This window comes from uncultured Pseudokineococcus sp., from assembly GCF_947495735.1.
GTDB lineage: Bacteria > Actinomycetota > Actinomycetes > Actinomycetales > Quadrisphaeraceae > Pseudokineococcus.
The window spans coordinates 287,846-345,123 of the sequence record NZ_CANMAA010000004.1 but is presented as its reverse complement, the minus strand read 5'-3'; the positions used below and the strand labels follow the sequence as shown (position 1 = coordinate 345,123).

Annotated in this window: 49 protein-coding genes and 2 pseudogenes (2 of these 51 running past the window's edge); 27 read left to right on the top strand and 24 right to left on the bottom strand. The window is 77.4% G+C overall.

Features of this window, described 5'->3' with window-relative positions; translation table 11 throughout:
- Window positions 1-2,419 carry the 5' portion of a DNA topoisomerase (ATP-hydrolyzing) subunit A gene (locus Q0848_RS08855; RefSeq protein ID WP_299036735.1) on the bottom strand. 104 nt of this gene lie to the left of the window's left edge, so 2,419 of the gene's 2,523 nt are visible here — the first part of the coding sequence; it begins with the start codon at window positions 2,417-2,419; its stop codon lies off the left edge, out of view.
- Between the two features lie 30 nt (window positions 2,420-2,449).
- Window positions 2,450-3,088 (bottom strand): nitroreductase family protein, encoded by a 639-nt coding sequence (locus tag Q0848_RS08850; RefSeq protein WP_299036734.1) that lies wholly within the window; start codon window positions 3,086-3,088, stop codon window positions 2,450-2,452.
- 166 nt (window positions 3,089-3,254) lie between these two features.
- Between Q0848_RS08850 and Q0848_RS08845 the strand changes: the two genes are divergently transcribed.
- Window positions 3,255-5,942, top strand: a complete 2,688-nt coding sequence (locus Q0848_RS08845) for a GNAT family N-acetyltransferase (protein ID WP_299036733.1) — start codon at window positions 3,255-3,257, stop codon at window positions 5,940-5,942.
- 31 nt (window positions 5,943-5,973) lie between these two features.
- On the opposite strand, the gene Q0848_RS08840 is transcribed toward Q0848_RS08845, so the two are convergent.
- Window positions 5,974-6,990: an FkbM family methyltransferase gene (locus Q0848_RS08840; protein WP_299036732.1), complete on the bottom strand. Its 1,017-nt coding sequence runs from the start codon at window positions 6,988-6,990 to the stop codon at window positions 5,974-5,976.
- A 151-nt stretch (window positions 6,991-7,141) separates the two neighbouring features.
- Between Q0848_RS08840 and Q0848_RS08835 the strand changes: the two genes are divergently transcribed.
- From Q0848_RS08835 to Q0848_RS08825, 3 genes are all read left to right on the top strand, one after another.
- Complete coding sequence (locus Q0848_RS08835) at window positions 7,142-7,822, top strand: DUF5998 family protein (protein WP_299036731.1); 681 nt, start codon at window positions 7,142-7,144, stop codon at window positions 7,820-7,822.
- Window positions 7,819-8,970 carry an alkaline phosphatase family protein gene (locus Q0848_RS08830; RefSeq protein ID WP_299036730.1) on the top strand — a complete coding sequence of 384 codons (1,152 nt, stop codon included), beginning with the start codon at window positions 7,819-7,821 and terminating at the stop codon, window positions 8,968-8,970. Before Q0848_RS08835 ends, Q0848_RS08830 begins: the two co-directional genes overlap by 4 nt.
- Before the next feature lie 92 nt (window positions 8,971-9,062).
- A complete protein-coding gene (locus tag Q0848_RS08825) occupies window positions 9,063-9,716 on the top strand; it encodes a thymidine kinase (protein ID WP_299036729.1) in 654 nt (217 codons plus the stop codon).
- Window positions 9,717-9,824: 108 nt separating this feature from the next.
- On the opposite strand, the gene sepH is transcribed toward Q0848_RS08825, so the two are convergent.
- Complete coding sequence (gene sepH, locus Q0848_RS08820; protein ID WP_299036728.1) at window positions 9,825-11,438, bottom strand: septation protein SepH; 1,614 nt, start codon at window positions 11,436-11,438, stop codon at window positions 9,825-9,827.
- 160 nt (window positions 11,439-11,598) lie between these two features.
- Between sepH and Q0848_RS08815 the strand changes: the two genes are divergently transcribed.
- On the top strand, window positions 11,599-12,816 hold the full coding sequence (locus tag Q0848_RS08815) for a ferrochelatase (protein ID WP_299036727.1): 1,218 nt from the start codon (window positions 11,599-11,601) through the stop codon (window positions 12,814-12,816).
- The gene (locus Q0848_RS08810; RefSeq protein ID WP_299036726.1) at window positions 12,813-13,670 is read left to right on the top strand and encodes an inositol monophosphatase family protein; all 858 of its coding nucleotides are present in this window, start codon (window positions 12,813-12,815) and stop codon (window positions 13,668-13,670) included. Before Q0848_RS08815 ends, Q0848_RS08810 begins: the two co-directional genes overlap by 4 nt.
- Before the next feature lie 79 nt (window positions 13,671-13,749).
- On the opposite strand, the gene Q0848_RS08805 is transcribed toward Q0848_RS08810, so the two are convergent.
- Window positions 13,750-13,944 (bottom strand): hypothetical protein, encoded by a 195-nt coding sequence (locus tag Q0848_RS08805; RefSeq protein ID WP_299036724.1) that lies wholly within the window; start codon window positions 13,942-13,944, stop codon window positions 13,750-13,752.
- 532 nt (window positions 13,945-14,476) lie between these two features.
- Here Q0848_RS08805 and Q0848_RS08800 point away from each other — a divergent pair.
- Together Q0848_RS08800 and Q0848_RS08795 are read left to right on the top strand one after the other, a co-directional pair.
- Window positions 14,477-14,779 (top strand): DUF4193 domain-containing protein, encoded by a 303-nt coding sequence (locus Q0848_RS08800; RefSeq protein ID WP_299036723.1) that lies wholly within the window; start codon window positions 14,477-14,479, stop codon window positions 14,777-14,779.
- A 257-nt stretch (window positions 14,780-15,036) separates the two neighbouring features.
- On the top strand, window positions 15,037-15,867 hold the full coding sequence (locus Q0848_RS08795) for an oxidoreductase (RefSeq protein WP_299036722.1): 831 nt from the start codon (window positions 15,037-15,039) through the stop codon (window positions 15,865-15,867).
- Window positions 15,868-15,936: 69 nt separating this feature from the next.
- On the opposite strand, the gene Q0848_RS08790 is transcribed toward Q0848_RS08795, so the two are convergent.
- Window positions 15,937-16,497, bottom strand: a complete 561-nt coding sequence (locus tag Q0848_RS08790) for a DUF3093 domain-containing protein (protein ID WP_299036721.1) — start codon at window positions 16,495-16,497, stop codon at window positions 15,937-15,939.
- 71 nt (window positions 16,498-16,568) lie between these two features.
- Here Q0848_RS08790 and dut point away from each other — a divergent pair.
- The 4 genes and pseudogenes from dut to Q0848_RS08770 form a co-directional block, all read left to right on the top strand.
- A pseudogene (dut, locus tag Q0848_RS08785) lies at window positions 16,569-17,036 on the top strand (dUTP diphosphatase); the annotation flags it as partial.
- A 197-nt stretch (window positions 17,037-17,233) separates the two neighbouring features.
- A complete protein-coding gene (locus tag Q0848_RS08780) occupies window positions 17,234-18,184 on the top strand; it encodes a DUF3710 domain-containing protein (protein WP_299036719.1) in 951 nt (316 codons plus the stop codon).
- Between the two features lie 294 nt (window positions 18,185-18,478).
- Window positions 18,479-18,979, top strand: coding sequence for an OB-fold nucleic acid binding domain-containing protein (locus tag Q0848_RS08775; RefSeq protein ID WP_299036718.1), 501 nt, complete (start codon window positions 18,479-18,481; stop codon window positions 18,977-18,979).
- Window positions 18,976-19,833 carry a DUF3159 domain-containing protein gene (locus Q0848_RS08770; RefSeq protein WP_299036717.1) on the top strand — a complete coding sequence of 286 codons (858 nt, stop codon included), beginning with the start codon at window positions 18,976-18,978 and terminating at the stop codon, window positions 19,831-19,833. Before Q0848_RS08775 ends, Q0848_RS08770 begins: the two co-directional genes overlap by 4 nt.
- A 50-nt stretch (window positions 19,834-19,883) precedes the next feature.
- Here Q0848_RS08770 and Q0848_RS08765 read toward each other — a convergent pair whose 3' ends face one another.
- Window positions 19,884-20,588: a TrkA family potassium uptake protein gene (locus tag Q0848_RS08765; RefSeq protein WP_299036716.1), complete on the bottom strand. Its 705-nt coding sequence runs from the start codon at window positions 20,586-20,588 to the stop codon at window positions 19,884-19,886.
- Window positions 20,589-20,703: 115 nt separating this feature from the next.
- A complete protein-coding gene (locus tag Q0848_RS08760; protein WP_299036715.1) occupies window positions 20,704-21,366 on the bottom strand; it encodes a TrkA family potassium uptake protein in 663 nt (220 codons plus the stop codon).
- Window positions 21,367-21,486: 120 nt separating this feature from the next.
- Here Q0848_RS08760 and Q0848_RS08755 point away from each other — a divergent pair, with 120 nt between their 5' ends.
- Both Q0848_RS08755 and Q0848_RS08750 read left to right on the top strand, forming a co-directional pair.
- Entirely contained in the window at window positions 21,487-23,547 is a 2,061-nt protein-coding gene (locus tag Q0848_RS08755) for an APC family permease (RefSeq protein WP_299036714.1), read from the top strand.
- Window positions 23,548-23,681: 134 nt separating this feature from the next.
- Window positions 23,682-25,193: a TRAM domain-containing protein gene (locus tag Q0848_RS08750; RefSeq protein ID WP_366146506.1), complete on the top strand. Its 1,512-nt coding sequence runs from the start codon at window positions 23,682-23,684 to the stop codon at window positions 25,191-25,193.
- Between the two features lie 122 nt (window positions 25,194-25,315).
- Here the strand turns inward: Q0848_RS08750 and Q0848_RS08745 are convergent, their stop codons facing one another.
- Window positions 25,316-25,495, bottom strand: coding sequence for a hypothetical protein (locus Q0848_RS08745; protein ID WP_299036712.1), 180 nt, complete (start codon window positions 25,493-25,495; stop codon window positions 25,316-25,318).
- Between the two features lie 285 nt (window positions 25,496-25,780).
- Between Q0848_RS08745 and acnA the strand changes: the two genes are divergently transcribed.
- The gene (gene acnA, locus Q0848_RS08740) at window positions 25,781-28,600 is read left to right on the top strand and encodes an aconitate hydratase AcnA (RefSeq protein ID WP_299036711.1); all 2,820 of its coding nucleotides are present in this window, start codon (window positions 25,781-25,783) and stop codon (window positions 28,598-28,600) included.
- Window positions 28,593-28,943, top strand: coding sequence for a putative quinol monooxygenase (locus tag Q0848_RS08735; protein WP_299036710.1), 351 nt, complete (start codon window positions 28,593-28,595; stop codon window positions 28,941-28,943). The genes acnA and Q0848_RS08735 overlap by 8 nt, the downstream gene beginning before the upstream one ends.
- A 130-nt stretch (window positions 28,944-29,073) precedes the next feature.
- Here Q0848_RS08735 and Q0848_RS08730 read toward each other — a convergent pair whose 3' ends face one another.
- A complete protein-coding gene (locus Q0848_RS08730) occupies window positions 29,074-29,898 on the bottom strand; it encodes an alpha/beta hydrolase (protein WP_366146505.1) in 825 nt (274 codons plus the stop codon).
- A gap of 281 nt (window positions 29,899-30,179) precedes the next feature.
- Between Q0848_RS08730 and Q0848_RS08725 the strand changes: the two genes are divergently transcribed.
- From Q0848_RS08725 to Q0848_RS08715, 3 genes and pseudogenes are all read left to right on the top strand, one after another.
- Window positions 30,180-30,632 carry a hypothetical protein gene (locus Q0848_RS08725; protein ID WP_299036708.1) on the top strand — a complete coding sequence of 151 codons (453 nt, stop codon included), beginning with the start codon at window positions 30,180-30,182 and terminating at the stop codon, window positions 30,630-30,632.
- A gap of 270 nt (window positions 30,633-30,902) precedes the next feature.
- Window positions 30,903-32,822 (top strand): annotated as a pseudogene (gene dxs, locus Q0848_RS08720) (1-deoxy-D-xylulose-5-phosphate synthase); the annotation flags it as partial.
- Between the two features lie 177 nt (window positions 32,823-32,999).
- A complete protein-coding gene (locus Q0848_RS08715; protein ID WP_299036706.1) occupies window positions 33,000-33,575 on the top strand; it encodes a TM2 domain-containing protein in 576 nt (191 codons plus the stop codon).
- Between the two features lie 47 nt (window positions 33,576-33,622).
- Here the strand turns inward: Q0848_RS08715 and Q0848_RS08710 are convergent, their stop codons facing one another.
- From Q0848_RS08710 to Q0848_RS08700, 3 genes are all read right to left on the bottom strand, one after another.
- A complete protein-coding gene (locus Q0848_RS08710; protein ID WP_299036705.1) occupies window positions 33,623-35,095 on the bottom strand; it encodes an HRDC domain-containing protein in 1,473 nt (490 codons plus the stop codon).
- A 116-nt stretch (window positions 35,096-35,211) separates the two neighbouring features.
- A complete protein-coding gene (locus Q0848_RS19045) occupies window positions 35,212-35,913 on the bottom strand; it encodes a helix-turn-helix transcriptional regulator (RefSeq protein WP_366146473.1) in 702 nt (233 codons plus the stop codon).
- 341 nt (window positions 35,914-36,254) lie between these two features.
- Window positions 36,255-36,809: a DUF3000 domain-containing protein gene (locus tag Q0848_RS08700; protein WP_366146504.1), complete on the bottom strand. Its 555-nt coding sequence runs from the start codon at window positions 36,807-36,809 to the stop codon at window positions 36,255-36,257.
- 252 nt (window positions 36,810-37,061) lie between these two features.
- On the opposite strand from Q0848_RS08700, the gene hemE reads away from it, so the two are divergent.
- From hemE to hemQ, 3 genes are all read left to right on the top strand, one after another.
- A complete protein-coding gene (gene hemE / locus Q0848_RS08695) occupies window positions 37,062-38,102 on the top strand; it encodes a uroporphyrinogen decarboxylase (protein WP_366146503.1) in 1,041 nt (346 codons plus the stop codon).
- 17 nt (window positions 38,103-38,119) lie between these two features.
- The gene (gene hemG, locus Q0848_RS08690) at window positions 38,120-39,673 is read left to right on the top strand and encodes a protoporphyrinogen oxidase (RefSeq protein WP_299036702.1); all 1,554 of its coding nucleotides are present in this window, start codon (window positions 38,120-38,122) and stop codon (window positions 39,671-39,673) included.
- Window positions 39,674-39,923: 250 nt separating this feature from the next.
- The gene (hemQ, locus tag Q0848_RS08685) at window positions 39,924-40,574 is read left to right on the top strand and encodes a hydrogen peroxide-dependent heme synthase (protein WP_366146502.1); all 651 of its coding nucleotides are present in this window, start codon (window positions 39,924-39,926) and stop codon (window positions 40,572-40,574) included.
- Between the two features lie 79 nt (window positions 40,575-40,653).
- Here the strand turns inward: hemQ and Q0848_RS08680 are convergent, their stop codons facing one another.
- On the bottom strand, window positions 40,654-41,151 hold the full coding sequence (locus Q0848_RS08680; protein ID WP_299036700.1) for a GNAT family N-acetyltransferase: 498 nt from the start codon (window positions 41,149-41,151) through the stop codon (window positions 40,654-40,656).
- A complete protein-coding gene (gene msrB, locus Q0848_RS08675) occupies window positions 41,144-41,608 on the bottom strand; it encodes a peptide-methionine (R)-S-oxide reductase MsrB (protein ID WP_299036699.1) in 465 nt (154 codons plus the stop codon). Before msrB ends, Q0848_RS08680 begins: the two co-directional genes overlap by 8 nt.
- Before the next feature lie 84 nt (window positions 41,609-41,692).
- Here msrB and Q0848_RS08670 point away from each other — a divergent pair, with 84 nt between their 5' ends.
- Complete coding sequence (locus Q0848_RS08670) at window positions 41,693-41,968, top strand: hypothetical protein (protein WP_299036698.1); 276 nt, start codon at window positions 41,693-41,695, stop codon at window positions 41,966-41,968.
- Between the two features lie 164 nt (window positions 41,969-42,132).
- Here the strand turns inward: Q0848_RS08670 and Q0848_RS08665 are convergent, their stop codons facing one another.
- From Q0848_RS08665 to Q0848_RS08655, 3 genes are all read right to left on the bottom strand, one after another.
- Window positions 42,133-42,411, bottom strand: a complete 279-nt coding sequence (locus Q0848_RS08665) for a hypothetical protein (protein ID WP_299036697.1) — start codon at window positions 42,409-42,411, stop codon at window positions 42,133-42,135.
- Between the two features lie 148 nt (window positions 42,412-42,559).
- Complete coding sequence (locus Q0848_RS08660) at window positions 42,560-43,087, bottom strand: hypothetical protein (protein WP_299036696.1); 528 nt, start codon at window positions 43,085-43,087, stop codon at window positions 42,560-42,562.
- Between the two features lie 131 nt (window positions 43,088-43,218).
- Window positions 43,219-44,292: an ATP-dependent DNA ligase gene (locus tag Q0848_RS08655; protein ID WP_366146501.1), complete on the bottom strand. Its 1,074-nt coding sequence runs from the start codon at window positions 44,290-44,292 to the stop codon at window positions 43,219-43,221.
- 362 nt (window positions 44,293-44,654) lie between these two features.
- On the opposite strand from Q0848_RS08655, the gene Q0848_RS08650 reads away from it, so the two are divergent.
- Window positions 44,655-45,002, top strand: coding sequence for a hypothetical protein (locus tag Q0848_RS08650; RefSeq protein ID WP_299036694.1), 348 nt, complete (start codon window positions 44,655-44,657; stop codon window positions 45,000-45,002).
- Window positions 44,999-46,420: an alpha/beta hydrolase gene (locus tag Q0848_RS08645; RefSeq protein ID WP_299036693.1), complete on the top strand. Its 1,422-nt coding sequence runs from the start codon at window positions 44,999-45,001 to the stop codon at window positions 46,418-46,420. Before Q0848_RS08650 ends, Q0848_RS08645 begins: the two co-directional genes overlap by 4 nt.
- 180 nt (window positions 46,421-46,600) lie before the next feature.
- Here Q0848_RS08645 and Q0848_RS08640 read toward each other — a convergent pair whose 3' ends face one another.
- From Q0848_RS08640 to Q0848_RS08625, 4 genes are all read right to left on the bottom strand, one after another.
- Window positions 46,601-48,007, bottom strand: a complete 1,407-nt coding sequence (locus tag Q0848_RS08640; RefSeq protein ID WP_299036692.1) for an HNH endonuclease signature motif containing protein — start codon at window positions 48,005-48,007, stop codon at window positions 46,601-46,603.
- Between the two features lie 168 nt (window positions 48,008-48,175).
- On the bottom strand, window positions 48,176-49,075 hold the full coding sequence (locus Q0848_RS08635) for a dihydrofolate reductase family protein (protein WP_299036691.1): 900 nt from the start codon (window positions 49,073-49,075) through the stop codon (window positions 48,176-48,178).
- Between the two features lie 14 nt (window positions 49,076-49,089).
- Complete coding sequence (locus Q0848_RS08630; protein ID WP_299036690.1) at window positions 49,090-49,575, bottom strand: SufE family protein; 486 nt, start codon at window positions 49,573-49,575, stop codon at window positions 49,090-49,092.
- Window positions 49,572-50,480 carry a sulfurtransferase gene (locus Q0848_RS08625; RefSeq protein WP_299036689.1) on the bottom strand — a complete coding sequence of 303 codons (909 nt, stop codon included), beginning with the start codon at window positions 50,478-50,480 and terminating at the stop codon, window positions 49,572-49,574. Before Q0848_RS08625 ends, Q0848_RS08630 begins: the two co-directional genes overlap by 4 nt.
- 289 nt (window positions 50,481-50,769) lie before the next feature.
- On the opposite strand from Q0848_RS08625, the gene zapE reads away from it, so the two are divergent.
- Both zapE and Q0848_RS08615 read left to right on the top strand, forming a co-directional pair.
- The gene (gene zapE / locus Q0848_RS08620) at window positions 50,770-51,840 is read left to right on the top strand and encodes a cell division protein ZapE (protein WP_366146500.1); all 1,071 of its coding nucleotides are present in this window, start codon (window positions 50,770-50,772) and stop codon (window positions 51,838-51,840) included.
- 94 nt (window positions 51,841-51,934) lie between these two features.
- Window positions 51,935-53,359, top strand: a complete 1,425-nt coding sequence (locus Q0848_RS08615; protein WP_299036687.1) for a hypothetical protein — start codon at window positions 51,935-51,937, stop codon at window positions 53,357-53,359.
- A gap of 72 nt (window positions 53,360-53,431) precedes the next feature.
- On the opposite strand, the gene treZ is transcribed toward Q0848_RS08615, so the two are convergent.
- Together treZ and treY are read right to left on the bottom strand one after the other, a co-directional pair.
- The gene (gene treZ, locus Q0848_RS08610) at window positions 53,432-55,231 is read right to left on the bottom strand and encodes a malto-oligosyltrehalose trehalohydrolase (RefSeq protein WP_299036686.1); all 1,800 of its coding nucleotides are present in this window, start codon (window positions 55,229-55,231) and stop codon (window positions 53,432-53,434) included.
- Window positions 55,232-55,301: 70 nt separating this feature from the next.
- Window positions 55,302-57,278, bottom strand: the 3' portion of a protein-coding gene (gene treY, locus Q0848_RS08605) for a malto-oligosyltrehalose synthase (RefSeq protein WP_366146499.1). Its footprint extends 456 nt past the window's final position; only the last 1,977 of its 2,433 coding nucleotides appear in the window; its start codon lies off the right edge, out of view; the stop codon is at window positions 55,302-55,304.

The following is a 57,278-nucleotide window of genomic DNA, read 5'->3' as shown; positions in this document are numbered from 1 at the left end:
ACGCCCCGGCCACCACCGGACCGGCGCCGACGAAGGCGAGCACGAGGGCGTCCTCCCCGCGCAGGAAGCGGTGGCAGCGCACGCCCCCGGTGCCGCGGCCCTTGGCGGGGTACTCGGTGAAGGGCGCCACCTTGGCGGTGCCGTTCTCGGTGCCCGGCAGGGCGTTCGACGACCCGGCGACCGTGACGACCCGGGCGTCCGCCTCGTCCCCTGCGGCTACGGCCCCCAGGGCGACGACGCGGGCGCCGGCGGCCAGCCGCACGCCGGCCATCCCGCCGGCGGCCCGGCCCTGGGGGCGCACGGCCGTGACGGGGAAGCGCAGCAGCTGGGCGTCGCTGGTCACCAGGACGAGGTCGCGGTCGTCGTCGGGCAGGTCGAGGGCGCCGACCACCTCGTCCCCGTCCCGGAGCCCGACGACGGGGAACTCCTCCCGCGCGGGCGCCTCGCCGGGCGCGACCCGCTTCACCACCCCGCCCGCCGTCGCGAGCGCCAGCCCGCCGCCGCCCTCGGGGACGTCGAGGCGCGCGAGCCCGACGACGCGCTCGCCGCGCTCGAGGCCCGTGGTGAAGTCCACGAGCGGGGCCCCGCCGGCCAGCGAGGGCGCCCCGTGCACCGGCGGCAGGGCCGGCACGTCGACGACCGGCAGCCGCAGGACGCGCCCGCGGCTCGTGACGGCGCCCACCTCGCCGCGCGCGCTCGTCCGCACCGCGCTGACCACCACGTCGTGCGCCGCGCGGTCGGCACCGGGGAGCCCGGCCGGCACGGGAGGCGGGGCGGGGGCGTCGCCGTCGGCGGCGCTGGAGGTCCGCGCGAGCAGGCCCGTGGCCGACAGCAGCAGCCAGCAGGTGAAGTCGGGCACCTCCAGCGGGGCCGCGGGGCCTCGTGCGCGCGCGCCGCGCGCCGCGGTGGCGGTCGCGCCGGAGGCCTCCAGCAGCACCGTGCGCCGCGGCGTCCCGTGCTCGCGGGCGACCTCCGCCAGCTCGTCGGAGACGACGCCGCGCAGGCGCTGCTCGTCCCCGAGGATCGCCTCGAGCTCGGCGATGGTCGCGCGCAGCTCGTCGCGCCGGCTCTCGAGCTCGAGCGTGGAGAAGCGGGTCAGGCGCCGCAGCTGCAGCTCGAGGATGTGCTCGGCCTGGGCCTGGCTCAGCTCGAAGACGGTCATGAGCCGCTCGCGGGCCGCGGCCGCGTCGTCGCTGGAGCGGATGACGGCGATGACCTCGTCGATGTCCGCGACGGCGACGAGCAGGCCCTCGACGAGGTGCAGGCGCTCGGAGGCCCGCCGCAGGCGGTACCGGCTGCGGCGGCGCACGACGTCCAGCCGGTGCTCGACGTAGACGGACAGCAGCTCGCGCAGCCCGAGCGTGCGCGGCTGGCCCTCGACGAGGCAGACGTTGTTCACGCCGAAGGAGTCCTCCATCGGCGTGAGGCGGTACAGCTGCTCCAGCACGGCGTCCGGGTCGAAGCCCGACTTCACCTCGACCACCAGGCGCAGGCCGCTCTCGCGGTCGGTGAGGTCCTGGACGTCCGAGACGCCCTGCAGGCGTCGGGACTTCACCGCGTCGGCGATCTTCTCGACGACGCGCTCGGGGCCGACGCCGTAGGGCAGCTCGGTGACGACGATGCCCTTGCGGCGCGGGGTGATCTGCTCCACGCGCGTGGTGGCCCGGGTGCGGAAGGTCCCGCGGCCGGAGGCGTAGGCCTCGCGGACCCCGTCGAGGCCGATGATCCGCCCCCCGGAGGGCAGGTCGGGGCCCGGCACGAAGCGCAGGAGGTCCTCGAGCGTCGCGTCCGGGCGCTCGATGAGGTGGCGCGCGGCGGCGACGACCTCGACGAGGTTGTGCGGCGGCATGTTGGTGGCCATGCCGACGGCGATGCCGCTGGCGCCGTTGACGAGCAGGTTCGGCAGCGCCGAGGGCAGCACGCCGGGCTGCTGCAGCGAGCCGTCGTAGTTGGGGACGAGGTCGACGACGTCCTCGTCGAGGTCGGCCACCATCAGCGAGGCGGACGCCGCCATGCGGGCCTCGGTGTAGCGGGCGGCCGCGGGGCCGTCGTCGAGCGAGCCGAAGTTGCCGTGGCCGTCGACCAGGGGCAGCCGCAGGCTGAACGGCTGCGCCATCCGCACCATGGCGTCGTAGATGGCCGTGTCCCCGTGGGGGTGCAGCTTGCCCATGACCTCGCCGACGACGCGGCTGCACTTGACGTGCGCGCGCTCCGGGCGCAGGCCCATGTCCGCCATCGCGTAGAGGATCCGGCGCTGCACGGGCTTGAGGCCGTCGCGCGCGTCGGGCAGCGCCCGGGCGTAGATGACGGAGTAGGCGTACTCGAGGAAGGAGCCCTCCATCTCGGCCGCGACGTCGATGTCGACGACGCGGCCCTCGCCCGGGGGCGGGCCGGCGGGGGCGGAGGTGCGGCGTGCCATGGGCCCATCCTCGCGGACGCTCCGCCCCGGTCAGCGCAGCGGCGTCCCGAAGCGGCCGTCGTGGGCGACGTCGTCCAGCGGGCGCCGGCGGGAGGCGCGCGGGCCCCCGGGCGGCGGGCCGTCCGGGTGCGGCGCCGGGGTCCCGAGGGCGACGGCCATGACGGGGACCCGGTCCGGCGGCACGCCGAAGGCCTCCCGCACGGCGGCCACCCGCGCGGTCGGGACCGCGAAGGGGCAGGCGCCGAGGCCGGCGTGCTCGGCGCCCAGCAGCAGCAGGGCCACGGCCATGCCGGTGTCGACGTGCCAGTAGGGCACGGGCCACCGCGCCGCCGGGTCCGCCGGCGCGTGGTCCCCGGAGGCCTTGTCCGCCAGCGCGTACCGCTCGCGGTAGGCCTCCTCGCGGCTCCAGGCGAGGACGAGCGCGGGGGCCGTGCGCAGGCCCCGCAGCCAGCGGTCGGGCGGGCGCACGGGGTCGGTCGTCGCGGCCCAGTAGCGCGCGACGTCCCCGGGGCCGGCGAGCACGAGGAAGTCCCAGCCCTGCGACGCGCCGGCGCTCGGGGCGCGCGTCGCCAGGTCCACCAGCTCGCGCAGGAGCCCGCGCGGCACAGGGGCGCCGGCGTCGAAGGACCGGCAGGCGCGCCGCGCGCGGACGACGTCGGGCAGCTCCACGGACCTGGTGGCCTCTCGTCGTCGGCGCGCCGGGGGGACGGCGGGGGAAGGCTACGGAGGCCGGGGGAGGGCGGGGCCGTCGGGGGCGGCGCGTCGGGGGGCGGCGCGTCGGGGGGCGGGGCGCGGGTCCCGGTCGCCGTCAGCCGCCGCCGCTACTCTCCGAGGCGTGGAGGAGGCACCCGGCTACCCGCGCCACTGGGAGGCGGACGTGCTGCTGCGCGACGGCGGCACGGCGCACCTGCGACCCATCACGCCCGAGGACGCCGAGGCGCTCCAGCGCTTCCACGTCGCCCAGTCGGCCGAGTCGGTCTACCTGCGCTTCTTCTCCGCGATGCCGCGGCTGTCCGAGCGCGACCTGCGCCGGTTCACCCGCGTCGACCACCTCGACCGGGTGGCCCTCGTGGCCACCATCGGCGACGACATCGTCGGGATCGGGCGCTACGACCGCCTGGACGAGGGCTCCGGCGGGCGCAGCACCGCGGAGGTCGCCTTCAACATCTCCGACGCCCACCAGGGCCGGGGCCTGGGCTCGGTGCTCCTGGAGCACCTGGCCGCGGCGGCGCGCGAGCGGGGCATCCACCGGTTCGTGGCCGAGGTGCTGCCGCAGAACCGCAAGATGACCGGCGTCTTCCAGGACGCCGGCTACGAGGTCACGCACGCCTACGACGACGGCGTCGTCAGCCTGGGCTTCGACATCGACCCGACCGAGCGGTCCCTGGCCGTGACGGCCGCCCGCGAGCACCGCGCCGAGGCCAGCAGCCTCGAGGCCCTGCTGACGCCCCGCTCGGTGGCGGTGGTCGGCGCGAGCCGCCGGCCGGGGTCGGTCGGCGGGGTCCTGCTGCGCGACCTGCTGCGCGGCGGCTACACCGGGCGCCTGCACGCCGTGCACCCCGAGGCGCTCGCCGTCGAGGGCGTCACCGCCTTCGAGAGCCTGCGCGACCTGCCCGAGCCGGTGGACCTCGTGGTCGTCGCCGTGCCGGCGGAGTCGGTCCTGCAGGTGGTCCGCGACGCCGCCCTGGTGAGCGCGCGCGGCGTGGTCGTCGTCTCCAGCGGCTTCGCCGAGACGGGGCCGCAGGGCCTGGAGCGCCAGCGGGCCCTGGTGCGGCTGGCGCGGGCCAACGGGATGCGCGTGGTGGGCCCCAACTCCTTCGGGCTGCTGAGCACCGACCCGCAGCTGCGCCTGAACGCCTCCCTGGCCCCGGACCTGCCCCCCGAGGGCGGCCTCGGCCTGTTCAGCCAGTCGGGCGCGCTGGGGGTGGCGGTGCTCTCCTCGGCGTCCCGCCGCGGCCTGGGCGTCTCCAGCTTCGTCTCGGCGGGCAACCGCGCGGACGTCTCCGGCAACGACCTCATGCAGTTCTGGGAGGAGGACCCGCGCACGCGCGTCGTCGGCCTCTACCTGGAGAGCGTCGGCAACCCGCGCAAGTTCTCACGCATCGCCCGGCGGCTCTCGCGCGCCAAGCCGGTCGTCGTCGTCAAGTCGGGCACGACCGGGGGGGCGCCGCCCGGGCACGCCGTGCGCGCCTCGCGGGCGCCGGGCGAGGCCCTGGACGCCATGCTCAAGCAGGCGGGCGTCATCCGGGTCGAGACGATCCACCAGCTCTTCGACACCGCCCAGCTGCTCGTCGCGCAGCCGCTGCCGGCGGGGGAGCGGGTGGCCGTCGTCGGCAACTCCGCCGCCCTGGGTGCGCTGGCGTCCGGGGCGCTGCTCAGCTGGGGGCTGCAGGTCCCCGAGCCGCCGCTGTCCGTCCACCCCGAGGCCGACGCCGCCGAGTGCGCCCGGGCGGTCGAGGAGGTCTTCGCGCGCGAGGACGTCGACGCCGTCGTGGCCTGCTTCGCGCCCCCGCTCGGGGTCGTCGACGCCGACGTCGCCCGCGCCCTGGCCCGCACCGCGGCCGCCTCCGAGCGCACCACCGTGGCCTGCTTCCTCGGCATGCACGGCGTCGACGAGTCCCTGTCCGCCCCGGGGCCGGACGGGCGGCCGCGCGTCGTGCCGGCCTACCCGAGCCCGGAGGACGCGGTGCGGGCCCTGGTGTCCGCCGTCCGCTACGCGCAGTGGCGCCAGCGCGACCCCGGACCCCGGGTCGCCCCCGAGGGCGTCGACGTCGACGCGGCGCGCGCCGTCGTCGACGCGGCCCTGGCGGGCCTGCCCCCCGACGAGGACGGCCGGGTCGCGCTCGAGCTCGGCCCTGCCGCCGCCGGCCGGCTGCTGGCCTGCTACGGCATCCACCTGGAGCCCTCGCACGTCGTGGGCGGCGTCGAGGACGCGCTGGCGGCCGCGGAGGAGATCGGCTACCCGCTGGCCCTGCGCTTCGCCGACCGCGCCCTGCGCCGCCGGCGCGACCTCGGGGGCATGCGCACCGACATCGGCTCGCCGGAGGAGCTGCGCGGGGACTGGCGGGCCCTGACCTCCCAGCCCGGGGTCGCCGGGGCGCCCGTGCTGGTGCAGCGCATGGCGCCGCCCGGGGCGGCTGTGACGGTCAGCACCATGGAGGACGAGCTCTTCGGCCCCCTGGTCTCCTTCGGGCTGGCGGGGGACGCCACCGAGCTCCTCGGCGACCTCGCCCACCGCATCCCGCCCCTGACGACGGGGGACGTCGCCGACCTCGTGCGGGGGGTGCGCGCCGCGCCGCGCCTCTTCGGCTACCGCGGCAGCCCTCGCCTCGACGTCGCCGCCCTCGAGGACCTGATCGCCCGTGCCAGCGTGCTCGCCGACGACCTCCCCGAGGTGGCGGAGATGTCGCTGAGCCCGGTCGTGGTCTCCCAGCAGGGCCTGACGGTGCTGCTCGCGCGCGTGCGCCTCGAGCGGGTCTCGCGCCGGCGCGCCGACACGGGCTCCCGGCGCGTCCTGCGCTGAGCCGGCCGGCGAGGGGGCCGACGCCCCCGGGTCAGGCCCCCGCAGCGCCCCGCGGCCGCACGGGGAGGCCCAGGTCCGCCAGCTCCTGCGGCGTGCGGGTCGTGAGCAGCCAGTCGCGGTGCACGGGGTCGGCGTGCGGGCGCTCGTGCTCGACGAGGGCGTCGTCGGTCACGAGCAGCGCCCGGTAGCCCAGGCCCTCCAGCGCGCGCTCGACGGCGCCCGCGTCGGCGGCCGGCAGCAGCTCGCACAGGACGTCCGGGCGGGAGTGCTCGAGCAGGCGGCGCCCGGAGGCGAGGACCTCCCCCTCGGCGCCCTCGACGTCGATCTTGACGACGGTGGCGCCGGTGCCCCCGGGCGTGCGGTCGAGGAGGGCGTCCAGGGAGGTGGTGGGCACGAGCACGCCGTCCTCCACCTCGCCGGCCGAGGACAGGAAGTCGGGCAGCGCGGACCCGCCGCGGCCCGAGGGCACCCGCAGCACCCCGCCGTCGCGCCCGACCCCGGCGAGGTGGACCTCGACGTGCGGCAGCAGGTCGTTGGCGAGGAGGTTGTCGACCAGCGCGACCGCGTTGGCGGGCACCAGCTCGAAGGCGTGCACGCGGGCGGCCGGCTCCGCCAGCGCCGAGACGAGCGAGAAGACCCCGGTGTAGGCGCCCACGTCGAGCACGGTCCGGGCCCCGGGCACGAGCCGCGCGAAGACCTCGAGGGCGAGCTGGTCGGCGCCGCCGGGCCGGCGCCCGCCGCCCCAGTAGAGCTCCTTGGCGACGACGCACCGGGCGGGGGAGAGCATCGTGAACTCGTGGCCGGCCACCCGGCCGGTCACCCGGCGGACGGTCATCGGGGCGGGGAGCCGGCTCGCCGCGGCGGTCCCGCGGCGCGCCCGCACGACGGCGTGCAGCATCGGGGAGGCGACCGGGACGGAGGCCGCGCGCTTGACGTGGCGCTTGGCCCCGTACCAGGACCTGCGCCGGTCCCGCCGCCGCGCCGCGCGCTCGTCCGCCGGCTGCTGCCCCGGCGCCGCGGCCGGCTCCTGGGCGCTCTCGTGCTCCACGCCGACGACGCTAGCCGCCGGCCCCCCCGCCCGGGAGATCCGCGCAGGACGGACCGTGGCGGCCCGGGGGCGGGCGGGCGCGCGGCCTCCGGGAGGTGGCGGGTGCGGCGAAGGACGAGCCCTGTCGGCGCCAGGTGGCACGATGCGGGCCGTGCCGACGTCACGCCATCCCCGCTCGTCCGGACCCGCTGGCCGCTCCGGCCCCTCCGGGGGCAGGGGCGCGCGCGAGACCCCCGGCGACTCGCTGGCGCCCGAGCTCCGGCGCGCCGTCGAGCACGCGGGCTACTACCCGGCCCTGGTCTCCGACGTCGTCGCCGTCGCGCTGGGCGGGGAGGAGGCGCGGGCGCACCTGGTCCACCAGGAGACGACCTTCGACGGCGAGGAGGTGCGCCGCCACGTCACCGTCGTCGTGCTGACGCCCACCCGCCTCGTCGTCGCGCACGCGGACGACGGCACCGACCTCGTCGAGGGGGGCACCGGCGGGCCGCGCTCGCACGCCGCGGCGGCGTCCACGGAGGCGGTGCCGCTCTCGCAGGTGCGCTCGGTGGTGCTCTCGCACGTCGTCTCGCGCCCCGACCTCTACCGCGGCGGGGACCCGGCGGCGGAGCTGACCGTCACGATCGGCTGGGGCTCGGTGCAGCGGCTCGACCTGGAGCCGGCCTCCTGCGCCGACCCGCAGTGCGACGCCGACCACGGCTACAGCGGCTCCCTGTCCAGCGACGACGTCGTCCTGCGCGTCAGCGCGGCCGCCGACGGGGCGGACGCCGTGGCGCGCGCCCTGCGCTTCGCCGGGGCGCTCTCGGCGGCCACGGCGGGCCGCGCGTCGTCGTGACCCCTCCGGGAGGCGGCGGCGGCGCGGCGGCGCCTCCCGCGGGAGCCCTGGCCGACGTCCTGCCCGCCGCCGCGGCCGCGCTCGGCGCGCCGCAGCGGCCCGTGGGCATCGCGCTCCCGCCCGCCGCCCGCGTGTGCGTCCTGCTCGTCGACGGGCTCGGCGACCGCCTGCTCGCCGCCGCGGGGCGCACGGCCGGGTCCCTCGGCGAGCTGCGCGAGGGCGGGTTCGTGCTGCGCGCCGGGCACCCCTCGACGACGGCGACGTCCATGGGCTCCTTCGGCACCGGCCTGCTCCCCGGCGCGCACGGCCTCGTCGGCTACGAGGTGCTCGACCCCTCCCGCGGCGCGCTGCTCAACGAGCTCGCCTGGGACCCGGCCGTCGACCCCCGGCAGTGGCAGCCCGCGCCCACGGTCTTCGAGCACCTCGTCGCTGCGGGGGTGCCGTGCACCCACGTGGGTCCGCCGCACTTCGCCGGCTCCGGCCTCACCGAGGCGGCCCTGCGCGGGCCCCGGTACGTGGCCGCGCGGTCCCTCCAGGAGCGCGTGGACGCCGCCGCCTCGGCCGTCCGCGCCTCCCCGCGCGCGCTCGTCTACGTCTACTGGGGCGACCTGGACAAGACCGGGCACGAGCGCGGCTGGCAGACCGACGCCTGGGACACCGAGCTCGCCGACGTGGACCTGGCCGTGCGCCAGCTCGCGCGGCGCATGCCCGCCGACGCCCTCCTGCTCGTCACCGCCGACCACGGCATGGTCGACGTCCCGCCCGGGCCGGCGCGGCTGGACCTCGCCGAGGACGGCGACCTCGCCCTGGGCGTGCCGCTGTCGGGCGGGGAGCCCCGGGCGCCGATGCTCTACTGCGCGCCCGGCGAGGCCCCGGCCGTCCTGGCCCGCTGGCGCGCCCGGCTCGGCCCGGGCGCCCAGGTCCTCCTGCGCGAGGACGCCGTCGCGGCGGGCTGGTTCGGCCCCGTGGCGGACCGCGTCCTGCCCCGCATCGGCGACGTCGTCGTGTCCTGCGCGCCCGGGACCTCCGTGCACGACTCCCGCACCCAGCGCCCCCAGCTCAAGGGGCTCGTGGGCATGCACGGCGGCCGCACGGACGACGAGACGCACGTGCCGCTGCTCGTGGTCGCCGGGGCCCGCACCGGCTGACGCGCCGGCGCGGGCGCAGCCCCGGACGTCTCCGGCGGCAGAGGCCGAGGGGTGTCCGGAGGCGGACCCGCGCTCGGGCAGGATGGTCGCCCGTGGCCGAGCTCGTCTTCTTCTCCGGGACCATGGACTGCGGCAAGTCGACGCTGGCGCTGCAGATGGACCACAACCACGCCGCGCGGGGTCGCGGCGGGCTGGTCTTCACCCGCTTCGACCGGTCCGGCCAGGCGGTCGTGTCCAGCCGCCTCGGACTGCGGCGGACGGCCCTCGAGGTCGACGACGGCACCGACCTGTGGGCCGAGGTGGGGCTCCAGCGCACGCGCGGCGCCCGCGTGGACTACCTCGTCTGCGACGAGGCGCAGTTCTACTCCGCCGCCCAGGTCGAGCAGCTCGCGCGCGTCGTCGACGAGCTCGACGTCGACGTCTTCGCCTTCGGCATCACCACCGACTTCCGCACGCGCCTGTTCCCCGGCTCGCAGCGGCTGCTCGAGCTGGCCGACCGCGTGCAGGTGCTCCAGGTCGAGGCCCTGTGCTGGTGCGGGGCCCGGGCCACCCACAACGCCCGCACGCGGGACGGGGTGATGGTCGTCGAGGGTGAGCAGGTCGTCGTCGGGGACGTCGACGGCGGAGGCAGCGGCGAGCCGGAGATCGGCTACGAGGTGCTGTGCCGGCGCCACCACCGGCGCGGGCACACCGCCGCCGTCGCCTCCGTCGCGGCGATGTCCCCGGACGTCCTGCCCTTCGGCTGAGCCGCGCCCGACGCGCGACCTGCGCTCCCCGGCGGCGCCCCCCCGGGGAGCGGGCGGGCCGGGGAGCAGCGGACGGCCGGGGAGCAGCGGACGGCCGGGGAGCAGCGGTCAGTCGCGCTTCTGGCCGAAGACGATGTCGTCCCAGCTCGGCACGCTGGGCCGCGCCCCGCGGCGCGCCGGGCGCGGGGGAGCGGGTTCGCCGTCGTCCTGCGACGCGGACCCCTCGGCCGCGGCGGCGCCGTCCTCGTCCCGCGCGCGGTCCGCGCCGGTCGGTCGGGGGCTGGTCGGTCGGGGCGGCTCGGGCATCAGCTCCTCCTGGCCCGGGACGCCCTCCTCCTCGCTCGCCCTCGCGCTCTGGCCGCGGCGCCGGCGGCGGCGCGAGCGCGCCGAGGGCTCCCCCTCGGAGCCGTCGCGGTCCGCACCAGCCGTCTCCTCGTCGGGGGCCGCGTCGGCGTCCTCGGCCGGAGCCCCGCCGTCCGGTGCCGCGACGCCGTCCAGCGGCTCCAGGGCGAGGACGCCGTCGTCGAGCGCCTCCTCGGGACGCGACGCCGGCGGGTGCGCGGCGGGCGGCTCGCCGGCGGCGTCCCACGGGTCCTCGCCGAGCACCGACCCGTCCTCCGCGCCGGCCGCGCCACCGACCGCCGGGCCCGCCTCGCTCGTGAGGGCCTCGAGCTCGGCCCACGTCAGCGCCTCGAGCTCCTCGTCGTCGGGGTCGGCCAGCGGCTGGCGCCGCCCGCGACGGCCGCGCAGGTGCTCCAGCAGGTCCAGGGTGCGCCCGGCGCGCTCGCGGCGGTCGGCCTCCTCGCGCGCCGCCACGTCCTCGTCCCGCTCCGCCGGCTCCTGCTCGGGTGCCGCCCCGGGCTCCTCGCGGGCCCGGCGACGCGTCTCGCCGCGGGGCTCGTCCCGGTCCGCGCGCTCGCCGCGGCGGCGCGCCAGGTCGACGGGGGACCTGTCCTCGGCGTCGCGGCGCCGGCCGCCGCCGGCCGGCAGCGCGGTGCCGGCCTCGTCGACGTCGTAGACCTCCTCGCGGACGGCCGCCAGGCGCGGGACCGCCGGCCCAGGCGGCGGGACGGCCCCCTCGGCGACGTCCACGGAGGAGAGCCAGCGCGCCTCGTCGTCCAGCGCCTCGAGGTGGGCGCTGCGCAGGTCCAGGGACCACGTGGCGCGGCGCTCGCGCGCGCCGGCCCGGAAGACCGCCTGCACCAGCCACGCGCCGTCCTCGCGGCGCCAGGCGTCCCAGGCCGGCGGGCCCTCGGCGCCCCGGCTGCCGAGGCGCTCGGCCACGAGGTCCTCCAGCGCCGGGCTGCGTCCAGACCCGTCGCGCCAGCGCACGGGGAGCACGCGGGCCTGCGCCGCGACGTGCTCGCGCTCGGCGAGCACAGGACCCTCGTAGCGGCGCACCCGCTCCTCACCGGTGCCGGTGGCGGCGGCGATCTCCGCGGCGTCCTCGCCGGCGCGCAGCCGGGACTGGATCTCCCGGGGCGTCAGCGGCGCGGGCGGGCCCCCCGGAGCCGTCGGCGCCGGGCGGCCCCGGCGGGCGGCGAGCCGCAGGGCGTCGTCCGCGCGGAGGCGGAACCGGGTGCCGTCGGGGGTCGCGAGGACGAGGTGCTCCCCGTCGTCGTCCGCCCCGACGAGCGTCAGGTCCTGCATCGTCGTCCGCCCCTCCGCCCGCTCGGCGCGCCGGCGCTCGTCGCCGGTCGTCGCTGCGGCGCAGCCTGCCACCTCCGCGCCCGCGCGTGGGCGAGGCCCGGCGGCGGGTCCTGCGCACGGGCCGCGGCCGCGCAGCGCGCGCCCGCGCGAGGAGCAGGAGCACGCCGTCGCGCGCGGGCCACCGGGCGCCGACCGCGCGCGGACGAGGGCGGGCTGTTGGCACCATGGGCGCGTGCCCTCTCCCGAGACCCCCGCCGCCCCCGGTGCACCCGCTCCCGGCTCCTCCTCGCCCCTGGCGCCCTACGACGCCCTGCTCCTGCTCTCCTTCGGGGGACCGGAGGGGCACGAGGACGTCATGCCCTTCCTGCGCACCGTGACGGCCGGGCGGGGGATCCCCGACGAGCGCCTCGAGGCCGTCGCCGAGCACTACCACCACTTCGGCGGCAAGAGCCCCATCAACGACCAGAACCGGGCGCTGCTGGCCGCCCTGCGCGCCGACCTCGCCGCACGGGGCCTCGACGTCCCGGTCGCCTGGGGCAACCGGAACTGGGCCCCCTTCGTCACCGACGCCCTCCGCGAGCTGCACGAGGACGGCGCCCGCCGCGTGCTGGTCGTCGCGACGAGCGCCTACGCCTCCTACTCCGGCTGCCGCCAGTACCGCGAGGACGTCGCGGGCGCGCTGGTGCAGCTCGCCGAGGAGGGCCGCGACCTGCAGGTGGACAAGATCCGCCACTACTTCGACGCGCCGGGGTTCGTCGCGGCGAACGTCGACGCGGTGGCCGCGGCCTGGGAGCGCCTGCCCGAGGCCGCGCGCCCGGGCGCCGAGCTGGTCTTCGTCACGCACTCCATCCCCACCGCGATGGCCGACTCCGCCGGCCCCGAGGGCGGTGCCTACGTGCGCCAGCACGAGGACGTCGCGCAGGTCGTCGCCGACGCCGTGCGGCGTCGCGCGGGCGGGGCGGCGCTCCCGTCGGCGCTCGTCTACTGCTCGCGCAGCGGGCCGCCGAGCCAGCCCTGGACCGAGCCGGACGTCAACGACCACCTCGAGGAGCTCGCGGCCCGGGGCGTCCCCGGCGTCGTCGTGGCCCCCATCGGCTTCGTCAGCGACCACATGGAGGTCGTCTACGACCTCGACACCGAGGCGCGCGAGACGGCCGAGCGCCTGGGGCTGCCCATGGAGCGCGCGGGGACCGCGGGCACCGACCCGGCCTTCGTCGCCGCCCTGGTCGACCTCGTCGTGGAGCGCGCCGCCGTGGAGCGCGCCGCGGCGGGGGGGCAGGAGGCGCCCCCGCGCCCCTCGGCCGGGTCGGTCGGCCCCTCGCACGACGTCTGCCCCGTCGGGTGCTGCCCGAACCTGCGCCGCGAGAAGCCGGCCGCGTGCGGTCGGGACTGGCCGGGCGCCCGCGCCCTGGTCGAGTCCGGTGCCGCGACCCCGGGCAGCGGCGCGTGAGCGCCCCCGCAGCCGCCGAGCGCGCCGAGCTGGTCGCGCTCGCCGAGCGCGCCGCCCGCGCCGCCGGTGAGCTCGTGCACCGCGGCCGCCCGGAGCGGCTGGAGGTCCTGGCGACCAAGTCCAGCCCCACCGACGTCGTGACGGCGATGGACACCGCGAGCGAGGCGCTGCTCACCGAGCTCCTGCTCGGGGAGCGACCGCAGGACGGGCTGCTGGGGGAGGAGGGCGGCGCCGCGGGCGGGACGAGCGGCGTCACGTGGGTCGTCGACCCCATCGACGGCACGGTCAACTACCTCTACGGGCTGCCCAGCTACGCGGTCAGCGTGGCCGCGGTCGTCGGCGGGGGAGCGCCCGGCGACCGCCCGGACCCCACGACGTGGACCGTCGTCGCCGGCTGCGTGCACGAGCCGGTCAGCGGGCGCACGTGGACGGCGTCCCTCGGCGGGGGCGCCCGCCTGGACGGTGAGCCCCTGCGCGGGCCGGCGGAGGTGCCCCTCGGCGAGGCCCTCGTGGGCACCGGGTTCGGCTACACGCCGCAGCGCCGCGCCGCGCAGGCCCGGGTGCTCTCGGGCGTCCTGCCGCACGTGCGCGACATCCGGCGCGCCGGCGTCGCCTCGATCGACCTGTGCGCGGTGGGCACGGGGTGGCTGGACGCCTACTACGAGCGGGGGCTGCAGCCCTGGGACCACGCGGCGGGGGCGCTCGTCGCCGCGGAGGCCGGCGCCGTCGTGCGGGGGCTGGCTCCGCACGAGCAGGCGTCCGACCGGTTCTGCCTGGCCGCGGCGCCGGGGCTGGCCGCGACGCTCGGCGACCTCGTCGCGGGCCTGGACCCGCTGCGCGAGGACGCCGTCTAGCGCAGGCGCCTGCGAGGAGGCCGTTCGTGCCGACGGCGCCGCGTGGCGGCGCCGTCGGCACCCGCCGCGCGAGGACGGCTCAGCGCGTGGCGCGCTCGGCCTCGACCTCGGCGGCGGGGAGCGCCACGTCGTTCTCCTCGGCCAGGCGGGCGAGGGACTCGAGCTGGCCGGTGTGCACGCCGACGAGGTAGTCGTCCCCCTCGGCGCGCGCGTGGTCGAGCGCGCTCTGCGCCTCTCGCACGCGCTCGTTGACGTTGCTGGCGAACTCGCTCATCACACCTCCGCAGGGGCGGGCGCGGCGGTGCCGCGCGGGTCTGGGGACTGCGTCCCGCAGCGCGGCGGGGACCGGCTGCCCGTCGAGCGTAGACGGGAGCGGGCCCCTCGCGCGCCCCCCGTCCCCGGCCTCCCGGCCGACCTCGCGAGGGGTCGTCGGGCGTCCACCGGGCCGTCACCGCCGCGCCACCCGCCGGTCACCGAAGAGGTCCGCGAGCCCGGTCCGGGCACCGCCGACCCGAGGAGCCGGCCGTGGCGCCGGCGTCCTCCCGGCGAGACCGGTGGTGACCCGGCGTGTCCACCGGGCACGGGTGGTGCACAATGCGCCGTCGCGCGGGTGCGCAGCACGGGCATCAGGAGCGTCCCTCGGACGTTGGGGCCCACGGTGGGGCTCCCGCCGACCGCGGCGACCAGCGTGCGCCCGAGACCCTCGGCGCCGTGCTCGCCGCGGCGGGCGCGAGGGTGCCCGTGCGAGCACGAGCGCCAGCCCGACCAGCACCGACGACGAACCGACCTGGAGCGTGACGCACGACATGGCCACCGACTACGACGCACCGCGCAAGACCGACGACGAGCTCAACGAGGACTCCATCGAGGAGCTCAAGGCCCGCCGCGCCGACCAGAGCTCGGGCAAGGTCGACGAGGACGAGACCGAGGCCGCCGAGGGCTTCGAGCTCCCCGGCGCCGACCTGTCCAACGAGGAGCTGTCCGTCCGGGTGCTGCCCCGGCAGGCCGACGAGTTCACCTGCTCGTCCTGCTTCCTGGTCCACCACCGGAGCCAGCTCGCGGACGAGTCGACCGCGAGCCGGCTCGTGTGCACGGAGTGCGCTGCCTGACGGGCGCGCCCGCGCGCTCCGACCGGTCGGCCTGCACGGGGGCCGGCGCCCGTCCGACGGGCGCCGGCCCCCGTCGCCGTCCTGAGGGCTCCCGTCGCCGTCCTGCGGGCCCTGGTGGGTGTCCTGCGGCCGTCCTGCCGGTGGAAGGCCCGGTCGCGCCGCCGTCTCGCCCGGACCCGCCCCAGCCCGGTGCTCCTCCGCGCGGCCCCTCGACGCTCCGAGGTGACGGCGAGCGCTCCGCTCGCGAGACTCGGGCCATGACCACGTGGCTGATCACCGGATGCTCCACCGGCCTGGGCCGGTCCCTGGCCGAGGCGGTCCTGGCCCGCGGGGACTCCGCGGCCGTCACCGCCCGCGACGTCTCAGCGGTCGAGGACCTCGTCGCGGCCCACCCGGGCACGGCCCTGGCGCTGGCGCTGGACGTGACCGACGCGGCGCAGGTGGCCGAGGCGGTGCGAGCCGCCGAGGAGCGCTTCGGCGGCGTCGACGTCCTGGTGAACAACGCGGGCTACGGGTACCGCGGCGCGGTCGAGGAGGGCGACGACGCCGACGTGCGGCGCCTGTTCGACACGAACTTCTTCGGCGCCGTGGCGATGGTCAAGGCGGTGCTGCCGGGGATGCGCGCCCGCCGGTCCGGGGCGGTCGTCAACGTCTCCTCGATCGGCGCGCGGGTCTGCCCGCCCGGGTCCGGGTACTACGCGGCCGTCAAGGCGGCGCTGGAGGGGATGTCCGGCTCGTTGCGCCAGGAGCTGGCGCCGCTGGGCGTCGCGGTCATGGCCGTCGAGCCGGGGGGCTTCCGCACCGACTTCGCCGGCCGCTCCCTCACCGGGGCGTCGGCGCCCATCGCGGACTACGCCGAGACCGTCGGGCCCCGGCGCAAGGAGAACGACACCGTCCACGGCACCCAGCCCGGGGACCCGGCGAGGGCGGCGGAGGCGATGATCACGGCGATCACGTCGCCCGAGCCCCCGGCGCTGCTGCTGCTCGGGACGGACGCGCTCTCGGCGGCCGGCGCCGTGCTCGACGCCCAGCGGGCCGAGCTGGAGGCGTGGCGCGAGCTCAGCGCCAGCACCGACCTCCAGGACTGAGCACCTCGAGGACCGAGCGGAGCCGTCCCGGGCGCGCGCCGCGGCCCGGGACGGCCGCGAGGACGCCCCTCAGGCGGCCGTGGACGGCTGGAGCGCCCGGGCGAGGTCGGCCGGTCGGCGGGTCGAGACCAGCCAGTACGGCGTCGGGTCGCCCGGGTCGACCACCTCCACGCGCACGACGCCGTCCGCCCAGCCGCGCATGACGAGGTGCGCGCGGGCGTCGAGGACGGGCCCCCGCTGCTGGCGGGCGTCCTCGCCGTCGTAGCCGCTGGCGGCGCCGAGGTCGCTGCGGGGGATGCGGGCGCCGCCGGCGCGCAGCTCCGTCGTCGTGACGACGACCCGTGGTGAGTTGCGCACGAGCCCGACGACGACGACCGCGCCCACGACCAGGACGGCCGCCACGACCACGGTCGTGCCGAGCGGCGCCGCCGCGATCCCGGTGAGCGCGGCGAGGACGGGTGCGAACACCCAGGTGCCGGGGCCCGGCCACACGCGCTCGGCGTGCAGCACGTCGGCGTCCGGGCGGTCGGCGGCCCCGCGGCCGGGCCGCCCGGCGGGGGAGGGCCGTGCGGCGCCCGCGTCGGCGGACGCCTCGCGCGGCGTCCCTGCTGCGTCCTCCGGATCTGCCACGGGCAGAAGCCTCGCACGGGCCGGGCGGCCGGGTCGCGGGGCTAGGCTCGGCGCCCGTGGAGGTCCCCCCGGTGCCGGTCGGCGGCCCGTCCGCCGAGGCGGTCGAGGTCGTGCCCGTGGCCCTGCGCCGCCTCGACCCCGACCTCCCGCTGCCCGCCTACGCCCAGCCGGGCGACGCCGGGGCCGACCTCCTCGCGAGGCACGACGTGCAGCTGCCCCCCGGCGGCCGCGCCACCGTCGCCACGGGGGTCGCCGTCGCGCTCCCCGAGGGGTACGCCGCCTTCGTCCACCCGCGCTCCGGCCTCGCCGCGCGCCACGGCGTCACGACCCTGAACGGGCCGGGCACCGTGGACGCCGGCTACCGGGGCGAGGTGCTCGTGACGCTCGTCAACACCGACCGCGACGAGGCGTTCTCCGTCCGGCGGGGCGACCGCATCGCCCAGCTCGTCGTCCAGCGCGTGGCGCGCGCGACGTTCGCGGTGGTCGACGAGCTGCCGGGCTCCCCCCGCGGGGAGCGCGGCCACGGGTCCACCGGCGGCTGGACCGCCGCCGCACCGGGAGCGGGCGGGCCCGCGTCTGCCACCCTGGGCGCCCAGGTCGGAGGGACCGGCGGACCGCCGGGGGACCGCGTGAGCACCGCACCGGCCAGCACGACCACCGCACCGGCCGGCACCACCGCCGCCGGCCGGACCGAGACGACCGCCGGGGGCCCGCGCGCCGCCGGGGAGGAGCAGCCGTGAAGTGGCGCCGCAGCAAGGACCAGCCCGTCGAGGAGACCGCGCCCCTCGCGGAGGGGGCGGGTGCTGCTGAGGAGGAGGACGCGCAGGCGGTCGCCGACCGCGCCGCCCGCGTGGCGGCCGAGGCCGAGGCCGAGCGCGTCCGCACGGCGGCCCTGGCCCGCGAGGCCCGCCGCCGGAAGGAGGGCCCTCTCGACCTGACCGAGGTCTCCGAGGAGGACCTCGCCCGGCCGCGCGTGGACCTGGGGGCCCTGCGGCTGCCGGCGGTCCAGGGCATGGAGCTGCGCCTGGAGCTGGAGGAGAAGACCCAGCGCGTCATCGGCGCCGTCATCGTCCTGGGGCCGTCCACGCTGCAGCTGCAGGCCTTCGCCGCGCCGCGCACGGACGGCATCTGGGCGGAGATCCGCGGGGAGATCCGCGGACAGGTGAGCCGTCAGGGCGGGGCCAGCGAGGACGCCGAGGGCGCCTTCGGGCCCGAGGTCCTGGCGCGGGTGCCGGTGCGCACCGAGGACGGGCGCACGGGGCACCGCGCCGTCCGCTTCGCCGGGGTCGACGGCCCCCGCTGGTTCGTGCGCGCCGTCTTCGGGGGGCGCGCCGCCGTCGACCAGGAGGCCGCGGCCCCGCTCGAGGCGCTCCTGCGCGCCGTGGTCGTCGACCGCGGCGCCGAGGCCATGGCCCCGCGCGACATGCTGCCGCTGCGCCTGCCGCCGCAGGACCAGGCCCGGCCGACGGGTCCCCAGGGCGCTCCGGCCGGTGCGGCCGCGCCGGACGGCGACCCGCAGGACCCGCAGGACGCGGGGGAGCAGGGGCCCTCGAGCCAGGTCCCGGCCTCCCCGGCCCCCGGGGGCGAGCAGCAGGTCCCCGCCGACGCCGACGGCGGCGTGGCGGAGGACGGCCTCGGGCCGCTCGACCCGTTCCACCGCGGCCCGGAGACCACCGAGACCCGCTGAGCTGCTGACCCGCTGAGCTGCTGACCCGCTGAGCTGCCGATCGGCCGACCCCCCGGGTCCGCGCGGCACGCCTCGCCCGAGGACCCCCGAGCCCGCCCGGGGCCCGGGGGTCCTCGGGCGTTCCGGTCCGGTCGCGCGCCGGCGGGCCCGGACGCGCATCCGGGTGGTGGTGGAGGGGCGCGCGGCGGGGGCGGGAGGAGCGCCTACGCTGGCCGGGCGACCGCAGGCGGGTCGTGGCCCCGGCTCGTGCCGGTGGCCGTCTGGGCCGGCGATCTGGGCTGACGATCCGGGCTGATGACCCGGGTCGACGAGGAGGACGACGTCGTGGGACGCACGCGCGAACGGCTGGGGCTGTCCCCGGGCAGGGGCGCCGCTCCCGGCGAGCGCGAGGACGGCGCCCTCCCGGCGCCGCGAGGCGGTCTCGACGGGCTGCGCCAGGCGGTCACCCGCTTCAGCAGCCGCGAGGAGATGCACGCGGTGGCCGAGCAGGCCGAGTCGGCCCGCGAGGGCGGCCGGCCGTGCGCGCTCCTCGGGGACCGGCACCGCGTCCTCGTCGCCGGGACGCTGCGCAGCGTGACCCTGCGCCCCCGTGCCGGCACCCCGGCCCTGGAGGCCGAGGTCTTCGACGGCTCCGGCGCGCTGTCGGTCATCTGGCTCGGGCGCCGGGAGATCGCCGGCGTCGAGGCCGGCCGCCGCATCAAGGTCGAGGGGCTGGTCAGCGTGGTGGACCACCACGCCGTCATGTACAACCCGCGGTACGAGCTCCTGCCCACGGCCGCGCCGGCGCGCTCGTGACCCCCGCGACCCCGGACCGGGGCGCCCGCGAGCCGCGCGAGGACCGCGCCGCCGACGTCACGGCGGGCGCACCCGGGCCCGACCCGGTGACGGCGGCGCAGGGGCGCTCCGGCCTGGCGGCGGCCCTCGGTCCCGACTTCTCGGTCTCCGAGGCGCTCGGCGGGCCCCGCGGCGTGGCCGAGGTCGCGCTGCCGAGCGTCGTCTTCGTCGTCGTCGTCAGCCTCCTGCAGGACCTGCGCACCGCGATCTACGCCGCACTGGCCGCCTCGGCCCTCTTCGTCGTGCTCCGCCTGCTGGCGCGCAGCTCGCCCAGTCAGGCGCTGTCGGGCCTCCTCGGCGTGGCGGTGTGCGCCCTCGTCGCCTCGCGCACGGGGGAGGCGCGCGACTTCTTCGCCCTGGGGCTGCTCGTCAACGTCGTCTACGCCGGCGCCTACCTGGTCTCGACGCTGCGGACGCCGGCCTTCTCCGTGCCCCTGGGGCGCGGACGGCGCCTGCGCGTCCCGCGGGGGCCGTGGCCGGTCCTGGGGCTCGTGCTCGGCCTGCTGACCGACGAGCGCCTGGCCTGGAAGGACGACCCGCGCCGGCTGCGCGTGTACGTGCAGGTGACCTGGGTCTGGATCGCCGTCTTCGCGCTGCGGCTGCTCGTCCAGGGGCCGCTGTACCTGGCCGACCAGGTGGCGGCGCTCGGCACCGCGCGCGTCGTCATGGGCTTCCCGCTCTTCGGCCTGGCCGCCTACGTGACGTGGGTGCTCGTGCGCGGGGTCCCCCGCGCGGGGCACCACGGCGAGGACCGCGACGGCGACGGCGGACCCGCGCCGGGGGCCACCGCCGAGCCGCAGCGGCACGAGGGCTAGGCGCACCCCCGACGCCCCACCGCACCCGAGGAGCGGTGGGGGCGGGGCCGCTAGACGAGCTCGGCGCCGCCGGTGTGCCCGGCGGGGTCGCGCTGCCAGCGGCCGGGGGTGAGCATCTCGCGCAGCTCCTCCTCGTCCTCGTCGCCCGCGAGCAGCAGCAGCTCGTCGCGCGCCTCGAGCGCGTCGTCCTCGGTGGGCGCCAGGGGGCGCCCGCCCCGCACGAGGCCGACGAGCACGGTGTCCGGCGGCCAGGAGATGCCGCCGACGGCCGAGCCAGCCAGGGGCGAGGCGTCGGGGATCGTGTAGCCGAGCATCTTGGCGCCGCCGCGGAAGGAGAAGACCTCCACGACGTCGCCGACGGCCACCGCCTCCTCCACCAGCGCCGTCATCAGGCGCGGCGTGGACACCATGACGTCGACGCCCCAGGCCTCGTCGAACATCCACTCGTTCTTGGGGTTGTTCACGCGGGCCACGGTCCGGGGGACGCCGAACTCGGTCTTGGCGAGCAGGGACACCACGAGGTTGGCCTTGTCGTCGCCGGTGGCCGCGACCACGACGTCGGTGGCCTCGAGCCCGGCGCCCGACAGCGAGCCGATCTCGCAGGCGTCGGCGAGGAGCCAGCGCGCGCCGGGCACCGACGCCCGGCCGACGTTCTCGGGGTTGCGGTCCACGAGCAGGACGTCGTGGCCGCCGGCGAGCAGCTCGCGGGCGATGGACCGGCCGACGCTGCCCGCGCCGGCGATGAGCACGCGCACGGCGCCTCCTCGCGGGGTGGTGGGGATGGGGCGGGACGCCGGCGGCGCGCCGCCGGGGGAGGCGCTGGCCGGGTCGTGGCCGCTGCGGGTCCGGGCCCGCAGCGGGTCGCTGCGGCTACTCCGGGTCGGGACCGGCGTCGAGGACCTTCTCGACCTCGGTGACGGCGGCGTCGGGCACGAGCAGGTGGAGCACGTCGCCCTCCTGGTGGACGGTGTCCGGCTTCGGCAGGCGGGCGGAGCCGAGGCGCGTCACGAAGGCCACGCGGGTGGAGGTCGCCCGCTCGAGGTCGGTCAGCCGGGTGCCGACCCAGGACGGCGGCACGGAGACCTCGGCGAGGTGCACCGACCCGCTGGCGTCGGTGTAGTCCGGCACCACGCCGCGGGGGAGCAGGCGCCGGACCATCTGGTCGGCCGTCCACTTCACCGTCGCGACGGTCGGGATGCCCAGGCGCTCGTAGACCTCCGCGCGGGCGGAGTCGTAGATCCGCGCCGCCACGTTCTCGACGCCGAAGACCTCCCGGGCCACCCGGGCGGCCAGGATGTTGGAGTTGTCCCCGCTGCTGACGGCCGCGAAGGCGTAGGCGTCCTCGACGCCGGCCTCCAGCAGCACGTCGCGGTCGAAGCCGACGCCCTGCACCGTGCGGCCCTCGAAGCCCGTGCCGAGGCGGCGGAAGGACTGGGGGTCCTTGTCGACGACGGCCACGGAGTGGCCGTGGCGCTCGAGGGCGACCGCGAGGGTCGACCCGACGCGCCCGCAGCCCATGACGACGAAGTGCACGGCGCGACGCTACTCCTGCGGGAGCGGCCGTCCGCCCGGTCGGGTGCCCGGGCCCCCGACCGGGGGCCGGCGCTCCCCGGCGGACCGGAGCGGTGCCGCGCGGCTCCTACCATCGGCGCCGTGCAGAGCATCGCGGACGGCGCCAAGCGGCTCCTGCTGGGCCGCCCCTTCCGCAGCGACCGGCTCAGCTCCACGCTGCTGCCCAAGCGCGTCGCCCTGCCGGTGTTCGCCTCGGACGCCCTCTCCTCCGTCGCCTACGCGCCCGACGAGATCTTCCTCACCCTGGCCATCGCGGGCATCAGCTCGTACGTGCTGTCGCCGTGGATCGGCCTGGCCGTCGTCGTCGTGATGGCCGTCGTCGTCGCCTCCTACCGGCAGAACGTCCGCGCCTACCCCTCCGGCGGCGGGGACTACGAGGTGGCCACGACGAACCTCGGGAGGACGCCCGGCCTCGTCGTGGGCAGCGCGCTGCTCGTGGACTACGTCCTCACGGTCGCGGTGTCCATCTCCTCGGGCGCCCAGTACGCGGCGTCGGCGCTGCCGTTCCTCGCCGGGCACGAGACGAGCCTCGCGGTCGCCCTCGTGCTGCTGCTCATGGCCATCAACCTGCGCGGCGTGCGCGAGTCGGGCCGGGCCTTCGCGATCCCCACCTACGTCTTCATGGCCTCGGTCCTCGGCATGTGCGCCTGGGGCTTCCTGCGCGCCGCGACGGGCGACCTGCCCGCCGTGGAGAGCGCCGAGCTCGAGCTCATCGCCGAGCCCGGCTACGAGGAGGGCCTGACGGGGATCGTGGGCGGGTTCCTCGTCCTCCGCGCCTTCTCCTCCGGCTGCGCCGCGCTGACGGGCGTGGAGGCCATCAGCAACGGGGTGCCGGCGTTCCGCAAGCCCAAGAGCCGCAACGCCGCGACGACGCTCGCGCTGCTCGGCGCGCTGTCGATCGCCATGCTGATGGGCGTCATCGCCCTCGCGAACATGACCGGCCTGCGCTTCGCGGAGCTGCCGGCCACGCAGCTGCTGCGCGACGGCGTCCCGGTCGGGGACACCTACCAGCAGGACCCGGTGATCGGGCAGCTCGCGCGGGCCGTGTTCGACACGGCGCCGTTCGCCTTCTTCCTCGTGACGGCGGCCACCGGGCTCATCCTCGTGCTCGCGGCGAACACGGCCTTCAACGGCTTCCCGGTGCTCGGCTCCATCCTCGCCCGCGACGGCTGGCTGCCCCGCCAGCTGCACACGCGCGGGGACCGGCTGGCCTTCAGCAACGGCATCCTCCTGCTGGCGGGGGCGGCGATCGTCCTGGTCGTCGCCTTCGACGCGCAGGTGACCCGGCTGATCCAGCTGTACATCGTCGGGGTCTTCGTGTCGTTCACCCTGAGCCAGCTGGGCATGGTCAAGCACTGGAACCGCCACCTGCGCACGGAGGCGGACCCGGTGGCGCGCAGCCGGATGCTGCGCTCGCGCGCCATCAACGGCCTCGGGCTGGCCCTGACGGCGACGGTCCTGGTGATCGTCCTGGCGACGAAGTTTGTCCAGGGCGCCTGGATCGCCCTCCTGGCCATGGCCGTGCTCTTCGCGCTCATGCGGGGGATCCGGACGCACTACACGCGGGTGGCCGCCGAGCTGGAGGTCGCCGAGGGCGCCGCCGTCCCGCGCGTGCTGCCCAGCCGCGTCCACGCCATCGTCCTGGTCTCCAAGCTGCACCTGCCGACGCTGCGGGCGCTGGCGTACGCCCGCGCGTCCCGTCCGTCGGTCCTCGAGGCGGTCACGGTCGTCGTGGACCCCGCGGAGACGAAGGCGCTGCAGCGCAGCTGGGACAGCCGGGGCCTGCCCGTGCGGCTGAAGGCGCTCGAGTCCCCGTACCGCGAGATCACCCGACCCGTCGTCGACTACGTGCGGGCGCTCAAGCGCGAGAGCCCGCGCGACCTGGTGGTCGTCTACGTGCCGGAGTACGTGGTGGGGCACTGGTGGGAGCAGCTCCTGCACAACCAGAGCGCGCTGCGCCTGAAGTCGCGCCTGCACTTCATCCGGGGCGTCGTCGTGGCGAGCGTGCCGTGGCAGCTCGCCTCGAGCGAAGGGGCCGACGTCGACGACGCCGGGCTCGCCCCGGGCGACGTCCGCCGCGGTGCGGTGGGCCCGGCGCCCGCGGCCCCGCGGCCGTCCTCCCCGCCGCAGGCGCCCCGGTGAGCGGGCAGGGGACGGGCCCGGAGGTGGGCGCGGAGCCGAGCTCAGGGGTGGGTGCGGAGACGGGCGCGGAGCCGCACCGGGACGTCGACCCGCAGCAGCCCGCCGGGGGAGCCGGGCCGTCCTCGACGGCGCCCGTGCCGACCGGTCAGCCCGCACCGCCCTCCCAGGGGGACGTGCTGGAGCTCGAGGTCGGTCCCGTGGCCCACGGGGGGCACTGCGTGGCCCGGCACGAGGGCCGCGTCGTCTTCGTGCGGCACGCGCTGCCGGGCGAGCGGGTCCGGGCCCGGCTCACCGAGGCCGGCGCCGAGCAGGGCTTCTGGCGCGCCGACGCCGTGGAGGTGCTGAGCGCCTCGCCCGACCGCGTCGAGCCGGCCTGCCCGGTGGCGCGGCCCGGCGGGTGCGGCGGGTGCGACTGGCAGCACGCCGCGCCGGCGGCCCAGCGCCGGCTCAAGGCCGACGTGCTGCGCGAGCAGATGCAGCGGCTGGCGGGGCTGGACGTCGACGTCCCCGTCGAGGAGGTGCCGCTGCCGGAGGGCGCCGGCACCGACCCCGGCGACGCGGCGCGCGGCCTCGGCTGGAGGACGCGCGTGGCCTACGCGGCCGACGGCGCGGGGCGGCTGGGGTTCCGGGCCCACCGCGAGCACCGGGTCGTGCCGGTCGAGAGCTGCCCGATCGCCTCGCCCGGGGTCGTGGACCTCGGCCTGCCGCAGCAGCGGTGGCCGGGCTGGCGCACCGTCGAGGCCGTCGTCCCGGGCGGCGGCGAGGGGGGCGCCCTCGTCGTCGCCGTGCCGCGGCCCGCGCCCGGCGCCGGGGCTCCCGCCGCCGGGGGGCCCGGCGGCGGGGGTCCGGGGCGCGGCGGTCGACGCCCCGACCGCCGCAGGGCGAGCGGGCGTCGGCCGGCGTCCGCGCCCGTCGCCGAGCCGGACCTGCCGCCCCTGCCGGACGGCGTCTCGGTGGCCACCTCGCCCCCGCGCGGCCCGCGGCAGCCGCCCGGACCGCTGCACCGGGTCAGCGGGCGCTCCTGGGTCCGCGAGGAGGTGGCGGGCCGCGCCTTCCGCGTCACCGGGTCGGGCTTCTGGCAGGTGCACCCGGGCGCGGGGGCCGTCCTGACCGACGCCGTCCTGCGCGTCCTCGCGCCGCGGCCGGGGGAGACCTCGCTCGACCTCTTCAGCGGCGCCGGTCTGCTGACGGCGGCCCTGGCCGGAGCGGTGGGCCCGACGGGTCGGGTGACGGCGGTCGAGGGGGACGAGCGGGCGGTCGCCGACGCGCGGCGCAACCTCCACGACCTGGCGCAGGTGCGGCTGGTGCTCGGGCCGGTGCAGGAGGTGCTGGAGCGCGGGCTCGACGAGGAGGGGGCGCCGGGCGCGGACGGGGCTCCGCCGCCGATCGACCTGGTGGTGCTGGACCCGCCGCGGACGGGCGCGCGCGCCGGCGTGGTCCGGGCGGTCGTCGCCCGTCGGCCCCGCGCCGTGGCCTACGTCGCCTGCGACCCGGCGGCGCTCGCCCGCGACGTCGCGACGTTCTCGGAGGAGGGGTACGAGCTGAGGGGCCTGCGGGCCTTCGACCTGTTCCCCAACACCCACCACCTGGAGTGCGTGGCGCTGCTGGAGCCCCGCAGACCCCCCGCCGCTGACCCCCGCCGCTGACCCGCGCCGCCGATCTCGGCCAGGACCCCCGACGGACCGGCGACGCTGCGGGGCGCACCCGCGGTGGTGGTGCCGAGGTCCGCAGCGGCGGCGCGCCGCTGCGGACCTCGGGGCGGGAGGGCTCAGGAGGAGGAGGTCATCTCCGCGGGGTCGCCGTCGGGGTCGGAACCGGGGTCGGTGTCGTCCTCGGCGACCCCGTCGACGGCGGCCGTGACCTCCTGGCGCTCCGGCATCTCCTGCGGGTCGCCGTCGCTGTCGGCGTGGTCCTGCTCGTCGCCCGTCGTGCTGCTGTCGGTGCTCATGGCGCTCCTGCGGGTCGGGGCCCCCGCCGCGGTGCGCGGGGACCGGTCCTCGCGACGCTAGGCCTCCCGCGGACCGCCCGCCCGCCCGACCGCGCCGCGGCGCGCCCCGCCCGACGGCTCACCCCCCGCCCTCGTGACCGCGTCTCGCGACCGTGCGGCGGCGCGCCGCCCGTGACACCGGCGGGGCCCTCGGCCTAGTATCTTGACGTCAAGATACTTCGGGCCGCGGCAGGGCCGGGCTCGCGCGAGGATCAGCACGTTCAGTCAGCGTCGACGGGAGACGACATGAGCACGAGCAGCGACGAGGCGGGCCGCAGCGCCGGCCCCGACACCTTCGGGGCGCGGGGCGTCCTGGAGGTCGGGGGCGCCGAGCACGGCATCTACCGGCTGTCCGCCGTCGAGGGCGCCGAGCGCCTTCCCTACAGCCTGAAGGTCCTCCTGGAGAACCTGCTGCGCACCGAGGACGGCGCGAACGTCACCGCCGACCACGTGCGCGCGCTCGCCGGGTGGGACCCGTCGGCCGAGCCGGACACCGAGATCCAGTTCACGCCGGCCCGCGTGGTCATGCAGGACTTCACGGGCGTGCCCTGCATCGTCGACCTCGCCACGATGCGCGAGGCCGTCGCCGAGCTGGGCGGCGACCCGACCCGCATCAACCCGCTCGCGCCCGCCGAGCTGGTCATCGACCACTCGGTCGTCATCGACGTCGCGGGCCGCCCGGATGCCTTCGAGCGCAACGTCGAGATCGAGTACGAGCGCAACGGCGAGCGCTACCAGTTCCTGCGCTGGGGCCAGGGCGCCTTCGACGACTTCAAGGTCGTCCCGCCGGGCACCGGCATCGTCCACCAGGTCAACATCGAGCACCTCGCGCGCGTCGTCTTCGACCGCGACGGCGTCGCCTACCCGGACACGCTGGTGGGCACCGACTCCCACACGACGATGGTCAACGGCCTCGGCGTGCTCGGCTGGGGCGTCGGCGGCATCGAGGCCGAGGCCGCCATGCTCGGCCAGCCCGTCAGCATGCTCATCCCGCGCGTCGTGGGCTTCAAGCTCTCCGGGGAGATCCCCGCGGGCGTCACCGCGACCGACGTCGTCCTGACGATCACCGAGCAGCTGCGCCAGCACGGCGTCGTCGGCAAGTTCGTCGAGTTCTACGGCGAGGGCGTGGCCCAGGTGCCGCTGGCCAACCGCGCCACCATCGGCAACATGAGCCCGGAGTTCGGCTCCACCGCGGCGATCTTCCCGGTCGACGAGGAGACGCTGCGCTACCTGCGCCTCACCGGCCGCAGCGACGAGCAGGTCGCGCTCGTCGAGGCCTACACCCAGGAGCAGGGCCTCTGGCACGACCCGAGCCGCGAGGCCCAGTACTCGGAGTACCTCGAGCTCGACCTGTCCACGGTCGTCCCGAGCATCGCCGGGCCGAAGCGCCCCCAGGACCGCGTGGCCCTCTCCGAGGCCAAGGAGTCCTTCCGCGGCGCCCTCGAGAACTACGCGCAGCCGGAGAGCCCCCAGGACGAGGCGCTCGAGGAGAGCTTCCCCGCCAGCGACGCCCCGACGGCCAGCGGCTCGTCCGACGAGGGCCGGCCGGTGGACGCGCCGACGGCGGCGCGCCGCGCGTCGCGCCGCGTGCCCGTCACCCTGTCGGACGGCACGACGACCGAGCTCGACCACGGCCACGTGGCCATCGCCTCGATCACCTCGTGCACCAACACCTCGAACCCGACGGTCATGGTCGCGGCGGCCCTGGTCGCCAAGGCCGCCGTCGAGCGCGGGCTGACCGCCAAGCCGTGGGTCAAGACCTCCCTGGCGCCCGGCTCCAAGGTCGTCATGGACTACTACGCCCGCGCGGGCCTGACGCCGTACCTGGAGAAGCTGGGCTTCCACCTCGTCGGCTACGGCTGCACCACCTGCATCGGCAACTCCGGCCCCCTGGCGCCGGAGATCTCCCAGGTGATCAACGACGAGGACCTCGCCGTCGTCTCGGTGCTCTCCGGCAACCGGAACTTCGAGGGCCGGATCAACCCGGACATCAAGATGAACTACCTGGCCAGCCCGCCCCTGGTCATCGCCTACGCGCTCGCCGGGACGATGGACTGGGACCCGGAGACCGAGGCCCTCGGCACGGACGAGAGCGGCGCCGACGTCTTCCTGCGCGACCTGTGGCCGAGCGCCGCCGAGGTCGACGAGGTCGTCACCGGCTCCATCACGACGGACATGTTCACGAAGGACTACGCCGACGTCTTCGCCGGCGACGAGCGGTGGAAGTCCCTCCCGACGCCCGAGGGCGAGACGTTCGCGTGGGACGAGGGCTCGACCTACGTGCGCAAGCCCCCGTACTTCGAGGGCATGGGCGCCGAGCCGGCACCGCTGCAGGACATCGAGGGCGCCCGGGTGCTCGCCAAGCTGGGCGACTCGGTGACCACCGACCACATCAGCCCCGCCGGCTCGATCAAGGCCGACAGCCCCGCCGGGCGCTACCTCGGCGAGCACGGCGTGGAGCGGACGGACTTCAACTCCTACGGCTCGCGCCGCGGCAACCACGAGGTGATGATCCGCGGCACCTTCGCGAACATCCGGCTGCGCAACCAGCTGCTGGACGGCGTCGAGGGCGGCTTCACCCGCGACTTCACGGCCGGCGGGGAGCAGACGACGATCTACGACGCCGCGCAGTCCTACGCCGCGCAGGGGACGCCGCTCGTCGTCCTCGCGGGCAAGGAGTACGGCTCCGGATCCAGCCGCGACTGGGCGGCCAAGGGCACGCGCCTGCTGGGCGTGCGCGCCGTCCTCGCCGAGAGCTACGAGCGCATCCACCGCTCGAACCTCATCGGGATGGGCGTCCTGCCGCTGCAGTACCCCGACGGCGAGAGCGCGGAGAGCCTGGGGCTCGACGGCACCGAGACCTTCGCGGTCTCCGGCGTCACCGCGCTGGACGAGGGCAGCACGCCTCGGACGCTGCGCGTGACCGCGACCAAGGAGTCCGGCGAGACCGTCGAGATCGACGCGCGGCTGCGCATCGACACGCCGGGGGAGGCGGACTACTACCGCCACGGCGGCATCCTCCAGTACGTGCTCCGCTCGCTCCTGGGCGGTGGCGCTCGTGGCTGAGGACCTCCTGACCAGCGGCGACCAGCCCGGCGCCTTCCCCCCGGGGAGCTTCGTCCTCTGGGCGACCCTCCAGGTGCGCGAGGACCGCGTCGAGGAGTTCCTCGCCGGCATCGCCGACGACGCGCGCTGCTCCCTGCGCGACGAGCCCGGCTGCCTCGGGTTCACCGTCCACCGGGACGCGGCCGACCCGCTGCGCTTCCACTTCCACGAGGTCTACGTCTCGCGCGAGGCCTTCGAGGTGGACCACCGGGGCTCGGCGCACTTCGCCCGCTGGGACGTCGTGTCCGAGCGGACGGTCATCAAGGCCGACCTCGTCTTCTCCGAGGTCGTCGCGCTGCCCTGACGCGGCGCCGGAGCAGCACGAGGGCCGGGCACCTGCGGGTGCCCGGCCCTCGTGCGTCGTGACGGGCCCCAGCGGCGTGCCGTCGCCCGGGACGCCGGCGCCCGGGGCGTCGGCGCCCGGGGCGTCGGCGTCAGGGCGCCGGCGGGTGCAGGACGGCGTCCACGACGGCGTCGGGCGCGTCCTCGGGCACCCAGTGGGAGACGCCCCGGAGCGTGCGGCCGCGGTAGGGGCCGGTGACGTGCGCGGCGCAGCGCGCGGCCGTGCCGCGCGCCACGGCGACGTCGCGGTCGCTCCAGAGGTAGGTGGTGGGGACGGTCACGGCGCCCACGGCGGCCAGGTCCCGGCTGCGCAGCGCCCGGTACCAGGCCAGCGCGCCCGCCAGGGTCTCGGGCGAGGACAGGGGCGCCAGGTGCGCGTCGACGACGTCGCGGGGCACGGCCGAGCCGGCGAAGGCGGCGCGCAGGCCCCGGGCCCGACCGGCGAGCAGCACCCGCTCGGCGAGCCCGCGGCGGCGCAGGAGCCCGATGTAGGCCGAGCGCAGGCGCTGCTCGCGGTCGTGGGCGAGCCCGGCCCCGAAGGCCCGCGGGTGCGGCACCGAGAGGGCCACGAGGCTCCCGACCCGCTCGGGGTGGGAGGCGCCCAGGGCCCACGCGACGACGGCGCCCCAGTCGTGCCCGACCACGGTGGCGCGCTGCGCCCCCGCGGCGTCCAGGACGGCCACGGCGTCGGCCACGAGCCGGTCCAGCCGGTAGGCCTCCACCGCGCCGGGGCGCGCCGAGGCCGTGTAGCCGCGCTGCTCCGGCACCAGGACGCGCCGACCAGCGGCCACGAGCCCGCCGACCACGGCGTCGAAGGAGCGCCACGAGCCGGGGAAGCCGTGCAGGAGGAGGACCGGCTCGCCCTCCTCGGCGGCGCCCGGCGGCCCCGGCCGGGTGACGTGCACGGGCAGCTGCAGCCCGTCGCCGACGTCGACGCGCAGCAGGTGCGCCACCGGCCCCTGCTCGTCCGGCCCGTGCTCGTCCGGCCCCTGCTCGTCCGGCCCGTGCTCGTCCGATTCATGGGCATCCGGTGCGGACCGGTCCAGTGCTGGCTCGTCCCGTGCTGGTTCGTCCGAGGCTGGCTCGTCCGGGGCGTGCTCACCCGCCGCGGGGACGTCGCTGCGGTGGCCGTCGTCGGGCGGGGGGCTGGTCACGGGGCCACCTCACCGCTGTCGGGGGTCGGGCGCACGATGGACGCGTGCCAGACCCGTCGCCAGGACCGTCCTCCCGCCCGTCGTCCCGTCCTCCCTCGCGCCCGCCGGTCCGCCTCCGCGGGGGCGCCGCTCCCGGCGCCGCCCCCCGCGGGTGGCCGGACGACGTCCCCCCTCCGGGCGCCGAGGGCTGGGAGCAGCGCGCTGCCGCGTGGCTCCTCGACGCCTGCCCGCCCGACTACCGCGGCCACGCCGTGCTGGTGCGCCAGCCGCGCGTGCTCGCCCGGCTCGCCGTCCTGCACTCCGGGGCCCAGCTGGACGGGCTGCGCCGCGCCGTCGCCACGCTGCGCGCCGACCTCTCCGGCGCCGTGGGCCCGCGGGTGGTCGACGCGGCGCTCGAGGCGCTCGAGGCCGAGCGCGTGCGGCTGCTCGCCGTCGAGGAGGGGGCGGTGCTGGTGGAGCAGGCCCTCTCCGGGGTCCGGGTCGTGCCGTCGCTCTGACCGCGCGGACGCCCGCGGTGGCTGCCCCGCGCGCGCTCGCGCGCCGTGTGCGCAGCCTGGTGCGGCACGGCGGCGGCGCGGCGCGCGGACGGGGCCGCGCCGCGGGTGAGGTGGGGGTCGGAGGCGGTGTCGACCTACAGTGGCACCTCTGGGACGGACGTCCCCGGGGAGACGAGGTGGTGCGCGGTGGCGAGCGCGGAGGCGGCCGGACCGGCCGAGGACGGAGCCGGGGGGCAGCGGCGCCCGAGCTCGGCGCTGGAGCGCTCGGCGGTGCTGCCGAGGGTCCGCGGACCGCAGGACCTCCGCGCCCTGACCCCGGCCGAGCTGCGCGAGCTCGCCGACGAGGTGCGCGTGCACCTCGTGGAGTCGGTCGCGCGCACCGGTGGGCACCTCGGCCCCAACCTCGGGGTCGTCGAGCTGACCATCGCCGTCCACCGGGTCTTCGACAGCCCGTCGGACACGGTCGTCTTCGACACCGGGCACCAGTCCTACGTGCACAAGCTCCTCACCGGCCGCCAGGACCTGTCGACGCTGCGCACGCGGGGCGGCATCGCCGGCTACCCCAGCCGGGCCGAGTCCGTCCACGACGTCGTCGAGAACTCCCACGCCAGCACCTCGCTCTCGTGGGCGGACGGCATCGCCCGGGCGCGGTCCCTGACGGGTGAGGGGCACCGGTCCACCATCGCGGTCGTCGGCGACGGCGCCCTCACCGGCGGCATGGCCTGGGAGGCGCTGAACAACATCGCGGCGAGCCGGGAACGTCCCCTCGTCATCGTCGTCAACGACAACGAGCGCAGCTACGCGCCGACCATCGGCGGTCTGGCGCACCACCTCTCGACCCTGCGGGTCACCCGCGGGTACGAGCGCTTCCTCGACTGGGGCAAGCAGGCGCTGCGCCGCGGCGGCACGCCGGGCCGCCTCGCCTACGGCACGCTGCACGGGGTCAAGAAGGGCCTCAAGGACATCGTGGCGCCGCAGGGCATGTTCGAGGACCTCGGCCTGAAGTACCTCGGGCCCGTGGACGGGCACGACCTCGAGGCCCTCGAGCGCGTCCTGACGATCGCCAAGGACTACGGCGGTCCCGTCATCGTCCACGCGCTGACGAACAAGGGGCACGGCTACGCGCCCGCCCTCGCCGACGTCGCCGACCAGTTCCACGCCGTCGGCGTCATCGACCCGGTCACCGGCGCCCCGGTGGCGGCGGGCGGCGCCCCCAAGCGCGCCTCGTGGACGTCGGTGTTCGCCGACGAGGTGCTGGCGGTGGCGCGCGAGCGCGAGGACGTCGTGGGCGTCACGGCCGCCATGCTCATCCCGGTCGGCCTGCACAAGATGGCCGAGGCGATGCCCGAGCGCGTCGTCGACGTCGGCATCGCCGAGCAGCACGCCGCCACCTCGGCGGCCGGCATGGCCTTCGCCGGCCTGCACCCCGTCGTGGCCGTCTACGCGACCTTCCTCAACCGCGCCTTCGACCAGGTCCTGCTCGACGTCGCCCTGCACCGCGCCGGGGTCACGTTCGTGCTCGACCGCGCGGGCGTCACCGGCCCGGACGGGCCGAGCCACCACGGCATGTGGGACCTCGCCCTCCTCCAGCACGTGCCGGGCCTGCGCCTCGCGGCGCCCCGCGACGGCGCCACCCTGCGCGAGGAGCTGCGCGAGGCGGTGGGCGTCGACGACGCGCCGACGGTCGTGCGCTTCCCCAAGGGCTCTGCGCCCGAGGACCTCCCGGCGCTCGAGCGGCTCGGGGAGCCGGGGTCCTGGGGCGCCCCGGACGTGCTGGCCCGCACGGGCGGCGACGCCGGCGACGACGCCCGGGGCGCCGGCGACGAGGGCGCGGACGTCCTCGTCGTGGCCGTGGGCGCCCTCGCCGGCCTCGGGCTGGACGTCGCCCGGCGCCTGGCGCCGCACGGCGTCTCCGCGACCGTCGTCGACCCGCGCTGGGTCCTGCCCGTGCACCCGGCTCTCGTGGCCGCCTGCGCGCAGCACCGTCTCGTCGTCGTCGCCGAGGACGGGCTGCGCACCGGCGGCGTGGGCTCGCGCCTGCGCGACGAGCTGGCCGACACCGGGGTCCGCGTCGAGGTGCGGTGCGTGGGCGTGCCCGTCGCGTTCCTCGAGCACGCCGAGCGCTCCGAGGTGCTGGCCGAGATCGGTCTCACGGCGCAGGACGTCGCCCGCGACGTCCTCGGGCGCGTGGCGGCCCTGGACGGTGGCGAGGACGAGCGAGCGGGACGCCCCGCGCCGGGTGCGGCGGCCGGCCAGCGCACGCGCACCGACGGCTGAGGCGTCCTCGCGGGAGGCTCGCCGCGGCGTCACCCCCTGGCGGTACGTTCCCCTCGCCAGCACCGTCCGGCGACCAGGAGGCACGGCCGCATGAGCTCACCGCAGGGTCCTCGACACCCCGACGACGCGGCCCGCGGGTCGGGGGACGGCTGGACGGGTGACCCCGGGAACGGGGGACGGGCGCCGGGAGGCGCCGTCCAGCCGTGGTCCGGCCGCGGCCAGCAGGGCTACCCGGGTCAGCAGGGCTACGCGGGTCAGCAGGGCTACGCGGGTCAGCAGGGCTACGCGGGTCAGCAGGGCTACGCGGGTCAGCAGGGGTACCCGGGTCAGCAGGGCTACGCGGGCCAGCGCGGCTACCCCGGCCAGGGCGGCTACGCGGGACCGCCCGCACCACCGCTCGGCTACAAGGACACGACGGTCGCCTACCTGCTGTGGTTGTTCCTGGCGCAGTTCGGGGCCCACAAGTTCTACCTCCGCCAGCCCCTGCAGGGGGTCCTGTACCTGGGCCTGACGCTCATGGGCTGGCTGACCGTGTGGTTCCTCGTCGGGTTCCTCTTCTTCGGCACCCTCTTCGTGCTGTTCGTGGTCGACGCCTTCACGATCCCCGCGCAGGTGCGCCGGGTGAACGCCGACATCCACGCGTGGGCCCTGCACGGGCGTCGCTGAGGACGGCGTCGCTGAGGAGCCCGGCCCTCCGGGCTCCTCAGGGGCCCTTACGGCCGGCGAGCAGAGGCCTCCACCGGCGGGGCGTCGGCCATCGCCTGCGCGAGCGGTCCCGCGAGCAGGGCGACCTGCCACGCGCGGGCGCCGCCTGCCGCCAGGGCGCTGACCAGCCCCTCCTCGTCCAGCGGCTGCGGCGGCTCCCAGCACGTGCGGCGCAGCAGGTCCGGCTGGAGGAGGTTCTCGACGGGGACGTCGAGCTCCTCGGAGCGGGTCGTGACGACCTCGCGCGCGGCGGCGAGCCGTGCGGCAGCCGCGGGATCGCGGTCCTTCCACGTGCGCGGCGGCGGGGGGCCCGTGGCCGGCGTCGAGGTCGGGGGCAGGTCGCGGTCGGCCATCCCCTGCCCGCGGCGGATCGCCTCGAGCCACGTGGCCGCCCGGCGGCGGTTGGCCGGGCCGGAGAACACGGGCAGCGCCGCCAGCGCGGCCGGTGAGGTCGGCATCGCCGTCGCGGCGGCCACGACGGCGCGGTCGGGCAGGACCCGCCCGGGGGAGACGTCGCGGAGCTGGGCCAGCCGCTCCCGCTCCTCCCAGAGCTCCCGGACGACGGCCAGCTGGCGGCGCGAGCGGATCGCGTGCAGCCCCGAGGTGCGTCGCCAGGGGTCGGTGCGGGGCGGGGCGGGCGGGGCGTCGCGGACGGCCGCGAACTCCTCGGCCGCCCACGCCAGCTTGCCCTGCTCCTCCAGCACCTCGAGCAGCGCGTCGCGCAGCGGCAGGAGGAGCTCGACGTCCAGGGCCGCGTAGCGCAGCCACGGCTCGGGCAGGGGGCGCGTGGACCAGTCGACCGCCGAGTGCTCCTTGGCCAGGTCCACCCCGAGCAGGCGCTGCAGGACGGCCGCCAGCCCGACCTTCGGGAAGCCGGCCAGGCGGGCGCCGAGCTCGGTGTCGACCAGGGCGCCACCGGGCCGCAGACCCACGGCGGCGAGGCAGGGCAGGTCCTGGCCCGCCGCGTGGAGCACCCACTCGGCGTCGCCCATGGCGGCGGTGAGGGAGGACAGGTCGGGCAGCGCGTCGGGGTCCACGAGCAGCGTCCCCGTGCCGGCGCGGCGCAGCTGGACGAGGAAGGCGCGCTGGCCGTACCGGTACCCGGAGGCCCGCTCGGCGTCGACGGCGACCGGGCCGGTGCCCGCGGCGAGCCGCGCGGCGGCCTCCGCCAGGGCCTCGGGGTCCGCGACCACGTCGGGCACGCCCTCGGCGGGCTCGGTGAGCACCGGCAGCGGCGCCGGCGCGTCGGCGTCCGACGCCTCGGCCCCAGGTGCCTCGGTGCCGGACGCCTCGGTGCCGGTGGCCTCGGGGTCTGCTGCGCCGGAGCCCGAGGCGCCGGGCTGGGCGCCCTGTGACCCCACCGGCTGCTGCGCCGTCGACGCGTCCGCCGCGTCGGCGGGCGCGGGGTCGGGGGTGCTGCTGACGGGCGCGCCGGCGGGCGACGCGTCCGCCGCGGCGGGGCTGGGCTGGCGCGCGGTCATGGGGGCCACCGTAGGCCCGGGCCCGACCGCGACCGCCGTGGCGGCGCCGGCCCGGTGGGGAGAGCCGCCGCGGACCGCGCACCGGTCCGCGGGGCCCACCGGGCCGGTGGGGGGCGTCAGCTGACGAGGCCCGCCCGCAGGGTGATGGCGACCATCTCGGCGCGGTCGCCGGTGCGCAGCTTGCGGGCGATGCGGGCGAGGTGGCTCTTGACGGTCAGCGCCGACAGGCCGAGGGCCTCGCCGACGTCGCGGTTCGAGCGCCCCTCGGCCACGAGGGAGATGACCTGGACCTCGCGCTCGGACAGGTCCTCCCACGCGCCCGTCGGCGGCACGGCGTCGAGGCGGCGGGCGGGCCGGACGGGGCCGCCCTCCTCCTCGGCCGGGTCGACGACCAGGTAGCAGCGCGCGCCGGCGGCGAGCGCGGCGCCCGCGGCGGCGGCGGCGTCCGCGCCCTCGCGGCGGTGGTCGACGACGACGGTCGTGCCCCAGCCGCCCAGGGCGGTCTCCCGGACGAGGCCGAGGCCGGTGCCGCCGCCGAAGGACGGCTGGACGACGGCCACGGTGCCCGAGCGGCGGGTGGCGAGGGTGCGGGCGGCGGCCGCGTCGGGCGCGGCGAGCACCTCGCGGGCCCCGAGACCGCGCAGGACGCGGACGGCGGCGCGGCGCAGCGAGGACGAGGACAGCGCCACGAGCGCGGTGCCGCGGTCGGCGGCGGACTGCGCCTGGGTCCGGGCGTGCTGGCTGGGGATGCGGGCGACCGCGGGACCCCCAGCGGTGCGGGCGGTCCCTCGGGCGGGGGGCGGCAGGACGGCGGACACGGTCGACTCCCTTCGAAGCGCCCTTCCGTGGGCGCTACCAGGAGTCCCATCGGCACACCCGTCCGGCGGCTTGAGCCCTGGCGCGCGCGTCGAGTACACGACCTGCCGGCCACGGGGTGGTCACCGGCCGCGGGGCTCGCGGTCCCGGCTGCGCGGACCGCCCACGGGGGTGCGACGCCGGACGGCGCGGCCGGGCGCGGGACGTGCGAGGCGGGCCCACGCGGCGGACCTGCGGCGAGGGGTCCGCGGGGAAGGGCCGCGGAGGAGGGGCCCACGGGCGCGCGCAGGGGCGGGCGTCGCGGCGGCAGGAGGTCGCGGCGGGGAGGCCGGGGAGGGGCGCGTCAGCGGGCGCGGCGGGGGAGCGCGGTGACGCCGGCGGGCAGCGGCGGCAGGCCGGCCACCGTGCACAGCAGGTGGTCGGCCCAGGCGCGCAGGTGGTCGCCCACGACGTCCGGGCCGCCGACCGGCGACCAGGACGCGCGGACCTCGAGCTCGACGGTGGGCTCGCGCTCGGCGAGGCTGCCGTAGCTGTCGGACAGGACCCGGGTCACGGTGCCGCCCGCGGCGGTGTGCTCCACCCCGCCGTCGGCCAGCGCGTCGACGAACCAGGACCAGCCGACGTCGCCGAGGAGCGGGTCGCCGCCGGTCTCGGGGTCGAGCTCGGCACGGGCGAAGGTGACCACGCGCAGGTCGCCCTCCCAGGCCTCCTGCCCGGCGGGGTCGTGCAGCAGCACGAAGCGGCCGGTGGCGAGGTCGTCGTCGTCACCGGCCCGCACGACGTCGGCCGACAGGGCCACGGCGAACGGCGCCACCCGGGCCGGGGCGGGCACCTCGGCGAGGCGCACCTCCGGGCGGGTGCGCGCGGCGCGCAGGCTGGCGGTGCAGCGCTCGACCACCGAGCCCGGTCCGCCTCCGCTGGCGCCCGAGGGCCCCTCGCCGGGGGACCCGTGCGCGCCGCCCCTGCCCCGTCGCCCGTCCACGGCTCGCACGGTAGGTCGCGCGCGGCGCGGGACCGCGGACGAGGGGCTCCGCCACGCCGTGGCAGCATGCGGGACGTGCCCGACGCCACCCGGACGACCTCGCCCGCCCCCTCCACCGCGGCCGGTGTCACGACGGCCGGGGCCACGACGGCCGCCGGGGCGCCGGCGCTGCCCGGGGAGGGCGCCTTCAGCGCCGCGGCGCACGGCCGGCGCGGCGAGCGCACCCCGGTGTGGTTCATGCGCCAGGCGGGCCGGTCGCTGCCGGAGTACCGGGAGGCGCGCGCCGGCACGGCGATGCTCGAGGCCTGCCGGACCCCCGAGCTGGTCACCGAGATCACGCTGCAGCCCGTCCGCCGCTACGGCGTCGACGCCGCCGTCCTCTACAGCGACATCGTCGTGCCGCTGGCCGCCGCCGGCGTCGACCTCGACATCGTGCCGGGCACCGGCCCGGTCATCGCCTCGCCGGTCCGCACGGCCGCCGACGTCGAGGCGCTGCCCGTCCTGGACCCGGCGCAGGTGGGCTTCGTCGACGAGGCGGCGCGGATGCTCGTGCGCGAGCTCGGCGGCGTCCCGCTGCTGGGCTTCGCGGGCGCTCCGTTCACCCTCGCGAGCTACCTCGTCGAGGGCGGGCCGAGCCGCAACCTCGAGCACACCAAGGCGATGATGTACGGCGACCCGGGGCTCTGGAGCGCGCTGATGGAGCGACTCACCGCGCTGACGACGACCTTCCTGCGCGTGCAGGTCGAGGCCGGCGCCGGCGCGGTGCAGCTGTTCGACTCCTGGGTCGGCGCGCTGCCGCTCGCGGACTACCGGCGCTACGTCCTGCCCCACTCGACCGCCGTCCTCGAGGGCGTCGCAGACCTGGGCGTGCCGCGCATCCACTTCGGCACCGGCACCGGCGAGCTGCTGGGCGCCATGGCCGAGGCGGGTCCCGAGGTCGTCGGCGTCGACTTCCGGGTGCCGCTCGACGTGGCCGCCGAGCGGGTGGGCCGCGCCGTCGACCGGCCCGTCGCCCTGCAGGGCAACCTCGACCCCGCGGCGCTGTTCGCCCCCTGGCCCGCCGTGCGCGAGCGCGTGCTCGCCGTGCTCGAGGCGGGCCGCGCGGCCCCGGGGCACATCTTCAACCTCGGCCACGGCGTGCTGCCTGCGACCGACCCCGACGTGCTGGCCCGCGTGGTCGACCTCGTCCACGAGACGACGACGCGCTGACCCGGAGGGGTGGGGCTGTGACGTCGGGGGAGGTCGTCAGGGCGTCCGGCGCCGCGCCGGTGGTCGTGGTCGGCGCGGGCGTCAGCGGCCTGGTGGCGGCGTGGGAGCTGGCCCGGGCCGGGGAGCGCGTGGTGCTGCTGGAGGCCGGTGACCGGGTCGGCGGCGTGATGGCGCGCGGCGCCCTCGACGTGCCGGGCCGCCGCGAGCCGCTCCTCGTGGACCTCGGCCCCGAGTCGCTGCTCGTGCGCCGTCCCGAGGCCCTCCAGCTGCTCGACGAGCTCGGCCTGTCGGGCGACGTCGTGCACCCGGAGCCGGTGCCCGCGGCCGTGGCGACGCGGGGGCGGCTGCACGACCTGCCGCCCGGGACGGTGATGGGGGTGCCGCGCACCACCGACCACCTGGCCGGGCTCCTGGCGCCCGAGGAGGTCGCCCGCGTCGCCGCGGAGGAGCGGGTCGAACCCGTGGGCGTCGACGACGTCGACGTCGCCTCCTGGGTGGCCGGTCGCGTGGGGCGCGCGGTCGTCGACCGCCTCGTCGAGCCGCTGCTCGGCGGCGTCTACGCGGGCAGTGCCGGGTCGCTCTCCCTGCGGGCGACCGTCCCGGCGCTGTGGGACCTCGCCGAGCGCGGCGAGCCCCTGCTCGCCGGGAGGGCGGCGGCGCCGGGGGCCCCGGCGACCAGGGGTGCCCCGACGACCAGCGGAGCTGCGACGACCGGGGGAGCCCCGACGACCGCGGGCGTCCCGACGCCGGCGGCGCCCGCGGCCGGTCCGGTGTTCGCCGGGCTGCGCGGCGGTGTGGGCCGGCTCGCGGAGGAGCTCGCCGCCCGCCTGGTGCACGACGGCGTCGAGCTGAGGCTGCGCACCGCGGCCACGTCCCTGCGCCGCGCGGCCGGGCCCTCGGGGGGTGAGGCGGACGGGGGTGCGCGCTGGGTGGTCGGCACGCCCTCCGGGGACGTGCCCGCCCGCTCCGTCGTCGTGGCCCTGCCCGCGCCCGCGGCCGCACGGCTGCTCGCCGACGCGGCGCCGGCTGCGGCGGCGGAGCTGCGCCGCGTGCGCACGGCCAGCAGCGCCATCGCCACCCTCGTCGTGCCCGGTGCGGTGCTGGCGGGCGTGCGCCGGTCGGGGTTCCTGGTGCCGCCCGTCGACGGCGGCCTCGTCAAGGCGTCGACCTTCTCGAGCACCAAGTGGGCGTGGCTCGCCGACGCCGCTGCCGCCGGGGCGGACGGCGACCGGGCCGACGCGCCGCCGGCCGTGCTGCGGGTGTCCGCCGGTCGCGCCGGCGAGGAGGCCGTCCTCGACCGCGACGACGAGGACCTGCTGGCCTCCGCAGCCGCCGAGCTGGGTTCGCTGCTGGGCGGCGAGGACGTCCCGGTGCTGGCGGGCCGCGTCGACCGCTGGCGAGACGGGCTGCCCCAGTACGACGTCGGCCACCTGGACCTCGCGGCCCGCGCGCGCGCCGGTGTCGCCGAGCAGCCCGGCCTCGCCGTCGCCGGCTCCGCCTACGAGGGGGTCGGCGTGCCCGCCTGCATCGCCGCCGCCCGCCGGGCGGCGCGCCAGCTGCTGGCGGGCTGAGTGCTGCTGATGGGTTGAGTACTGCTGATGGGCTGGGAGCTGCTGGCTGGCTGGAGTTCCTCGCGGCCGAGAGCGGCCGGCGGGCTGAGCGGCTGGTGGTCCGGGAGGTCAGGACCAAGGCCCCGGGGGACACCCCGTGGCGGCCTGGGAGCATGGGCGCGTGAGCGAGACGAGCACCGGCCAGGCCACCCCCACAGCCCCCGCGTCGGCCCCCGCGACGCCCCCGTCGTCGGCGGAGGTCAACGAGACGATCCGCTACACGATGTGGTCGGTCTTCCGCGCCGTGGACCACCTGCCCGACGACGAGCGCGACGCCGCGACGCAGGAGCTCGAGCAGCTGCTCGCCGCCGACGCCGACGTCGTCGTCCGAGGCCTGTACGACGTGAGCGGCATGCGCGCCGACTCCGACCTGATGGTCTGGTGGCACGCCCCGACGGTCGAGGCCCTGCAGTCGGCCTACCACCGGCTCCGGCGCTCCGCCGTGGGCCAGGTGCTGGAGCCCGTGTGGTCCTCCACCGGCCTCCACCGCCCGGCGGAGTTCAACAAGGGCCACATCCCGGCGTTCATGGCGGGGGAGGAGCCCCGCGGCTACCTCTGCGTCTACCCCTTCGTGCGGTCCTACGACTGGTACCTGCTCGAGGACGCCGACCGCAAGAAGATGCTGCGCGACCACGGCATGGCGGCCATGCCCTTCCCGGACGTGCGCGCCAACACGGTCAGCGCCTTCGCCCTCGGGGACTACGAGTGGCTCCTGGCCTTCGAGGCCGACGAGCTCCACCGCATCGTGGACCTCATGCGCGAGCTGCGCGCCACGGAGGCGCGCCGCCACGTGCGCGAGGAGGTCCCGTTCTTCACGGGGCCGCGCGTCAGCGCCCAGCAGGTCGTCGCCCGCCTGCCCTGAGCCCCGGCCCCAGCACGAGAGAGCCCCCGTCCAGGTCTCCGGACGGGGGCTCTCGTGCGTCGTGCTGGCGCGGGCGGCGTCAGCCGGCGGTGCCGGGGCGGTGCATGGGGACGTGGGGGATGCCGTCCTCGAGGAACTCCTCCCCGGCCACCTCGAAGCCGTGCCGGGCGTACCACCCCGACAGGTGCGCCTGGGCGTCCAGCACCAGGCCCTCGGCGCCGTGGCGGGCGACGACGTCGGTCATGAGGACCGACGCCAGGCCCTGGCCGCGGGCGCCGGGGGCGGTGGCGACCCGGCCGATGCGCCGCGGGGAGGAGGAGCCGGCCGGCTCCTCCAGGACCCGCAGCGTCGCCGCGACGGCGACCTGCTCGCCCTCGCGGACGACGCCGTCGCCGACGTGCCACAGGTGCTCGGTGCCGGGCTCGAGGTCGCGCCCGTCCACCTCCGGGTAGGGGCACTCCTGCTCGACGACGAACACGTCCACGCGCAGCCGCAGCAGGGCGTGGAGCGTCGCCGCGTCGAGCTCGCCCGGGAGGGCCCGGCGCACCCCCTCCTCGGGCTCGAGCGGGTCAGCCACGCTCGGGCTGCAGGCGCAGCGAGACGGAGTTGATGCAGTACCGCTGGTCGGTGGGGGTGTCGAAGCCCTCGCCCTCGAACACGTGCCCGAGGTGGCCGTCGCAGGCCCCGCAGCGCACCTCGGTGCGGGTCATGCCCATGGACCGGTCGCTGATGTAGCGGACCCGCTCCTCGGCCAGCGGGGCGTAGAAGGACGGCCAGCCGCAGTGGGACTCGAACTTGGTCTCCGAGCGGAACAGCTCGGTGCCGCACGCGCGGCAGCTGTAGACGCCGACCGACTTCTCGTCGGTGTACTCGCCGGTGTACGGGCGCTCGGTGCCCCCGAGGCGGAGCACGGAGTACTCCTCCGGCGAGAGCTGCGCGCGCCACTCGGCGTCGCTGCGGCGCACGGGCTCCGGTGCGCCCGCGGGGGTCTGCTCCGGCGTCGACGGGGTGGTGGACGAGGTCGATGCGCTCATGCCCGGTCCAACACGACGTGCGGGCCCGTCGTTCCCGGCGGCCCTCGCGGCGCCCGCGGGAGCGGGCTGCGCCAGACTGGCCGGGTGGACGCTGACGAGGTCGACCAGGAGCAGGGCCCCGAGCAGGAGGCCGGTGCCGGCACGGGCCGGACGGTGCCGGTGCCCTCGGAGGCGAGTCCCGGGACCCCGGCGCACGAGCCGGCCGTCACCACCGAGGCCGGTGAGGCGGAGCCCGAGGACGCCTGGCGCCAGGGCATCCACCTCACCAGCAGCGGCGCGGACGACGCCGACGGCAGCGGCCAGGCGCGCTCGGGCTACTGGGACGACCAGGACGACCCCGAGGGTCCCGACGAGACGTGACGGGCGGGGTGCGCCGGACGAGACGCGCACGGACGAGGCCATGGCGCCTTCGTCGTCATGCCGGCGACGCAGACGTCTCCGCCCCTGACGCACGCGGGGCCTGACGCACGAAGACCCCACCCGCTCGGCGGGTGGGGTCTTCGTGCGTCAACCGGGGGGCGTGGTCACCCGGCGGCGTGCTGGTCGGGGTCGGGCTCCAGGTGCTCGGCCTCCTCGGGGATCTGCCGAGGGCCGATCACGACGAGGCGGCCGGCGGAGAGCTCCGCGGCGCTGTCGCGCACCCACGAGGGCGGCTGCTCGGGCAGGCCCTCCGCGGCGATGGCCTGCGAGAGGCGCTCGCGCACCTCGGCGGGGGGCCTGCCCTGCAGGCGTCGCAGCTCGCTGAGCACGCGCTGCAGGCGCGTCTGCATCTCGTCCAGGGCGCGGGCGTCGCTCTCCGTCATGGGACGACGGTAGCCGGGGCGCCGCGCGCTCGCCGCTCGTCGACGGCGGCGTGCTCGAGAGACCGATCGGGCCGGGAGCGTCGCCGCCCGGGACGGCAGGCCTCGCCCCGGTCGGCTGGACCGCGCTGCGGGACGCAGCGCGGTCCGGTCAGCCGAGCCGCGCCGTCCCGCCGTAGACGTGGAGGACGGGCAGGCCGAGGGACTCGCGGGCCCGGGAGGCCCAGTCGCGGTGGAAGGTGTCCTCCACGGCGTGGGGGCGGGTCACGACGACGACCTCGCGCACCCCGCCGGCGGCCACGGCGGCCTCGAGGGCGGGCAGCGGGTCGTCCTGCACGACCTCGCCGTCAGCCCGGCACCCGGCGGCGCGCAGCGCGGCGAGCGACTGCTCGAGCGCGGTCGCGGCCTCGGCGCGGGCCTCGCGCTCGTCCGGCTGGCCCTCCCGCAGCGCGTCGAGCGCGGCGCGCATCTCGAAGAGGCTCAGGTGGTCCACGACGTCGGCGAGCAGGTTGCGCTCGGTGTCGGCCGGCACGAGCACCCGGTAGACGGCCCGGACGCCCTCCACCTCGTGGACCGCCGCGATGCGCTCGGCGTCGCCCTCGTCGAGCGCCTCCTCGGTGAGCAGGAGGACGTCGCCGTCGGCGTCGGCGGGGGCGGCGGGGGAGGTGTCGTCGGGCACGGCAGGAAGGCTAGTCCAGCCCCGCGCGGCGATTCGGGGCCCGGAACGGCTCGGGTGCGTGACGGCGGGGGCCCGGGACCGCTCGGGCGCGCAGCCGCGAGGGCCCGGGACAGGCCGGTCCCCGGGACGGGTCAGTCCCCGGACAGCACCGCCTCGAGGTCGTAGGCGGCGGGGACCTCGACCTGGTCGGTGGTGCACGAGGACGGCTCGCGGTCCGGCCGCCAGCGCAGGAACCGCACGACGTGGCGGAACCGGCCCTTCTCCAGCTGGTCGAAGCCCACCTCGCACACGAGCTCGGGACGCACGACGACGAAGGAGCCGTCCTTGCTGGCGGAGAAGCGGTTCCGCTCCCCGGCGCCGCGCAGCGGCTCGCCGTCGGCGTCCCGCTCGACGTGGGGAGCCAGCTCCTCCACCAGCTCCCGGCGCCGTGCGGCCGTGAACGCCGAGGCGCCGCCCACCTGGGAGAAGCCGTCCTCGCCGGGCTGGCGCAAGCCCAGGAGCAGCGAGCCGACGCCCTCCCCGCTCTTGTGGACCCGGTATCCGACGACCACGACGTCGGCCGTGCGCGCGTGCTTGACCTTCGTCATGACGCGCTTGCCCGGCTCGTAGCGGGCCGCGGCCGGCTTGGCGACGACGCCGTCGAGCCCGGCTCCTTCGAAGTCGGCGAGCCACCGCCGGGCGAGATCGGGGTCCTGGGTGAGCTGTGTCAGGTGCAGGGGCGCCTCGAGGCCGCCCCACAGCGCCTCGAGCCGTCGGCGCCGCTCCTCCGCGGGGGCGGGCATGAGGTCCTCGTCGCCCTCGGCGAGCAGGTCGAAGGCGACGAAGGAGGCGGGCGTCTCCCGGGCCAGCGTCCGCACGCGGGAGGCCGCCGGATGGATGCGCTGGGACAGCGCGTCCCAGTCCAGGCGCTCGGCCCCGGGCTCGCCGCGCCGCACGACGACCTCGCCGTCCACGACGCAGCGGGCGTCGCCGAGCTGGCGCTCCAGCTCGGCGACGACCTCGGGGAAGTAGCGCGTCAGCGGCTTGCCCCCGCGGCTGCCGAGCTCGACGGCCGGGCCGCCCGCAGCGGTCCCGTCGTAGAAGACGATGCAGCGGAAGCCGTCCCACTTCGGCTCGAACCACAGGCTGCCCGGGGTGGAGTCGGGCTCGGGGACGGCCTGCGCGGCGCGCGCCAGCATGGGGTCGACCGGGGGCAGCACCGGCAGGCGCAGGCGCTCGGCCGGGGTGGCCGGGGTGGGAGCAGCCGCTGGGATCGACGGGTCCGGTGTCGCGGGGTCCGGGGTCGCCGGGTCGGTCGTCGCCGGCCCGACCGCCGCGGGTCCTGTCGCTCCGGCGCCAGCCGGTCCGGGGTCGGGGGCGTCGCGGCGGGCCGGAGGAGGGGGCACGCTGCCGATCCTGCACCTCCCGCGCCGACTCCCGCCCGCCCCGGGCCGCAGAGCGCGCCGCGGGCGGGCAGGATGCCGCCATGGCTCGACGTCGAGGACACGCCGCGGTGCCGGGCTCCCGCGGTCGCCCGCCGGCCGCTCGCCGCCGCGGACGCACGGGTGCCGACGCGGCGGCGAGGACGATGGCGGTCTCCTTCGCAGGCACCGGGGTGCTGCACCTCGTGCGGCCGGCGATCTTCGACGCCGTCGTGCCGCGCGCGCTCGGCGCTCCCCGCCCGTGGACCCTGCTGTCCGGGGTCGCCGAGCTCGTGTGCGCCGCAGCCCTCGCCGCGCCCGCCACGCGCCGGCTCGGGGGAGCGCTGTCCGCCGCCATGCTGCTCGCCGTCTGGCCGGCGAACATCTCCATGGCTCAGCGGGCGCTCCGCTCGCCCCGGGCCTCCCTGACGCGCCAGGTCGTGACCCTCATCCGCGTCCCGCTGCAGGTGCCCATGGTGGCCAGCGCCGTTGCCGTCGCGCGGGGGCCCCGATGAGCAAGGACGAGGTGACGACCGGTGGCGGGGCGACCACCGCCGGCGGCGGGGTGACGGACCAGGGTCCCGCACGCGCGACGGCGGCCGAGGCGGCGGTCCGAGCAGCAGCCGGCGCCGCAGCCCTCCGACGCGGTCTGGGCACGGTGCGCCGCCACCTGCCGGTCGGGCCGGTCGCGCGTCGGCGCGCTCGCACGGCGGCGCGCGTCGCCGCCTGGTCGGGCGCCGGGGCAGTCGCGGCGACGTCGCTGGCTGCGGCCGGGATGTCCGGCCTGGCGGCCTTCTTCGTCCGGCGCGTGGTGACGCCCGTCCACGAGCGCCCCGACGACGTGCGCGTGCTGGCCGTCGACGCGGACGGCACGGGGCCCGACGGGCCCGTGATCACCGTGACGGCCGACGCCCAGACGCGCGCCCGCGGCCGCTACGTGCTCCTGCTGGACGGCGGACGTCGGTCCGCCCAGGTCGGCGACGTCGTCCGCGAGGAGGACGGCGCCGTCGTGCGGCAGCTCCTTTCCGTCCCCGACGGCGGGATCGCGCCGGGGCCGGCGCGCTGGAGCGGTGTCGTGCACGTCGGCGACCCCACCGCGGCGCTGGGCCTGCCGCACGAGGACGTCCTCGTGCCCACACCCCTGGGTGGGCTCCCTGCCTGGTTCGTGCCGGCGCAGCGGGCTCGGGCCACGGGCGCGGAGGACGGCTCGGCCACCGCGGACGACCAGCCGGCAGGCGCCGAGGTGTGGGCGGTGCTCGTGCACGGCCGCGGGGCGACCCGCGAGGAGTGCCTGCGCGCCGTCCCGCTCCTGCACCGCCTCGGGCTCTCGTGCCTGGTGCCGGCCTACCGCAACGACGCCGACGCCCCCGTCGAGGCGGCGAGCCACTACGGCCTCGGGGACACCGAGTGGCTCGACGTCGAGGCAGCCGTCCTGCACGCGCTCGACCACGGCGCCCGCGAGGTCGTCCTCGTCGGGTGGTCCATGGGCGGTGCGATCGTCCTGCAGCTGGCCACGCGCTCCTGGACGGCCGACCGCGTCCGGGCCCTGGTCCTGGACTCGCCGGTCGTGGACTGGCGCGACGTCCTCGAGCACGCCGCGCGCCAGAACCGGCTGCCGCAGCTGGCTCTCAGGCTCGGCATCGCCATGCTGGCGCGCCCCGAGGCGCGGGCCCTGCTGGGCGTCAGCGCGCCGATCGACATCACGCGCCTGGACTGGGTCGTGCGCGCCGACGAGCTGCACCTGCCGGCGCTGCTCCTGCACGCGGGGGAGGACGACGTCGTCCCCATCGGCCCGTCGCGGCGGCTGGCAGCCGCCCGACCGGACCTGGTCGTCTTCCGGGACTTCCCCGGCGCCCAGCACACCAAGGAGTGGAACACCGACCCCGACCGCTGGGAGCGCGAGGTCGCCCGCTTCCTCCTCGAGCACCTCTGAGGCGTCGACGGCGGCTGCAGGGGACGCCGGCGCGGGCGGCGGTCTGGCGCAGAGCCCTCGACGCCCACGCTCGTCGGCGGTGGGCTGCTCCCGCGGTGGCACACAGGTCGGCAAGCCGACTCGCGTGCCACCGCAGCGGCGCGACGCAGGGAAGCGCGCCCACACGGTTGGCGATCGAGCTCAACGGGGCTCCGGCGACGAGCACGACCGTCGGCGCTGGCGCCAGGCGCCGACGATGCGGTCGAGGGCTGGTGCCCAAGGGGGTGGGGGGACGTGGGGGTCGGTGCTGTCGGGTGGGTGCCAGATGACCTGGGTGCCGCGGAGCTCTCCTCTCCAGCGCTGGCGGTGGACGAGGCGGTGGTGGTGGGCGCACAGGCAGGCGCCGTTGCGCTCTGAGGTGGCGCCCCCGCGGGAGTACTCGGTGACGTGGTGGATGTGGCACCAGTCCGCGGGTCGGGTGCAGGTGCCGTAGGTGCAGGTCTGGTCGCGGAGCTTGATGGCGGTGCGGATCTTGTCGGGCCAGGAGTAGACGGAGCGTCCGACGTCGAGGGGCTGGTTCTCGGCGGTGAGCAGGACGGGGACGAGCTGGGCGTCGCAGGCGAGCATCGCCGTCTGCTCCCCGGAGACGGGGTGGCCGCCGGGCAGGAAGCCGGGTGCGGCACCCGGGGCGCCGGGGTCCAGGAGCGTGGTGAGGGGCACGGTGACGAGCAGGCGGGGCCTGCTGGAGCCGGTGCCGGTGCGTCCGGACAGGTGGGCGTCGGCGACCTGCACGAGGGCGTCGGCGAGGCGCCGGGGATGGGAGCGCGCGTCCGGCGTCCCGTCGGAGGCGGGCCGTGGTGCGGCGAGGGGTTCGAGGGCGGCCATGAGCGTCGCCCCGCCGGTGGGGTCGAGGACGCCGGAGAGCAGCCAGGTGCCGTCGTCGGTCTGGGTGCACCGGACCTGGCGCTGGCTGGTCTGGCGGGCCTCGGTGCGGGCGAGGTCGTCGTCGGCGCGCACGTCGAGCCGGGCGGTGAGGTGGCGTCCGACCCTGGCGAGGCGCCGGGGGTCCAGGTGCGCTGCCTGCTCGAGCAGGAAGGCCTGCGCGTCGGCGCGGGTGGCGGCGTCGAGGTCGGGGTGGAGGCGGCCCATGGTGGTGGAGATGACGCCGGCCTGGTCGCCGGTGATGTCGCCGGCGGCGAGGGCCCTCCCGGTCGCGGTCAGGTCGGTGTCCAGGGCGACGGCCAGGTCGACGCGCTTGCGGGCGTGCTCGGCGCGGGTGGTGGTGGCCCCGACGAGCCAGTCCGCGGTCGACGGCGCCCCGGAGGCCAGGCCCACGCGGCGCTCGTCGGCATGACCGAGGACACGGAGCCGAGCGGCGTCCAGGCGGGCGGCCTGGCGCTCGAGGTCGATGACGGCGGCCCGGACCTGGGCGTCGGTGCAGCGCCACACCTCGGCGGTCAGCAGCGCGTCCAGGGCCGTGGTCAGCGCGGTCAGGGCTCCGTCGACAGGTCCGGCGGCTTCCTCCTGAGGACCCGTCGCGGCGTCCGGCCGCGGGCTGGGATCGGGCGCGCCGAACGGCTCCTCGCCGCTCGGCCCGCCGGTGGTCATGGAGCTGACGCTAGGCGCGACCACCGACGCCGCCGTGCGTCGGGGAACGAGCCGCAGGCCTCTGACCTGCGACGATGCTGCGGTCACTTCGGACTAGAGAAAGATGACCCGAAGTGGCACCACGACCTGGACGAGGTTCGGCGGTCGGCCTCGGGCAGCCTCCCGGCCTCAGCGACGGACGGTCCAGCGCCCCAGCAGCGTGCCGCCCCCGTCGTCGGCCAGCAGCAGCGACGCGAGCTCGAGCCGCTCGACGAGCGCCTCGCCCACGAGGGCGCGTGGGCCGTCCCCGGCGACGAGGAGCGGTGAGGTCGTCAGGCACAGCTCGTCGAGCAGGCCGGCCGCCACGACGTCCCGCAGCAGCGCGGGCCCGCCCTCGCAGAGCACGCGGTGCAGCCCGCGGTGGGCGAGCTCGTCGACGGCCTCGACCAGGTCCACGTGCTCGTCCCCGGCCACCACCACCGCGTCGTCGCCGAGACCCGAGCGCAGCCGATCCAGCGCGGGGTCCCCGGCGGCCGCGCACGTCACGGCCAGCACGCGGGGCGCCGCGCCTCTGCGGTCACCGCTCGCCGCGGCGAGCAGGTTGCCAGGCAGCCGACCGGACCGCGTCACGACGGCGAGCGCGGGTGCCGGGGCCTGGCCCAGGGCGGCCCGCCGGGCGGCCAGGGACGCGCGCACCCGCAGGGGCCCGTAGCCCTCGGAGCGGGCGGTGCCGGCCCCGACGAGGACGACGTCGGCGAGCGAACGCAGGAGCACCAGCACGCGCAGGTCGGTCGCCCCCGAGATCGAGCGGCTGGACCCGTCCGCCCCTGCGGCGGCGCCGTCGAGCGTCGTCACGAGGTTGGCCCGCACCCGGGCGGCGCGGCCGGGGGAGGGCAGCGCGTGCGCGTAGAGGTCGGCGAGGTCGTCCTGGGAGTCCGACGAGCGGGGCCCCGACGCACCGGCACCCCCCGACGCACCGGCACCCCCCGACGCACCGGCACCCCCCGACGCACCGGCACCCCCCGGCGCCGGGCCCTCGACGAGACGAGGGGCACCGAGCGACGGGGGGTGCAGGAGCCGGAGACTCACGGGAGCGGTGGTGCTCAGGCCGCGGTGCTCTCGCGGACCTGGCGCTGGATGCGCCCGAGCATCCCGGTCATGCCGCGCAGCCGCAGCGGGCTGACGGCGCGGTCCAGGCCGAGGCGGGAGCAGACGTCACCGGGGACGTCGAGCACCTGGGCGGCGGGCAGCCCGTCGAGGCCCTCGGCGAGGATGCCGGCGAACCCGCGGGTCGTCGGTGCCTCGGGCGGGGCCGAGAAGAACAGGCGCACGGTCCGGTCGGCGTCGTCGTCCACCTCGGTGAGCAGGAAGATCGGCGACTGGCACTCCGGCACCGGCTCGAGCAGCTCCGGGTGGTCGGCGTACCGCGGCGGCAGGGCCGGCAGGCCGCGGCTGAAGTCCAGCAGCAGCTGCAGCCGCTCGGGCTCGCTGACGGCGTGGAAGTCCTCGACGATCTCGGCCAGCGCCGGGGGGAGGCCCTCGGTCGGGCCCCCCTGGCCGGCCGCGGGACCCGCGGTGGCGGCGCTCACGCGCGGCGAGCCGGGGCGTCGCCCGGCTCGGTGCCCGTGGCGATGGGGACGCGCACGGCGTTGCCCCACTCGGTCCACGAGCCGTCGTAGTTGCGCACCTTGTCGTAGCCCAGCAGGTGGGTCAGCACGAACCACGTGTGCGAGGAGCGCTCGCCGATGCGGCAGTAGGCGATGACGTCGTCGCCGGGCTGCAGGCCCTTCTCGCCGGAGTAGATGGCCTCGAGCTCGGCGCGGCCCTTGAAGCGGCCGTCCTCGGCCGCGGCGCGAGCCCACGGCACGGACTCGGCGGTGGGGATGTGCCCGCCGCGCAGCGCCCCCTCCTCGGGGTAGGCCGGCATGTGCGTGCGCGCGCCGGTGTACTCCTCGGCCGAGCGGACGTCGATGAGCGGACCGTTGCCCAGGTGGCCGAGCACGTCGGAGGCGAAGGCGCGGATCTCCTCGTCGCGGCGCTCGACCACCGGGTAGTCGGTGGCGGCGGGGGAGGGGGCGTCGGTCGTCGTCTCGCGCTCCTCGGCGAGCCAGGCGGCGCGGCCGCCGTCGAGCAGCCGGACGTCCTCGTGGCCGAAGAGGGTGAACACCCACAGCGCGTAGGCCGCCCACCAGTTCGACTTGTCGCCGTAGATGACGACGGTCGAGTCGCGGCTGATGCCCTTGGCCGCCATGAGCTGGGCGAAGCCCTCGCCGTCGACGTAGTCGCGCGTGACGGGGTCGTTGAGGTCGGTGTGCCAGTCGATCTTCACGGAGCCGGGGATGTGCCCGGTCTCGTACAGCAGCACGTCCTCGTCGGACTCCACCACCACGAGGCCCTCGGCGCCGAGGTTGTCGGCGAGCCACTGGGTCGTGACGAGGCGCTCGGGGTGGGCGTAGTCGGCCAGGGCGGGGCTCGGGTCGGTGGGGACGGGCACGTGTTCTCCTCGGGGTCGCTCGAGTCGTTGTCTCGGGCTGGACCGGCGCGGGCGGGCGTCTGCTCGTCGCCGCGGGCCCGCGCGGTCCGTCACTGCGGTGCTGTCGGGGCAACACCCCGCCATCGGGCGGATCTTCCCGCACGGGGCCCTGCGCTGCACCAGCGCCCACGCTGCGGACGGGCTCGGGCGGGCTCCCGGGGCCGGCCCGGCGCCGTGCGCACTCCCGGGGAGCCGCACGCCGACCGGCCGCGCGGCGGTCCCCGGCATAGGGTCGCGAACCGTGGTGAGGGTGAGCACGGGCGACGGGTCGGACGGGCGGGGCCGCGGCCCCGGTGCGCTGGTGGGGCGCTCGCCCCAGCTGGGCCGGGACCGGCTGGTGGCCGAGCTCGTGCCCTCGCCGCGCTTCGCGGACGTCTCCTTCGCCTCCTACCGGCCCTCGCCGTCGGAGCCCTCGCAGGCCGAGGCGGTCACCGAGCTCGAGCGGCACGCCGAGCGGGTCCAGGGGGCCCAGGGCTCCCGCGGGGAGAAGGAGAGCGGCCTGCGCCGCCTGCTGCGCGGGCGCCCCGCCGAGCCGCAGGGCACGCCCGGCGTCTACCTCGACGGCGGGTTCGGCGTCGGCAAGACCCACCTGCTCGCGGCGACGTGGCACGCGGTGCCGGGCCCGAAGGCCTTCGGCACCTTCGTCGAGTACACGAACCTCGTGGGGGCCCTCGGCTTCCAGGAGGCCGTGCGGGCGCTGTCGTCCATGACGCTCGTGGCCATCGACGAGTTCGAGCTCGACGACCCGGGCGACACCGTCCTCATGGCGCGGCTGCTGCGCGAGCTCGTCGACGCCGGCGTGCGCCTGGCCGCGACGTCCAACACGCTGCCCGACTCCCTCGGGGAGGGGCGCTTCGCCGCCGACGACTTCATGCGCGAGATCCAGGCGGTGGGGGACAACTTCGAGGTCGTGCGCATCGAGGGCGAGGACTACCGCCACCGCGGCCTGCCCGACCCGCCGGCCCCCCTGGCCGACGACGAGCTGGTCGCCCGCGCCGAGCGCGCCGGCAGCGGTGCTGTCCTGGACGACTTCGGCGCCCTGACCGAGCACCTCGCGAAGGTCCACCCCAGCCGCTACGGCGCGATGCTCGACGGCGTGACCCACGTCTTCTGGCGCGACCTGCAGCCGCTGACCGACCAGAACGTGGGCCTGCGCACCGTCGTCCTGGCCGACCGGATGTACGACCGCTCCCTGCCGCTGTCCGTCTCCGGCGCGAGCCTGGCGAACCTGTTCACCCGCGAGATGCTCGAGGGCGGCTACCGCAAGAAGTACTACCGGGCCCTGTCCCGCCTGACCTCGCTGGCGCGCGAGGGAGCCTGACCCCCGCCCCGGTCTTGACCGGCGCCGCTCCCGCGGCGACAGTTCCGCAGCAGGGACGACGACGACGTCGTCCCGCGGACGGGGGAGCACCGTGGTGGACGACGCGCAGCGCGCCGAGGACTCGAGGACCGAGCGGGCGCGGTGGTCGCCCACGCGCCGAGGGGTGCTCGCCGGCACCGCGGGGGCCGTGGCTCTCGCCGCGGTCGCGCCAGGGGCCTCGGGGGCCTCGTGGCGCGGGGTCGGCGACCCGGTGTCACGGCGGTCGGCCGCCCGCGGGCTGGACTTCCTGCGGGCGATGACCGACGCCTACCCGGAGGCCGCCGGGTCGGGACCGGTCCTGGCGCAGAGCTACTCCGACCAGAACGGCCTGTTCAGCACGGCCTTCGTCTACGACCAGGCGCTGAGCATCTGCGCCGCGCTCGCGGCCGGCGGCCGTGGCGTCGCCCTGGCCCGCCGCCTCGGCGACGGCCTGCTCTTCGCCCAGCAGCACGACCCGGTGCACGACGACGGGCGCCTGCGGCAGGCCTACAACGTCGGGCCGTACACCTTCTACGACGGCTCGTCCCAGCCCTCCGGGCTCGAGCTGCCGGACGGCACGGCGAACGTCGGCTACCAGTTCGGCTTCCTCGGCACGGCTGTCGGTGACATGGCGTGGCCGGGCATCGCGCTGGTGCAGCTGCACGAGCGCACCGGAGACCGGCGCTACCTCGACGGGGCGGTGGCGATCGGCCGGTGGATCACGACGAACGCCCGCAACGGCGGCGCCCTCGGCGGCTTCTCGTTCGGCGTTGACGCCGGCGGCGCGCGGGTGCCCAACGTCTCGACCGAGCACAACGTCGACTGCGTCGGCTTCTTCCGCCAGCTCGCCGTCGCGACCGGGGAGCCCGGCTGGCTCGAGGAGGCGGCCCGGGCCCGCGCCCTCGTCGAGCGCATGTGGGAGCCGTCGGGCGGGTACTTCTACACCGGGAGCAACGACGGCGAGACGGTCAACCGCGACCCCCTGCCCCTGGACCCGCAGACGTGGAGCTGGCTGTCCCTCCAGGACCCCCGCTACGCGTCCGCCCTGGACTGGGCGGCCGACGCGCTGGCCGTGACCGACGACGCGCAGCAGCCGCTGAGCCAGCTGCCCGACGGCGTCACCGTCTCCGGCGTCACGTTCAGCTCGGCGAGCCTGGTCTCGACCGCCGTGTACGAGGGGGTGCCGGTCAACCCCTCCGGCGTCTGGCTCGAGGGGACCGGGCAGCTGGCCTGCGCGCTGGGCGACCGCGGCCGGGGCGACGACGTCCGTCGGGCCGAGCACCTCCTGGAGCAGGTGCGCGTCGCGCAGACGCGCGTCGGCCAGGACCAGACCGTCGGCGGGCGCCCGCTGCCGCCCGCCTCCGGCGTCGTGGCCGCCTCCAGCGCCCTCGACACCGGGTTCGGCTTCGGGTACTTCCAGTCCCAGCACATCGGGGCGACCGCCTGGTACGTCATGGCGGCGGAGGGGGCCAACCCCTTCCGCCGGTACGGGCTGCGCTGACCCGACCGGCCGCCCTGCACGACCGGCCCGAGCACCGCACGGGGGCTCGGGCCGGTCGTGGTGCGGCTCGGCTCAGCGCAGGCGCGCCACCGCGACGGCGTGGGCGGGCAGCACCGCGACCTCGCCCTCGAGGGCGACGTCGCCGTCCTCGGCGAAGGACGCGACGAGCTCCGCGCCGCTCTCGCCCTCGACGCCGGCGCCGCGCTCCAGCGGCACCTCCTGCGGCACGTCGCGCAGGTTGACCGCCACGCGGAAGCTCCCGCGCACCAGGACCAGCCACCCGGCGTCCTCGTCACCCACGACGTCCAGGGAGGGCGAGCGGCCGAGCACGTCGTCGCGCAGCTCGCCCTCGGTCGCGCGCAGCTCGAGCAGCCGCCGGTGCCAGGCCAGCAGCGCGGCCCCGCGGCCGGTCGTCGGCTCCTCCCAGTCGAGCACCGAGGCGTCGCGGGTGGAGGACGCCTGCGGGTCAGGGACGTCCTCGGCGTCCCAGCCGTGGGAGGAGAACTCCGAGCGCCGGCCCGTGCGAACCGCCTCGGCGAGCTCGGGGTCGGGGAAGTCGGTGAAGAACTGCCACGGGGTGCGGGCGCCCCACTCCTCGCCCATGAACAGCATGGGGGAGAAGGGGCCGAGCAGGACGAGCGCCGCGCTGGCGGCCAGGACGCCGCCGGGCAGGTACGACGACGGGCGGTCGCCCGTGGCGCGGTTGCCCACCTGGTCGTGGTTGGACGTGTACGCGACGAAGGAGCTGCCGCGGTGGCGGGTCGGGTCCACCGGGCGCCCCCACACCTCGCCGCGGAACGGCGAGAACGTGCCGGCGTGCCAGAAGGCGCCCGTCAGCACGGTGCGGAGGGTCTCGAGCGAGCCGAAGTCGACGTAGTAGCCCTGCCGCTCACCCGTTACGAGGGAGTGGATCGCGTGGTGGACGTCGTCGGCCCACTGCGCCTGCATGCCGTAGCCGCCCTCGATCGCGGGCTCGACCATGCGGGGGTCGTTGAGGTCGGACTCCGCGACCAGCGTCAGGGGGCGGCCGACCTCGTCGGACAGGTCTGCGGCGCGCAGGGACAGCTCGGCGAGCACGTGCACCGCGGAGTCGTCCACGAGGGCGTGGACGGCGTCCAGGCGCAGCGCGTCGACGTGGAAGTCGCGCAGCCAGCGCAGCGCCCCCTCGACGACGAAGGCGCGCACCTCGCGGGAGCCGGGGGCGTCGAGGTTGACCGCTGTCCCCCAGGGGGTCTCGTGCTCGTCGGTGAAGTACGGGCCGAACTCGGGCAGGTAGTTGCCCGCCGGGCCGAGGTGGTTGTAGACGACGTCCAGGCAGACGCCGAGGCCCCTGGCGTGGCAGGCGTCGACGAAGCGCTGCAGCGCCTCGGGCCCGCCGTAGGGGTGGTGCACCGCCCAGAGGTCGACGCCGTCGTAGCCCCAGCCCCAGCGGCCCGGGAAGGCCGCCACCGGCAGCAGCTCGACGACCTGCACGCCGAGGTCGACGAGGTGGTCCAGGCGCTCGGTCGCGGCGTCGAGGGTGCCCTCGGGCGTGAAGGTGCCCAGGTGCAGCTCGTAGAAGACGGCGCCGCGCCCGTCCACGCCCGCCCAGCCGCCGTCGGACCACGCGAAGCGCGCGGGGTCGAAGACGCGGCTCGGCCCGTCGGGGCCCTCGGGCTGCCAGGCGCTGCGCGGGTCGGGGCGCGCGGGCCCGCCGTCGAGGTGGAAGGAGTAGTCGGTGCCGTGGCCGGCGTCGGCGACCTCGGCCGACCACCACCCGCCGCCAGAGCGGTCCATGGTGACGAGCCGACCCTGCGCGCCACCGGTGGCGGACGGGTGGACCTCGACCTCGACGCCGGTGGCGTCCGGGGCCCAGACGGTGAACACGTGCATCGGTCCTCCTGCGGGACGGGCGTGGGTGGGGGGGGGCGGGCCGGGGGCCGCCGCAGCGGCCCCCGGCGGCTCAGCCCTCGACGAGCAGCGCGACGGGCAGGTCGCCCAGGACGTCGGCGAGGCGCGCCGCCCCCGCCTCGTGGGTGCGGCCGGTCAGGACGTCGGTCCAGCTCCCGGAGCCGCTCTCGGGAAGGGTGAGGACGTGCTCGCCCCACCCGCCGTAGCGGGCCAGCGCGTCGGGCAGCCGCGTGGCGACGGTCACGGCGCGCGCCCGCCCGGCCTCGGTGCGCGCGAACGCCAGGGCGTACCCGCTCGAGGTGGGCAGCGGCGCGTAGCCCGTCTCGGCGCCGGTGAAGGCGCTCGCGAGGTCACGACGGGTGCGCAGGGCCCGGGAGGTGACGAGCAGCTTCTCCTCGTCGAGGTCGCGCGGGCGGGCCCCGGCGTCCAGGCGCTCGAGCAGGGCGCTGCGGCGCTCGTAGTCGACCGGGCGCCGGTTGTCCGGGTCGACGAGCGAGCGCTCGCCGACCTCGGTGCCCTGGTAGACGTCGGGCACGCCCGGCATCGTCAGCTGGACCAGCTTCTGGCCGAGGACGGCGGCGCGGGCGGCCGGGGCGGTGGCCGCGATGAAGGCCCCCACCTGGGCGAGGAGGGCCTCGTCCCCGAGGACGCCCGTGGCGAAGGCGGCGACGGCGTCCTCGTACTCGGTGTCCGGCGCCGTCCACGTGGTGTGCCGCTTGGCCTCCTTGACCGCCTTCTCCAGGTAGGCGAGCAGGCGCTCGGCGGAGATGGGACCGCCGGGGCCGTCCACGCCCGCGGGCTCCCAGGTCGCGACGAGGGTCTGCCACACGAGCATCTCGGTGGCCCCGTCCAGCACCGCCGACCGGTGCTCGGCGGCGGCCTGGCGCCACAGCGCCAGCGCCTCGGCCCACGCGGCCGGCACGCCGGCGACGACGGACAGCTGCACCCGGGCGTCCTCGGCGCGCTTGGTGTCGTGCGTGGACAGCGTCGTCATGCTCGTCGGCCAGTGCTGGACCAGCCCGTCGCAGAAGGAGTGGAACTCCTCCGGGGAGACGCCGAACCGCTCGGGCGCCCCGCCGACCTCGTTGAGGCTGGACAGGCGGAACCAGCGGTAGAACGCGGTGTCCTCCACGCCCTTGGCCATCACGGGCCCGCAGGTCTGCTGGAAGCGGACCACCAGCTCCGCGCGCTCGGCCTCGGCCGTGCGCCCCGCGGAGCCGGCCTCGCGGCCCAGCAGCAGGTCGCGCACGGTCTCCAGCGTCTCGTGGCGCTCGGGCGCCAGCTGCGCGCGGGCGTGCTCGACGGCCTCGTCCAGGACCCGCGCCGCCTCGGCGGGAGCCGCCTCGCCCGGGACGACGTACGCCCGGTAGCGGGGGAAGGCCACGAGCAGCTCGGTGACCACCTCGGTGAGCCCGCGGCGCGTGTGGTCGCGCAGGAGCACGTCGGCGTGGCAGATGCTCGCGAGCAGGTCCACCAGCCGGTGCACCTCGGTGTAGAGGTTCTCGGCGACGACCTCGCGCTTGGCCTCGTCGACGACGGGGCCGAAGTCGGCGGGGTCGCCGGTCAGCTGGGTGAACAGCGCGGTCAGGGGCGCCTCGCCGGCGGGGTCGACGAACAGGCCGCCGACGCGCAGGAGCGCGTCGTACCCGGTGGTGCCGGCGCAGGGCCAGTCGTCGGGCAGCTGCTCGGCGCCCTCGAGGATCTTCTCCACGACGACCCAGGCGCCGCCGGTCCGGTCCCACAGGCGGCGCAGGTACTCGCGGGGGTCCGCGAGCCCGTCCGGGTGGTCGATCCGCAGGCCGTCGAGCTCGCCGGTGCGCAGCATCTCGAGCAGCAGCGCGTGCGTGGCGTCGAAGACCTCCTCGTCCTCGACCCGGACGGCGGCGAGGGTGTCGACGTCGAAGAAGCGCCGGTAGTTCAGCTCCTCGTCGGCGACGCGCCAGTGCGCGAGCCGGTACCACTGCGCCTCGACCAGGCGGTCCATCGGCAGGCTCTCGGTGCCGGGCCGGACCGGGAAGACGTGGTCGTA

Coding starts and splice junctions, on each gene's coding strand:
- Q0848_RS08710 (WP_299036705.1), bottom strand. CDS start 35,095: ATGACCGCGCGCCAGCCCAGCCCCGCCGCGGCGGACGCGTCGCCCGCC.
- acnA (WP_299036711.1), top strand. CDS start 25,781: ATGAGCACGAGCAGCGACGAGGCGGGCCGCAGCGCCGGCCCCGACACC.
- Q0848_RS08665 (WP_299036697.1), bottom strand. CDS start 42,411: ATGACGGAGAGCGACGCCCGCGCCCTGGACGAGATGCAGACGCGCCTG.
- Q0848_RS08805 (WP_299036724.1), bottom strand. CDS start 13,944: ATGAGCGAGTTCGCCAGCAACGTCAACGAGCGCGTGCGAGAGGCGCAG.
- Q0848_RS08640 (WP_299036692.1), bottom strand. CDS start 48,007: ATGACCACCGGCGGGCCGAGCGGCGAGGAGCCGTTCGGCGCGCCCGAT.
- Q0848_RS08645 (WP_299036693.1), top strand. CDS start 44,999: ATGAGCAAGGACGAGGTGACGACCGGTGGCGGGGCGACCACCGCCGGC.
- msrB (WP_299036699.1), bottom strand. CDS start 41,608: ATGAGCGCATCGACCTCGTCCACCACCCCGTCGACGCCGGAGCAGACC.
- Q0848_RS08775 (WP_299036718.1), top strand. CDS start 18,479: ATGACCCGGGTCGACGAGGAGGACGACGTCGTGGGACGCACGCGCGAA.
- Q0848_RS08795 (WP_299036722.1), top strand. CDS start 15,037: ATGACCACGTGGCTGATCACCGGATGCTCCACCGGCCTGGGCCGGTCC.
- treZ (WP_299036686.1), bottom strand. CDS start 55,231: ATGCACGTGTTCACCGTCTGGGCCCCGGACGCCACCGGCGTCGAGGTC.
- Q0848_RS08745 (WP_299036712.1), bottom strand. CDS start 25,495: ATGAGCACCGACAGCAGCACGACGGGCGACGAGCAGGACCACGCCGAC.
- Q0848_RS08800 (WP_299036723.1), top strand. CDS start 14,477: ATGGCCACCGACTACGACGCACCGCGCAAGACCGACGACGAGCTCAAC.
- Q0848_RS08715 (WP_299036706.1), top strand. CDS start 33,000: ATGAGCTCACCGCAGGGTCCTCGACACCCCGACGACGCGGCCCGCGGG.
- Q0848_RS08650 (WP_299036694.1), top strand. CDS start 44,655: ATGGCGGTCTCCTTCGCAGGCACCGGGGTGCTGCACCTCGTGCGGCCG.